General features: G+C 64.7%; 36 protein-coding genes (2 of these 36 running past the window's edge). 19 read left to right on the top strand and 17 right to left on the bottom strand.

Annotated features, from left to right (window positions below; genetic code table 11):
• On the top strand, positions 1-693 hold the 3' portion of the coding sequence (locus H0921_RS08265) for an NADH-quinone oxidoreductase subunit D (RefSeq protein WP_194537575.1). Its footprint begins 633 nt before the window's first position; the window shows 693 of its 1,326 coding nt (coding positions 634-1,326); its start codon lies beyond the left edge, outside the window; the stop codon is at positions 691-693.
• 198 nt (positions 694-891) lie between these two features.
• Here the strand turns inward: H0921_RS08265 and H0921_RS08270 are convergent, their stop codons facing one another.
• The gene (locus H0921_RS08270; RefSeq protein WP_194537576.1) at positions 892-1,623 is read right to left on the bottom strand and encodes a Bax inhibitor-1/YccA family protein; all 732 of its coding nucleotides are present in this window, start codon (positions 1,621-1,623) and stop codon (positions 892-894) included.
• 188 nt (positions 1,624-1,811) lie between these two features.
• A complete protein-coding gene (locus H0921_RS08275) occupies positions 1,812-2,648 on the bottom strand; it encodes a DUF1571 domain-containing protein (RefSeq protein WP_194537577.1) in 837 nt (278 codons plus the stop codon).
• 146 nt (positions 2,649-2,794) lie between these two features.
• On the opposite strand from H0921_RS08275, the gene H0921_RS08280 reads away from it, so the two are divergent.
• Positions 2,795-3,439 carry an MBL fold metallo-hydrolase gene (locus tag H0921_RS08280; RefSeq protein ID WP_194537578.1) on the top strand — a complete coding sequence of 215 codons (645 nt, stop codon included), beginning with the start codon at positions 2,795-2,797 and terminating at the stop codon, positions 3,437-3,439.
• 122 nt (positions 3,440-3,561) lie between these two features.
• On the opposite strand, the gene H0921_RS08285 is transcribed toward H0921_RS08280, so the two are convergent.
• Both H0921_RS08285 and H0921_RS08290 read right to left on the bottom strand, forming a co-directional pair.
• On the bottom strand, positions 3,562-7,293 hold the full coding sequence (locus tag H0921_RS08285; protein ID WP_194537579.1) for a PVC-type heme-binding CxxCH protein: 3,732 nt from the start codon (positions 7,291-7,293) through the stop codon (positions 3,562-3,564).
• Positions 7,294-7,906: 613 nt separating this feature from the next.
• Complete coding sequence (locus H0921_RS08290; protein WP_194537580.1) at positions 7,907-9,088, bottom strand: TolC family protein; 1,182 nt, start codon at positions 9,086-9,088, stop codon at positions 7,907-7,909.
• Positions 9,089-9,230: 142 nt separating this feature from the next.
• On the opposite strand from H0921_RS08290, the gene H0921_RS08295 reads away from it, so the two are divergent.
• The 3 genes from H0921_RS08295 (at position 9,231) to H0921_RS08305 (ending at position 15,549) form a co-directional block, all read left to right on the top strand.
• Entirely contained in the window at positions 9,231-11,525 is a 2,295-nt protein-coding gene (locus H0921_RS08295; protein ID WP_228499233.1) for a DUF1549 and DUF1553 domain-containing protein, read from the top strand.
• 251 nt (positions 11,526-11,776) lie between these two features.
• Complete coding sequence (gene shc / locus H0921_RS18315) at positions 11,777-14,902, top strand: squalene--hopene cyclase (RefSeq protein ID WP_194537581.1); 3,126 nt, start codon at positions 11,777-11,779, stop codon at positions 14,900-14,902.
• Entirely contained in the window at positions 14,887-15,549 is a 663-nt protein-coding gene (locus H0921_RS08305; RefSeq protein WP_194537582.1) for a phosphorylase family protein, read from the top strand. The genes shc and H0921_RS08305 overlap by 16 nt, the downstream gene beginning before the upstream one ends.
• Before the next feature lie 83 nt (positions 15,550-15,632).
• Here H0921_RS08305 and leuS read toward each other — a convergent pair whose 3' ends face one another.
• From leuS to H0921_RS08325, 4 genes are all read right to left on the bottom strand, one after another.
• On the bottom strand, positions 15,633-18,440 hold the full coding sequence (gene leuS / locus H0921_RS08310) for a leucine--tRNA ligase (protein ID WP_194537583.1): 2,808 nt from the start codon (positions 18,438-18,440) through the stop codon (positions 15,633-15,635).
• Positions 18,441-18,801: 361 nt separating this feature from the next.
• Positions 18,802-20,352 (bottom strand): spinster family MFS transporter, encoded by a 1,551-nt coding sequence (locus H0921_RS08315; RefSeq protein ID WP_194537584.1) that lies wholly within the window; start codon positions 20,350-20,352, stop codon positions 18,802-18,804.
• 463 nt (positions 20,353-20,815) lie between these two features.
• On the bottom strand, positions 20,816-22,354 hold the full coding sequence (locus H0921_RS08320) for a YifB family Mg chelatase-like AAA ATPase (protein WP_194537585.1): 1,539 nt from the start codon (positions 22,352-22,354) through the stop codon (positions 20,816-20,818).
• A gap of 178 nt (positions 22,355-22,532) precedes the next feature.
• The gene (locus H0921_RS08325) at positions 22,533-23,276 is read right to left on the bottom strand and encodes an MJ0042-type zinc finger domain-containing protein (RefSeq protein ID WP_194537586.1); all 744 of its coding nucleotides are present in this window, start codon (positions 23,274-23,276) and stop codon (positions 22,533-22,535) included.
• Between the two features lie 136 nt (positions 23,277-23,412).
• Here H0921_RS08325 and H0921_RS08330 point away from each other — a divergent pair, with 136 nt between their 5' ends.
• Positions 23,413-24,420, top strand: coding sequence for a polyprenol monophosphomannose synthase (locus H0921_RS08330; protein WP_194537587.1), 1,008 nt, complete (start codon positions 23,413-23,415; stop codon positions 24,418-24,420).
• Positions 24,421-24,482: 62 nt separating this feature from the next.
• Here H0921_RS08330 and H0921_RS08335 read toward each other — a convergent pair whose 3' ends face one another.
• The gene (locus H0921_RS08335) at positions 24,483-24,965 is read right to left on the bottom strand and encodes a DinB family protein (protein WP_194537588.1); all 483 of its coding nucleotides are present in this window, start codon (positions 24,963-24,965) and stop codon (positions 24,483-24,485) included.
• Positions 24,966-25,052: 87 nt separating this feature from the next.
• Between H0921_RS08335 and H0921_RS08340 the strand changes: the two genes are divergently transcribed.
• Together H0921_RS08340 and H0921_RS08345 are read left to right on the top strand one after the other, a co-directional pair.
• Positions 25,053-26,084 carry a TIGR02996 domain-containing protein gene (locus H0921_RS08340; RefSeq protein ID WP_194537589.1) on the top strand — a complete coding sequence of 344 codons (1,032 nt, stop codon included), beginning with the start codon at positions 25,053-25,055 and terminating at the stop codon, positions 26,082-26,084.
• Positions 26,085-26,275: 191 nt separating this feature from the next.
• Positions 26,276-28,429, top strand: a complete 2,154-nt coding sequence (locus tag H0921_RS08345) for a tetratricopeptide repeat protein (protein ID WP_194537590.1) — start codon at positions 26,276-26,278, stop codon at positions 28,427-28,429.
• Positions 28,430-28,523: 94 nt separating this feature from the next.
• Here H0921_RS08345 and H0921_RS08350 read toward each other — a convergent pair whose 3' ends face one another.
• Positions 28,524-28,898 (bottom strand): hypothetical protein, encoded by a 375-nt coding sequence (locus tag H0921_RS08350; protein ID WP_194537591.1) that lies wholly within the window; start codon positions 28,896-28,898, stop codon positions 28,524-28,526.
• Positions 28,899-29,047: 149 nt separating this feature from the next.
• Positions 29,048-31,336, bottom strand: a complete 2,289-nt coding sequence (locus H0921_RS08355; RefSeq protein WP_194537592.1) for a DEAD/DEAH box helicase — start codon at positions 31,334-31,336, stop codon at positions 29,048-29,050.
• Positions 31,337-31,629: 293 nt separating this feature from the next.
• Between H0921_RS08355 and H0921_RS08360 the strand changes: the two genes are divergently transcribed.
• The 5 genes from H0921_RS08360 (at position 31,630) to H0921_RS08380 (ending at position 41,610) form a co-directional block, all read left to right on the top strand.
• A complete protein-coding gene (locus H0921_RS08360; RefSeq protein WP_315851866.1) occupies positions 31,630-34,428 on the top strand; it encodes a cation-translocating P-type ATPase in 2,799 nt (932 codons plus the stop codon).
• A gap of 389 nt (positions 34,429-34,817) precedes the next feature.
• Entirely contained in the window at positions 34,818-35,738 is a 921-nt protein-coding gene (locus H0921_RS08365; RefSeq protein ID WP_194537594.1) for an ABC transporter ATP-binding protein, read from the top strand.
• Positions 35,739-35,849: 111 nt separating this feature from the next.
• Entirely contained in the window at positions 35,850-38,183 is a 2,334-nt protein-coding gene (locus tag H0921_RS08370; protein ID WP_194537595.1) for a hypothetical protein, read from the top strand.
• A 150-nt stretch (positions 38,184-38,333) separates the two neighbouring features.
• Positions 38,334-40,604, top strand: coding sequence for a hypothetical protein (locus H0921_RS08375; RefSeq protein ID WP_194537596.1), 2,271 nt, complete (start codon positions 38,334-38,336; stop codon positions 40,602-40,604).
• A 247-nt stretch (positions 40,605-40,851) separates the two neighbouring features.
• Positions 40,852-41,610 carry a PIG-L deacetylase family protein gene (locus tag H0921_RS08380; RefSeq protein WP_194537597.1) on the top strand — a complete coding sequence of 253 codons (759 nt, stop codon included), beginning with the start codon at positions 40,852-40,854 and terminating at the stop codon, positions 41,608-41,610.
• Between the two features lie 139 nt (positions 41,611-41,749).
• Here H0921_RS08380 and H0921_RS08385 read toward each other — a convergent pair whose 3' ends face one another.
• Positions 41,750-42,676, bottom strand: a complete 927-nt coding sequence (locus H0921_RS08385; RefSeq protein WP_194537598.1) for a hypothetical protein — start codon at positions 42,674-42,676, stop codon at positions 41,750-41,752.
• 526 nt (positions 42,677-43,202) lie between these two features.
• On the opposite strand from H0921_RS08385, the gene H0921_RS08390 reads away from it, so the two are divergent.
• On the top strand, positions 43,203-46,142 hold the full coding sequence (locus H0921_RS08390; protein WP_194537599.1) for a proton/sodium-translocating pyrophosphatase: 2,940 nt from the start codon (positions 43,203-43,205) through the stop codon (positions 46,140-46,142).
• A 10-nt stretch (positions 46,143-46,152) separates the two neighbouring features.
• On the opposite strand, the gene H0921_RS18185 is transcribed toward H0921_RS08390, so the two are convergent.
• Positions 46,153-46,278: a hypothetical protein gene (locus H0921_RS18185; RefSeq protein ID WP_261345461.1), complete on the bottom strand. Its 126-nt coding sequence runs from the start codon at positions 46,276-46,278 to the stop codon at positions 46,153-46,155.
• A 26-nt stretch (positions 46,279-46,304) separates the two neighbouring features.
• Between H0921_RS18185 and H0921_RS08395 the strand changes: the two genes are divergently transcribed.
• The 3 genes from H0921_RS08395 to H0921_RS08405 are packed head-to-tail and all read left to right on the top strand — an operon-like array spanning position 46,305 to position 49,585.
• Positions 46,305-48,542 (top strand): carbon starvation CstA family protein, encoded by a 2,238-nt coding sequence (locus H0921_RS08395; protein ID WP_194537600.1) that lies wholly within the window; start codon positions 46,305-46,307, stop codon positions 48,540-48,542.
• Between the two features lie 37 nt (positions 48,543-48,579).
• The gene (locus tag H0921_RS08400; protein ID WP_194537601.1) at positions 48,580-48,777 is read left to right on the top strand and encodes a hypothetical protein; all 198 of its coding nucleotides are present in this window, start codon (positions 48,580-48,582) and stop codon (positions 48,775-48,777) included.
• On the top strand, positions 48,746-49,585 hold the full coding sequence (locus H0921_RS08405) for an ABC transporter ATP-binding protein (RefSeq protein WP_194537602.1): 840 nt from the start codon (positions 48,746-48,748) through the stop codon (positions 49,583-49,585). The genes H0921_RS08400 and H0921_RS08405 overlap by 32 nt, the downstream gene beginning before the upstream one ends.
• 80 nt (positions 49,586-49,665) lie before the next feature.
• On the opposite strand, the gene H0921_RS08410 is transcribed toward H0921_RS08405, so the two are convergent.
• The 4 genes from H0921_RS08410 to H0921_RS08425 all read right to left on the bottom strand — a co-directional run bounded on the left by H0921_RS08410 (position 49,666) and on the right by H0921_RS08425 (position 53,845).
• Positions 49,666-50,427, bottom strand: coding sequence for a sensor histidine kinase (locus tag H0921_RS08410; RefSeq protein WP_194537603.1), 762 nt, complete (start codon positions 50,425-50,427; stop codon positions 49,666-49,668).
• A gap of 244 nt (positions 50,428-50,671) precedes the next feature.
• Complete coding sequence (locus H0921_RS08415; protein WP_194537604.1) at positions 50,672-51,358, bottom strand: histidine phosphatase family protein; 687 nt, start codon at positions 51,356-51,358, stop codon at positions 50,672-50,674.
• Between the two features lie 276 nt (positions 51,359-51,634).
• Positions 51,635-52,648: a hypothetical protein gene (locus H0921_RS08420; protein ID WP_194537605.1), complete on the bottom strand. Its 1,014-nt coding sequence runs from the start codon at positions 52,646-52,648 to the stop codon at positions 51,635-51,637.
• Between the two features lie 297 nt (positions 52,649-52,945).
• The gene (locus H0921_RS08425) at positions 52,946-53,845 is read right to left on the bottom strand and encodes a DUF6585 family protein (protein WP_194537606.1); all 900 of its coding nucleotides are present in this window, start codon (positions 53,843-53,845) and stop codon (positions 52,946-52,948) included.
• 112 nt (positions 53,846-53,957) lie between these two features.
• Between H0921_RS08425 and aroF the strand changes: the two genes are divergently transcribed.
• Positions 53,958-54,971: a 3-deoxy-7-phosphoheptulonate synthase gene (aroF, locus tag H0921_RS08430; RefSeq protein ID WP_194537607.1), complete on the top strand. Its 1,014-nt coding sequence runs from the start codon at positions 53,958-53,960 to the stop codon at positions 54,969-54,971.
• Between the two features lie 765 nt (positions 54,972-55,736).
• On the top strand, positions 55,737-57,671 hold the 5' portion of the coding sequence (gene priA / locus H0921_RS08435) for a replication restart helicase PriA (RefSeq protein WP_194537608.1). The gene runs 495 nt beyond the window's last position; only the first 1,935 of its 2,430 coding nucleotides appear in the window; it begins with the start codon at positions 55,737-55,739; its stop codon lies beyond the right edge, outside the window.

Here is a 57,671-nt window from a genome sequence, read left to right on the forward strand (position 1 = left end):
TTGACCCACAATCACATGTTTGTGAGGCGGACCGCCGGCATTGGTGTGTTGAGTAAAGATCAGGCGTTGTCGTATGCCTGTAGCGGTCCTGTATTGCGCGCCTCTTTGAATCGGCAGCAAGGGGACCCGGCATGGGATTTGCGTAAAATTGAACCCTATTGCGGCTACGAAAATTATTCTTTCGATATCCCCATTCCGCCTTTTGAGGATGCTCCGCCATCAACTGTAATTGGAGACTGTTGGCATCGGTTTTATGTACGGATGCGGGAGGTGGTCGAGAGCGTGCGGATTGTGGAACAGGCGGTAGAGCGTTACGACGCTCTGCATGCCGAGGAGGAACGGCTGCGTCAGGAGTATGAGCAGCGGCGGGGAACGCTCTCCGCTGAGGAAGCGAAAGCCCAGGAGGCCCAGTGGCAGGAGTTGCTGCGGAAGAAGTATGCCCACCGGGTCGAGCCGCCGCGCCATCTGCCTGCCGGGGAGTGCTATGTGGAGACCGAGTGCCCCCGCGGCCAAATGGGCTTTTACGTGGTCGGACGGCCTAGCAAGGAAAATGTCCCCCTGCGGGTACGTGCCCGTTCCAGTAGCTTTTGCAACCTCAGCGTAGTCCCTGAACTTTGCCGCGGCTGTCTGATGGCAGACATTCCGGCGATCGTCGGCAGTATCGACATTGTTATGGGTGAAATCGACCGCTGACCGCTGGCTGTTTCCCGCCTTAGCCGGGCGCGTCATTTCCAAAGCCGAGCGGCTATCAGCTCATGGCAGAAAGCCGGGGGAAGTCCAACGCCGCTCTCTCAGAAAAAACGCAACGGAGCCAATGAAAGGCCCGCCGAGGGGAGTCCCGGCGGGCGCCGTTATTGCTGGACCAGCAGATCAACACGAACCGATGCGGCTTCAGTCGCTACTGCGGACGGCCATGAAGATGCGGAGGATGTAGTAGAAGAGCATGGCGGCGGAGCCGAACAGGGCCATGCTGGCAGCGACATGCTCATGCGTACCGTAATGGTGGATGATGTTCGAGGTGTCGTAGATGATGTAGCCCGCGAAGAGGGCGACCATGGCCGCGCAGAAGACCAGGCCAAGCGAGAAACCAAACAGGACCGCGGCGAGGATCAAACCCAGGGCAGCAAAGGAACAGACCCAGAGGATCGGCCCCAGGAAGGAGAAGTCCCGTCCGGAAGCGAAGACCGCCACGGTCAGGGCGCCGAACACCGCCAGGGTGACGATTCCGGCCTGGAGCGGAAGCTGCGGGGAGCCGCCGTACTTCGGCTGGCTGGCCAGGGTCAGGATCGGAGTAAACAACAGCGTGTACAGGAGGACGTACAGGGCGAGACCAGCATATTGCACGCCGACGTTGGAGCGGGCATAGGCCATGCTGTGAGCGACCCAGGTGCCGGCAATGAACACGACCATCAGGCCCAGCCAGGCGAGTTTGCTTGTGAACAGTTGCAGCATGACCTGTTCGGCGATGCCGCTGACTTGCAGGAACACGGACAGACCGACAAAGGCTGCCCCTGCACCCGCCACGTGGGCATAGGTACGGCGGATGAAAGCGACCCGCTCGCTCACCGGAGCTTCCGCCGCCACCGACTCGACATGATAGCCGTCTACCAGATAGTTACTCATGGCTTTCCTCCTCTGTACCGGACGGAACCCATCACCGCAGCATCGTCTTTATTCCGCAAAGACATGCCCGGATGCTTTGCTAGTATTATTCGCCGATCGACCGCCTTTATTATACCAGGGACAGGAGCAAAACAATACAGATTCCAGCCCATTCGTTCCGACCTATTCGGAGAAAATTTCATTCCAGTCTATTCGGCGAAGACCTTTTCGCTCAGGCCGGTGTTAAGGCGCAGGTCGGTGTAGCTGTACATTTCCAGCAAGTCGGAGTGCGGAGCGGAAGGCTGGGTCGAAGTGTAGGCTTCATAGCGGAGGGGGAGTTTGGTTTTTTTGTCCACGTAGAGGATGGCGCGGGCAGCCGAACGGAAGGCATGGGGCCGGCGCAGGAGAAGTTCATAGCGTGTCACGTCCTGCTGGGCATAGAGGTAGTCGGCGGTCAAAACTTCGATGGGGTTGCGTAGGCCGCGTTCGCGTTCTATCAGGGCATGGAGGCGTTGCAGCAGAGCGCCGATCGTCCATTGGGGCAGGGGATAGCGGTGGGCGGCGAGGAACTTGGGGTCGTCGGTTTCCAGGAGGCGGAATCCCTTGAGGCCGTCTGGACCGGCGGGGCGGAGGCGGACTTTCCCAGGCCGGCTCTGCGCGGAATAGGCCAGCTCCAGACCGGCGACTGCTTGGGGCTGTGTGAAGCGGACGCGAACGCCCAGCGGTTGGACCCGAACCTGCATCAGGGCGACTTCTTCCGCCCCCAACACACCCTGGAGGCGTTCCTGGCGGGTAAAGGTGCAGGTATAGTCCCGCAGGCGGGCATGGGCCGCGGCGGCTTCCCGAAGCATAGCAGACAACGCCTCGACCCCCTTGGCCCCCAGCACTCCTGCGGCCGCTGTGGGGGGAGAAGCCGCAGAGGGGGAAGTCGCAGCCGCTGGACTCGATGGTGAAGCCGCCTTCGGACTGCCCGCAGTTATCTGCGCCAGACTCCCGCCCCACCACCCTGCCGCCACTACACTCAGAATGGCGAATGCCCGCCGCATAGCTTCCTCTCCTGCCCATCCGGGTCCGAGGGTCCATAGAACCTGACAGTAGGGAGTACATAGCCGCGGGTGGTCCCGGCGCGAAGAGCAAGTTGAGTGCAAGTTGCCTGTCCATGTTTTTGAGTTGAAGCTCTGAGGTCCCGCCGATGTCTGTCCAGATCGTCACTGTGGAGTCGGCACCGTTCGCTGAGAACAGCTATGTGCTCTGGGTGGAAGGCAGCAATGCGGCGCTGGTGGTCGATCCCGGCTTCGAACCGGATGTGATCCTCGATGTCCTCGCCGACCGCGAGTTGACCCTAGCGGCGATTCTGTGCACGCACGGTCATGTGGATCACATCGCCGGCAATGCAGCCCTGAAGCAGCGCTTCCCCTCGGCGCCCCTGATCATTGGCCGGGGAGATGCCCCCATGCTCACCGACCCGATGCTCAATCTCAGCGGCCTATTCGGCTTCGATATTGTCAGCCCGCCGGCGGACCGGACGGTGAGTGACGGGGAGCAGCTCAACCTCGCCGGCATGAGTTGGGACGTGCGAGAGATTCCCGGCCATTCTCCGGGGCATGTGGTGTACATCCTGCGGGAACCAAAGCCGTCTCTGGTGCTCGGCGGCGATGTGCTCTTCCGCGGAAGCATCGGGCGGACAGATTTCCCCGGCGGCGACTTTGCCACTCTGACGGCCGGCATTCGCCGGGTGCTCTGGCCTTTGCCCCCGGACACGGTGGTCTATCCCGGACATGGACCGGCCACGACCATCGGCCACGAACGGCGAACCAATCCCTTCCTCCAGGATTGAAGCGAGGCCAAAGCGGGGATTGCAGCGAGGCCGAAGCGGAGCGGGTCAGGGGCAGCGCCGCGTTTTCTTCCAGTCTTCCTGAAAAGATCGCCGCAGCGCCCAGGCCCCGTGCCACGTCCCTGTCAGCGGCGGGAAGGCAGGGGTTGCTGGAGGGTCCATTCCAGGGCGTTGAGCAAAAGGCGCTGGAAGTTTTCGTCCTGGAAGTCGTCAGGATGGCCGAGGGAAGTGTAGAAGATGCGGCGGCCTTTGAGGGTCCGCACCCAGGCGACCGGTTCCGTCTGACCGCTGGGAATGGTGCCGGTCAGCAGCACCTGGACATCGGGAGCCAGGCGCGGATTTTTGTAGAGACTGCCCTGGGAACGGAAGGGGCGGACGCCCCGGAGTACCGGATGCTCGCTGGCGCCGGGAGCGGGACGTACTTCACAGACCACGCCGGCGCCGTAATGCCCCTGGTAATCCCCGCCGAAAATCTCCTTGTCCATCTCCAGCCAGTTCTGGAACCCGTGGCTGGCCGTGCGGATCCCCACGATCGGCTTGGACGAGCGGGCGAACTCCTGAATGATCTTGAGCGATTCTCCTTCCAGGCGCAGGCGGCGGGTGAAGAAGATGGCGGCATCGCACTCCTGGAGCTGTTCGATTCCCGGCAGGGAGGTGTCTTTTTCCGCTTGGGCCGAGAGGAGCACACATTCGAGAGCGTATCGCTCCTCCAACAATTTGCGGAACTGGCGGAGGGAGGCGTCGGATTTGTACTCGAACGAGCCGGAGATGAGGGCCAGGCGCAAGGGGCGCCGCTTCGCCGGTTGGGTCGTGGAGGTCTGTTCCTTGGCGGGCGGGGCGGAAGGGGCCGACGGAGGAGCTTGGCTTTGCAGATAGGCGAACAAATCGGCAACTTCCTGATCGCTGAGAGAGTCGAGGAGGCGTTCCGGCATCAACGACACAGGCGAGGGGCGGATGTCAGCGATGTCGGCTTTGGGGACCGAGAAAGTCACCGGCTGATCGTTGACCACGGTGGTCAGGAGGACCGTCGAGCCTTGATCGGCGGCGATGCCAGAAAGGCGGCGTTCGTCGTGAGTGAGCACGGTTTGGACCAGGTATTCCGGGCGGATGTAGGCGGAGGGGTCCACGATGTGGGTCAAGAGGTAAAGGCGGTTGTGGCGGTCGGCGGTGGTCAGGTCCGGGCCGATTTTCCCGCCTTCGCCGTGGAGCTGGTGGCAGGCGGCACAGAGTTTGTGGAAGAGGGCTTTGCCGCGGGTGGCATCGGCGTGTTTTTCCCGGCTAAGGACGAGGTTGAGCCAGGCGATGCGGGCTTGTTTTTCGCCGCTGGTGGCCGGTGCGAGCTTGCCAAAGTGCTTCTCCACCAGGGCGGTCAAAGGCGGGTGATTGTGAGCGACGGCGGCGCGGGCGTGATCCAGGGTCAGGTGGGCTTTGGGGAAGCGGCCCGCCTCCCACTGCTGGAAGAGCGTCCAAGTCCAGGCCGGGCGGCTTAGGAGCAATTGCACGGCCCGACGCTGCCCCGCTGGCGAAAGGGACGCATATTGCTGCAAGACGAAATCTGCCAGCGCGGGGTCATCATACGCCTCCAGAGCGCCGAGCAAGGCGAGCCGGAGGGTGTCACTGCCGCTGGCTCGGAGCTGGGCCTGGAACAATTCCTTCGCCTGGGGGTCGCGGACTTGTTGCAGGACCTGGAGGGCGGTGAGGCGATCCTTTTCCGGAGCTTGGGGCTGAGCGACGATCCGCCGCAACTCGGCTAGGGCCGCGGGAACCTGCATGCGGGCTTGAACCACGCGCAATAGCGGATCCTCGGGATGCTCGCGCTGGCAGGCGTCGAGCAGGGAGCGCAGCGGTTCGGGAACGCCCGGCAGGCTGCGCCCTTCCAGTCCCTGGGCGAGACCGCGCAGCAGCAAAGAGGGCGGATACGTCTGGGCTAGGGCAGCGAGGAAGGGATACCCCCGCTCCTCGGCGCTGAGGCGGCGGGCCAGCTTGATGACCAGCTCTTCCGCCAGAGGCCGCGTTTCCGGGCGGGTGAGGGCGTCGGGGGCGATCCACTCCATAGCGGCGGTGGCCGGGGATTGGCCCGCGGCTGAGGTCGAGGTGGTGGCAAGCCAGCGGGTGACCTGCTCTTCGATGGCCCACCAGAGGAGCAAGGGCAGATGGGTATCGCGGACCGAGCGGGGGTTGTTCTGCAAGCTGTGGAGCAGCGGGCGAGCCTCGGCTGGGGGCATCCGGCGCGCGGAGCAGGCCAACTGGGCCAAAACGACGGGGCTGCTGTCCTGCCCCAAGGCGCGGAGCTGCTGGGGGGAAAGTCGGCCAGCAGGCCAACGTTCCGGCATGTCTGCCGCCAGGCGGATCGTCCAGGCTCGTACCTGCTCGTGGGCATGAGCCAAGCCCAGTTGCAGCACAGCATCCGACCAGCCGCCGCTGGCATAGAGCCCCCAGAGGGCTTCCAGCGCGGGCCAGTCGCGCTCCTGCTCCAGCATCTGTCGCAAAGCGGCATAGGCGGCCGGATCGCGCCGCTCCGCCAGCAGTTGCCGGGCAGTGGTGCGGTACCACTTGTTCGGGTGTCGCAGCAGGGCCACCAGCTCCGCCAGGCTCTTGCGGGTCAGGTCCACCTGCGGATAGCGGGGACCGCCCTGGTATTCGATGCGGTAGATGCGCCCGCTGTCCTTGTGCCAGTTGTCGATGGGATCCAGGTGAGCGGCTCGCCGATCGTACCAGTCCGCCACATAGACGCATCCATCCGGTCCCAGGCACAGGTCCAGAGGACGAAACCAGGGATCATCCGTTTCGAGCAGCTCGCCTCCGTGTTCCGCCCGGAAGGAAGCTCCCACCGCTTCCAGCTTGTGCCAATAAATGGCGTTGGATAGCAGATTGCAGGCGAGATACTGATGCCGCAGGGCTTCGGGATACAGGTCCGCGTCATAGAGAATCCCGCCGCAGGTGACATGGCCGCCCTTGAAGTTCTTGTAGGGCACGTGGTCGAAGTAGCCGAAGGTATAGGGGTTGTGCAACGGGCCGTGCTTGGCAAAACCTTTGATGTAATAGGCGCCGGGAAACTGATGGAGCATGGCGTAACCGCCCCAGTTCGTGCCAGCGATGAGCTGGCCGTGGCGGTCGAAGTCCAGGCCGTAGGTGTTGCCCCCCCCTTCGCTGAACAGCTCGAATTTTTTCGTCAGCGGGTGGAAGCGCCAGATGCCTTGCTGGAACTCGACGATGGGATCGTTCGGATGATGGGGATTGCGGATGCGGCTAGTGCTAGTGCTGCCCGCAGCGCCGTAGAGCCAGCCATCCGGTCCCCACTTGAGGTGATTGGCCAGCGAGTGCGTGTCATCCATGCCGAAGCCTTCCAGCAGCACCTCCGGGTCCCCATCGGGAACGTCGTCCCCATCGCGGTCAGCGTAGAAGAGCAGATACGGCGGTTGGGCCACATAGACCCCGCCGTGTCCCAGGCAAAAACCGCTGGCAATGTTCAGCCCGGTCACAAAATCCTTCGCCTTGCGGAAGACCCCGTGCTCATCGGGATCGTAGAGGATGGTGATCTTGTCCGCCCCTTTGGGACCCCGCGGCGGCGGCTCCGGCACCTTGTCCCAAATCGTGCGGAGATACTGATCCTGGCGCACCGGCTTGAGACCAGCATATTGGGGATATTGCAAGTATTGCAGCACCCAGAGTCGGCCGCGGGCGTCGAAACAGAGGCTGACTGGCTGGCGGATCATCGGCTCGTGCGCGATACAGCGGACGGAGAACCCCGGCGGCAGTTTCATTCCTGCCACCGCCTGTTCCGGCGTGCGCTGCCCCCAAGCCAGCGCCGGTCCCATCCCCACAATCACAACGCTCCAGAGCAAACATCGCAGCATGACCCGCCTCCGCAATGCCACTTCTTCTCCCACAGTTCCGGGGGATTACCGCGTGCACTCCGAGTTTCACGGGTTCCCTTCATCTCCCTTGTCCGCTGCTCCCTTGTCCGCTGGAAGTCAGCCCGTGGACCTTCGGACATCGCAGGATCTTCGTGCCTGGCCCCAGACAGTTATGGGGATTCTGTCCGCGGGTTGAGCCGGAAGACCGTGAGCCGGAGACGACGCACTGCGGGGAGAAAGTTTTGACCTTCGGCTCGTGACTTTTGGCAAAAGAAGACGACACACCAAGCCATCAGGAGTGCGAATCCCGGAAGGACGCCTTCCAGGTTTTCCGGCCCATCTCCAGTGCCATCTACATCCATCTACAGTTGCAAGATGGAGGATGAGGAGGGCAAAAGCAAGGGGTTTGTTACCGAAGGTCCAGGCGGGGACTGCTTCTCCAAGAGGGAGCCTGGACGAATGAGCGAGGCGGAAGGCGGCTACTCCGGAGGGGATTGGCGGCCAAGCGATCGGGAACCTAGCGGGAAGCGTCCAACGGCGGCAACGGCCAGGGGAATGATCGCCAGGAGAAGGGGCGGCCTTTGCAGCGGCGGGTGGGCTTTCGTGCCAATGGTCACTCCCGAACCAGCAGACCGAGGGCCTGGCGGAGCTGGAGATCGGCACGGTGCCAATCGGCGGCGGCTTGGAGCAGGGCGGCCTCCGCTTGGAGCAGTTCCAGGCGGGCGGCGAGCAACTCAGCAGTGACAGCTTGCCCGGCGGCTTGGCGTTTCTCCAGCTCAGCCAGTTGCTGGCGCCAGAACTCGACTTGGCTTTGCCGGGCGGCCGCGACGGTGCGCTGCCCCTGACGGGCGGCGATGGCGGCCCGGACTTCCGCGGTGACCTGCCGCTGCCGCGCTTGCAAGACCGCTTCCACGAGGGACCGTCCGCGCTGCTCCCACAGAGTCGGAGCCTTGCGCAGCTCCGCCAAGAGGGTCTGAAGGGGTGAAGGGGCCGGGCCAGTGCTGAGCAAGGGGTGAATCGCCTGAAGCAATCCCTCCGCTTGGGCCAGGGCGCGGCCGTCGACTTGCAACAGCAGGCGCAAGAGGTTGAGGTCGGGCCGGTAGGTGAGGGCCAAATCCACAGCGGCTTCCACCGCCACATCGCGGGGATCGACCTGGAGCTTCACGGTCGGCCACAGCGGCGGATCGGCGCCAGGCAGCCCCAGGCGTTCGGCCAGGGCGGCATTGAGGGCGATGCGCAAACTCTCCACCTGGGCCAGCCGCGAGCGGACCTCCAGCAATTGCCGCTGGACAGTCAATAAATCCTGGGCCGAGCGCACCCCTTGTTGCACCGCCTTTTCCAGACTGTGCGCCTGATCCTGGAGCAATTGCTCCGCTTGGCGCAAGCGGTCATACTGGCCTTCCGCCGCCGCTAAGCGGTAAAAGTCGCTCAGAGCTTCGGCCATGTGGCGGTTGCGCAGTTCATCGGCGGCATAAGCGCGGATGAGGTTCCAGATTTCGCCCTCGCCGTGTTTGAGGCGCCGCAGACGGGGCATGTCTGCCGGCACGGCCAAAACATCTGCCACAGGGGTCGCCTGGAAAGTTCGGCGGCGGCATTCCTCCGCCGTCAGATGGCGGTAGAGTGACGGCAGGGGGGAGGGCGGAATATCGGGACGAGGGACCTCCACGGTGATGGTCTGCCGCGGTCCTTCGGGTAGGGGAGCCGCCTCGCTGGGGGCCGGAAGCCCAGGCCAGCCGCCGGCATGACATCCCGCTGCCGCTGCTAGACAAACCAATGCCAGGCATCGCTGAACCATCCCCTTCTCCCCTGGGCAGGGTGCCCCCTGTCCTTATCGGCACTGCCGCGGCGTGCAGTGCAGCAAACATCCCCTTTCTGCTTGTCAAGGTCAGGCCAGGACGGGTAAACTACCTCCAGGAACCCTGGGGAGGCGATGAGCCATGCGGAGGAGTAGTCACCAGTCACGGCAGGGGGGCGTCCGCTGGGGCATGCCGGCGGCATTAGCGCTGGTGGGGTTAGCCGCGGCGGCTCTGGCGCAATCCAGTTATCAGGACCCGCCGCTGACCCCCCAAGATCGCACCCACTGGGCCTTCCTTCCTCCGAAAAAATCCAGCCCCCCTCTCGTGACCAACAAGGCTTACTCCCCCCGCAACGCGGTGGATGCTTTCATCTACGCCCGCTTGCAGCAAGCCGGGCTGGCTCCCTCGCCGGAAGCAGACAAACGCACGTTGATCCGCCGCCTCCATTTCGACCTGATCGGCCTGCCTCCCACGCCGGAGGAAGTGGACGCCTTCCTCCAGGACCCTGCTCCCGATGCCTACGAGAAACTGGTGGACCGCCTGCTCGCTTCCCCCCACTTCGGCGAACGCCAAGCCCAACACTGGCTCGATGTCGTCCGCTTTGCCGAAACCAATGGCTACGAACTGGACGGCGAACGCCCACACGCCTGGCGCTACCGGGACTACGTCATCCGCTCCTTCAACGCGGATAAGCCCTATGACCGCTTCCTGACCGAGCAACTGGCGGGGGATGAGCTGGCAGCCGGGCAGGACCCCCGCCAAGCCGCCGAGCTGTGGATTGCCACCGGCATGCACCGCTGCGGCCCCGTCCACATCGTCAGCGGCAATCTCGATCAAGAGATGCTCCGCCAGGAACGCCTGACCGAAATGGTCAAAGGAGTGGGCACCGCTTTCCTGGCCCTGACGGTGGATTGCGCCCGCTGCCATGACCACAAATTCGATCCCTTCTCCATGGGGGACTATTACCGCCTGCAAGCCTTCTTCTCCGCCGCCCGCTATGCAGAGATCGACATTGCTACGGAGGAGGAGAAGGCCGCGTACAAAAAGCAAGCCGCTCCATTGCAAGCGGAAATGGCGGAGTTGCGCAAACAGGTGGCGGCCATCGAGGCCCCCTATCGGGCGGCTCTGGTTCAGGCCAAGCGGGCCAAGCTGGAGCCGCGCTACCGCCAGGCTTTGGACACGCCCGCTGATCAGCGCACCGCGGAACAGAAAAAACTGGCCCAGGAGGCGGCCACCCTGCTCAAGGTCAGTTGGGATGAAATCGTGGCGGCCTTGTCTCCCGCGGACCGCGAACGCCGAGCGGAGTTGAAAGAGCGCCTCCATGCCTTGCAAGCCCGCCTTCCCCCTCCGCCCGCCCAGGCCTGGGCCATCCGCAATGAGGAACCGATCCCGACCTTCATCCTCAAGCGGGGCGAACCCCATCGCAAACTGGTCAGTGTGGTGCCCGCTTTCCCGCGGGTTCTGACGACCGCCGCCGCCACTCCTCAGTCCCGCCTGGACCTGGCCCGCTGGCTGACCCGCCCGGATCATCCCCTGACGGCACGCGTGATAGTCAACCGCCTCTGGCAGCACTACTTTGGCCGCGGCCTCGTACCCACCGCCGATGACTTCGGCCTGCGCGGCCAACCCCCGACTCATCCCGAATTGCTCGACTATCTCGCCCTGGAGTTGGTCGAGCACCGCTGGTCCCTCAAACACATCCACCGCCTGATCGTCACTTCCGCGACCTACCGGCAGTCATCCCTGACCACTCACGGACAGCAGCGCGACCCGGAAAATCGGCTCCTGTGGCGCATGAACCGTCAGCGGCTTGATGCTGAGGCGCTCCGCGACGCCATTCTGACCGCCGCCGGCACACTCAACCGCCAGGTCGGCGGACCCTCGGTGCGCGTGCCTCTGGAGCCGGAAGTGTACGCCCTCATCTTCACCGAAGGGGAACCGGATGGCCTCTGGCCCGTCACGCCGGACCCCGCGCAGCACACCCGCCGTTCCATTTACCTGTTCCGCAAGCGCAACGTCCGCCTGCCACTGCTGGAGGTTTTCGACCAACCGGATACTCTCAACCCCTGTTGCGTCCGGCCGGTGAGCACCTTCGCGCCGCAAGCCTTGATCCTCATGAATTCCCCCTTCGTGCGGGAGCAGGGCCTGGCTCTGGCTGCCCTCCTCTTCCGCCAATGCCCCGCTGACGCTGGAAAGCGCCTCGAACAGTTGTTCCGCCGCTGTTACGGACGCGCTCCCACGCCCGCCGAACGCCAAATGGCGGAAGAGTTCCTCCGCGAGCAGCAGGAGACGCTCCGCGACCGCCTCCGTGCCCGTCAGCCTTTGGGCATCGACCCGCGCGCATTTCCGCCAGAGACCGACCTGGCCCAAGCGCGAGCCTGGGCGGACCTGGCGGTCGTCCTCTTCAACACGCACGAGTTTGTGTACAAACCGTGAGGCCCTGTCCTTCCCCTGGGCAGGTGGAAATCCGCCGGTCTTCCAGGTGAGGGGCGCGCCTTTGGGATCGAGTCGGCGAGGCCCTTTCCTCCGTGCAAGCGGTCAGTCCTTTGGACCAGGTCCGCGAGACCTGACGCACCTCGCCAGGGGTTCCCCTTGCACTCCGGCGGCCTGCGGCGGTAGAGTGGAGAAGATGCTTCCCGAACCGCTCCGGAAGCTCAGGTCCCGGCACCCCGGAAAGGAATCCGATCGTGAGAGGATGGCACGCGCGCAGCCCAGAACCCAGCCGCTGGGAAAGCGGTCACGCCGAGGAGGGATGGTGGGAGGAAGTCCAGCAGGCCCAGGATCAGGCCCGCCGATGTTTGCTGGCCCAGCAGCGTCCCGATGGCCACTGGTGCGCCGAACTGCAAGGGGATACTATCCTGGAGTCGGAATTCATCCTCCTGCTAGCCATTCTGGGGCAACGCCAGGATGAGCGCATCGGACGGCTCGCGAACTACATCCGACGCCAGCAATTGCCGGAGGGGGGATGGTCCACCTATCCCGGCGGCCCGGCGGACGCCAGTGTGTCGGTCAAAGCCTATTTTGCTCTCAAGATCGCCGGAGATCGGGCGGATGCTCCGCACATGGAACGCGCCGCGGCCCAGATTCGCCAGCTCGGCGGTGCGGAAGCCGTCAACTCCTTCACCCGCTTCTATCTCGCCGCCCTGGGACAGATTCCCTACGACGCCTGCCCGACCGTGCCGGTGGAACTCATCCTCCTGCCCCGCTGGTTCCCCATCAATCTCTATGCCATGTCGGCCTGGAGCCGGACCATTTTCGTCCCGCTTTCCTTGGTCAACGCTTACAAGCCGGTCACGCTGCTGCCGGAAACCCTGCACATTCGGGAACTGTTTTTGACTCCGCCGCAGCAGTGGCGCCTGACCGCCAAGGCGCCGCAGGGGCTGCTGACCTGGACCCGCGCCTTCCTGCTGGTGGATCGGTTCCTGAAGTTTCTGGAGCGGCGGGGCTGGACGCCCTGGCGCCGGCGGGCGATGGAGCGTGCCCTGGACTGGATGCGCCAGCGCTGGCAGGATAGCGACGGCCTGGGAGCAATCTTCCCCCCGATGGTGTACCATGCCCTGGTGCTGCACTGCCTGGGGAAAGGGCCGGATGATCCGGAAATGCAGGCCGTCCTGGAACAATTGGCGGGGCTGATCCTGGAGGGGGAAGAAAGCCTGCGGGTGCAACCCTGCCTGTCGCCCGTGTGGGATACGGCACTGGCGGTGCATGCTCTGGCGGAAACGGGAGCGGAGCCGGAAGCTGTCCTATCCGCCGCGCGCTGGCTCCTTGGCCGCGAAATCCGCCAGCCGGGCGATTGGGCCGTGCGCGTCCGCGAAGCTGAACCCAGCGGCTGGTGCTTCGAGTACCGCAATCCGTATTATCCCGACGTGGATGACACAGCGATGGTACTCTTGGCCCTGGCCCGCAGCGGGGCCGCCCCGGAAGCCGGGGATACGGTGGCGCGGGCGTGCCGCTGGCTCCTGGCCATGCAGAACCGCAACGGCGGATGGGCCGCCTTCGACCGCGACATCGAAAACCCTCTGCTGGAAAAAGTCCCCTTCGCCGATCACAATGCCATGCTCGATCCCGCCTGCCCGGACATCACGGGCCGGGTCCTGGAAGCCCTGAGCCACTACGGCTACCGCCTCGGCCATCTGGCAGTCGATCGCGCTGTGCAATTTCTCCTGGCGCGCCAGGAAGAGTCGGGCGCCTGGTTCGGACGCTGGGGGGTCAATTACCTCTACGGGACATGGCAGGTGCTCAGCGGCTTGCGGGCGGTCGGGTTCGATCTCCAGCACCCGGCGGTGCGGCGTGCAGTCCGCTGGCTCAAGGAAGTGCAAAACCCTGACGGCGGATGGGGCGAAAGCTGCCGCAGCTACGACGACCCCGCCTGGGCCGGACAGGGCGAATCCACCGCTTCCCAAACCGCCTGGGCCATCCTGGGATTGCTCGCTGCGGGTGAAAAAGACGGCCCGGAAGTCCGAGCGGGAATCGAATTCCTCCTCGGCACCCAGAAAGCGGAGGGACACTGGCAGGAAACGGCCTTCACCGGCACGGGCTTCCCCCGCGTCTTCTACCTGAAATACCACCTCTATCCGCTCTACTTCCCGCTCTTGGCCTTGAGCCGGTACGCCCGCCTGGCCCGGACCCCCACCCCCCCCCCCCCCCCCCCCCCCCCCCCCCCCCCCCCCCCCCCCCCCCCCGCCGCAACGCTCTCCCTGGATGACGGACGCCGCTCCTCCTCACGCTCCGGTCGTGCCAACCCCGAGGTGATGAGCTGCCTGCACCCTCAACGATTCCCCCACGGAGGTCTTATGCGATTCCCCCTTTCGCTCACCGCTGACTTGACCGCCTACATGCTGCGGCAAAAACTCCGGCGACAGCGCCGCTTCCCTTTGGTCCTGATGCTCGAACCCCTCCACGCCTGCAACCTGACCTGTACCGGCTGCGGGCGGATCCGCGAATACGAATCCACCATCCGGGAAAAACTCAGTGTGGAACAATGCCTGGAATCTGTCGATGAGGCGGGAGCACCAATCGTCAGTATCTGTGGGGGGGAACCTTTGATTTATCCTCACATTGGGGAATTGGTGCGCGGCATCTTAAAACGCCGCAAACATATCTATCTATGCACTAATGGTGTCTATCTGGAGAAGAAATTGCATTTGTTCCGCCCCACATCCCGCTTCTTTTTCAACGTCCATTTGGACGGTTTGGAAGAGACGCACGACCGGTTGGTGGAACGGCCGGGGGTGTTCCGCGCAGCCATTGCGGGAATCCAGGCAGCCAAGCGTGCCGGCTTTCTGGTCTGCACCAACACGACGGTGTACCGGGAAACGGAAATCGCCGAGATCGACGCCTTGTTCGCCTATCTGACCGAGTTGGGAGTCGATGGCTTTCTGCTGTCACCGGCTTATGGCTACGCGGCGGTGCACCGGACCAATCCCCAAGGGGCCGCGGAGATTTTCCTCACCCGCGATGAGATTCGGGCCAAGTTCCAGCAAGCCCAGCATCTGTTTCATAAATACAAACTCACCACCTCGCCTATTTATTGGGAATTCCTCCAGGGCAAACGTGAATTGACGTGTGCCGCCTGGGCGAGTCCTACACGCAATGTCCGCGGTTGGAAGGGACCGTGTTATCTCATCACCGATGCCCATTATGATTCTTTCCAGGACCTTATGGAGAATACACCGTGGGAGAATTATGGCTATGGTAAGGACCCGCGGTGCGAACATTGCCTGATGCATTCGGGGTATGAGACGGCGGCGGCTTTGGGAATGAACGCCCGCCTCCGGGACGGCTGGAAGATGTTGCTATGGCAATTGACCTGAGCGGGCCGGTGATCGTCATTTTCTGCGCGCTGGAACGGGAGGCTGACGTCCTCCGCCGCCGCCTGCGGCACTACCGGCAGGTGCAGATTCAGACAAGCGGCATGGGTTATGCGGCAGCCCGGCAGTGTGCCGAGAGACGGTTGCAGCGGGAGCCGCGCCCCCATCTGGTCGTGGCCGCCGGCTTTTGTGGTGCTCTGCGGCCCGACCTGCGTGCGGGCGATATTGTCTGCGATGCCGCCGTGCACACTGTGCCCCACGTCCTCAGCACGCCGGAGGAAAAACAGCTCTGGGCGAAGCAAACCGCAGCCCTGGCGGTGGACCTGGAATCGGCAGCGGTGACAGAGGCCTGCCAGCGCTTCGGCGTGCCCTGCCGCGTGATCCGTTCCGTCTCCGATACCTGCAAGCAGGCGATTCCCCGCGAACTGCTCGATTGCTGGGTGGAGCAACGGCTGCGGGTGCGCAAGTTCCTCCACTGCGTGTGGCGGCGCCCCGCCCTCCTCGGCGAGTTGGTCCGGCTGGGGTGGCAAAGCCGCCGGGCCGCTCAAACCCTGGCTGCCGCCGTCGAAGATTGCGTGAAACAATTCCTGATGCGGAAAGACAAGGAGCTTTCCACGTCCCACACGCCGACTGCCCTGAATCCCCGATGAGCCTGCTCCGAACCCCCGAAGATGCCTGAGCGATCCTCGCGAGGATGCCTGGGCGATCCTCGCCTGGGCGGTCCGGAACCGTCCTAGGCCACGACGATGTTGACGAGCCGACCGGGGACGACTTTGACCATCTTGACCGTCTTACCGGCTATGTGGGATTGGACTTGGGGATCGGCCAGGGCCGCGGCTTGAACGGCGGCCTCGTCGCTGTCGGCGGCCACGCGCAGGCGGGAACGCACCTTGCCGTTGATCTGGATCGGGATTTCGATCTCCTCTTCGCGGAGCAATTCGGGATCGTAAGTCGGCCAGGGTTCATACGCCAGGGACTGGGCATGGCCCAGGATGCGCCACAGTTCCTCGGCGATGTGGGGGGCGTAGGGCGAGAGCAACAGGACGAAGGTTTGCAACACCTGCCGCGGCCGGACGCTGAGCCGGGTCAGGTGATTGACGAACTCCATCATGGCAGCGATGGCCGTGTTGAACCGCAGGGCTTCGGTGTCCTCGGTCACTTTGCGGATGGTGCGGTGGAGGAGGCGGAGGGTCTCCCGATCCGGGGGGACATCCTGGACGGCAGGATGCAGCACGGCTTGCTCGGCCGCTTCATCGACGATCAAGCGCCAGACACGACAGAGGAAGCGATAGACCCCTTCCACGCCGCGGGTGTTCCAGGGTTTGACCGCCTCCAGCGGCCCCATGAACATTTCGTAGAGGCGCAGGCTGTCGGCGCCGTACTCCCGGACGATGTCATCGGGGTTGATGACGTTGCCGCGGCTCTTGGACATTTTGTCCGCCCGCCCGGTGAGTTCCAGGTCCGTCCCCTTGAGGAACATCTTTCCTTTGCGTTTTTCGACCATTTCCTCCGGCAGTGTCAGCCATTTGCCATCGACCCCGGCGACTTTGAGGACGTAGCTCGCCTCCGCGCCGCCGTCGTCCTTGCCTTCGCGCAGAACGGCCCGGATGCCCATCGCTTCCAGCTTTGGGCGGTAGCGTTCATAGTCCGCCGGGGTGATGTGGTATTCGTATTCCCCCAGGATCATGCCCTGATTGACGAGGCGCTGGAATGGTTCCGGGCAGGGGACGTAGCCGCGGTCGTAGAGGACCTTGTGCCAGAAGCGGGCATAGAGCAGGTGCAGTACGGCATGTTCCGCGCCGCCGACGTAGAGGTCCACCGGCAGCCAGTAGCGGAGTTTGTCCGGATCGGCGAACTGCTCATCATTGTGGGGGTCGATGTAGCGGAGGTAGTACCAGCAGGAGCCGGCCCATTGGGGCATGGTGTTGGTTTCGCGGCGGTATTTTTTGCCGTTACGGAGGACTTCGACCCAATCTTTGGCTTTGGCCAGGGGTCCTTCCGGGGAGCCGGTGGGGCGGAAGTCTTCCAGCTCGGGGGGTAGGAGGGGCAGCTCGCTGGGGGAAAGCGGCAGGACTTCGCCATCTTCGCCGTGGAGGATGGGGAAGGGTTCGCCCCAGTAGCGCTGGCGGCTGAAAAGCCAGTCACGCAGCTTGTACTGTACGCGCCGCTGACCCAGCCCCTGAGCTTGCAGCCATTCGATCATCCGCTCCTTGGCCTGGGGCGTGGGCAAGCCGTTGAGGAAGTCCGAATGGATGGAAATGCCATCCCCCACGAAGGCGGCGGTAAAGTGCTCCAGGGTACTGCCGGTCTGCTGGAGCCATTCGGGCGGCGGCTGCACGACCGGGACGATCGGCAAGCCATACTGGCGAGCAAAGGCATAGTCCCGTTCGTCGTGGGCCGGCACAGCCATGATGGCGCCGGTGCCATAGCTGGCGAGTACGTAATCCGCGATCCAGATCGGGATTTTCTGGCCGTTGACCGGGTTGATGGCGTAGGCGCCGGTGAAGACGCCTGTTTTTTCCTTGGCGATTTCCGTGCGTTCCAGATCGCTTTTGCGGGCGGCCTGGGCTTGATAGGCTTCCACGGCGGCGCGCTGCGACTCCGTCGTCAGTTGTCCTACGAGGGGATGTTCCGGGGCCAGGACCATGTAGGTGGCGCCGAAGAGCGTATCCGGCCGGGTGGTGAAAACGGTAATGCGGACATCGGAGCCGGCGACGCGGAAGTGCACCTCGGCGCCTTCGCTGCGGCCGATCCAGTTCCGCTGCATCTGCTTGATCGATTCCGGCCAGTCCACCAGCTCTAGGTCTTCGAGCAGCCGCTCGGCATAGGCAGTGATGCGGAGGAGCCACTGCCGCAGGGGTCGGCGTTCCACCGGGTAGCCGCCGCGCTCGCTCTTACCGTCGATGACTTCCTCGTTGGCCAGGACGGTCCCCAGGGCCGGGCACCAATTCACCGGCACCTCGGCCTGATAGGCCAGGCGGTGGGCATCCTGGTAGCGGCGGATCGCCTGCGGTCCCTGGGCTTGGACTTCCGGGGGAATGGGCAGCTCGGCAATCGGCCGGCCTTTGCGCGCCACGGGATCGTACCAGGTGTCGTAGATCAGCAGGAAGATCCATTGCGTCCATTTGAAGTAGCGGGGGTCGGTCGTGTCGATCTCCCGGTCCCAATCGTAGCTGAAGCCGAGGGACTGAATCTGGCGGCGGAAGGTAGCGATGTTTTGCTGGGTGGTGATACGGGGATGGACATTTTTCTCGATGGCATATTGCTCCGCGGGCAGGCCGTAGGCATCCCAACCCATGGGGTGAAGGACGTGGTAGCCCCGCATGCGCTTGTAACGGGCCAGGATGTCGGTGGCGGTGTAACCCTCCGGATGGCCGACGTGCAAGCCCGCCCCGCTGGGGTAGGGGAACATGTCTAGCACGTAGTATTTGGGCTTGCCCTGGACGCTTGGTTCGTTCGGCTCGGGTGTCCGAAACGTCTTTTCCCGCAGCCAGTATTCCTGCCAGCGGCGCTCGATCACCGCGGGATGATAAGTCGGCATAGTACGCCCACCTCAGGCCATTCCCATCCCATCGCTCTGGCTTGGGCCATTGCCATCCAACCGTATGGCTCAAGCCATACTGTATGGGTCAAGCGATTCCCATCCCATCGCTCTAGTTCAAGCCATTCCCATCCAATCGCATGTGAATTGGCTTATGCCGAGGGGGAAAGGGTGGCTAGCGCGGCCCGGCACACCCAGGCGAACGGAACGAGCGAAGGGCAGGACCTAGGGGACAGGGGCAGGCGGTCCGGCTGGCCTACCTGCTGCTCTCCCGCGGTCAGGGCGGCGCGTCCCCCGGCTGGAGGCCCGCTTCGGCTGGTCAGGGCGGCGCATCCCCCGGCTGGAGGCCCGCTTCGGCCGGTCAGGGCGGCGCGTCCCCCGGCCAGAGGCCCGCTTCGGCCCGCTGCGTATCCGCGTCCAGATAGTGCCGGCCCCATAGCCACAGGCCGCCGCTGACCGGAATCAGAAACGCCACGAGCAGAAACGCCGTTTGCAGGCTGGACAGGTCCGCAATCACCCCGATGATCAGCGGCGAGATGGCATCGCCGAAGGCGTGGATCACGAAGATGTTGATGGCAAAGGCCGTCGCGCGGATGGGGCTGCGGGCGACATTGGCCAGGATCGCATTCGCCGGGCCGGTGTTGAAAAAGAGGAAGAAGACCGCGATGAAGAAGAAGACCCATCCCCACGGCAGCGGGGTGTAGAGCAAAGCGACGAAGGCGGGAAAGCCCACAATCATCCCCCCACCGGCGACCCAGAAGTACGCGCCTTTGACGCCACGATTGCGGAGATAGTCCCCGGCCAAGCCGCCAGCGAGCGTGGCGATCAGCCCTCCGACGACGACCAGGCCGCCGATGTACAGGCCGATCAGGCCGTTGGTCCAGGAACCGGGGGCGGTGGCGGTGTCGAAGATCCAGGTGCTGTAGAGCAGGTATTCCTGCGGCGTCAGCTTCTCCTGCAAGAGCTGGCGCAATTCGGCGGCTTGCCACGATTGTCCCACGGGCAGTTGGGCCAGGCGCTCTCGCACGGCTGCAGGAACGATTTCCGTGCCGTCAGCGGTCCGCAGCGCGGCCAGTTTATCTAGGACTTCCGGCGTGATGGTGAAGCGGGCTTCCCGCTCGAACAGGTACAATTGCATCACCGTGGCCACGCCGCCGAGCACAAAGGTGGAGACCGTCATACCCGCGGAGCAGAGCACGAAGGAACGGATGCGCCCCAGTTCCCGCAGAACATCCCAGTAGGAATGGGAGGATGCCGGTTCCTGCGCCGGGGCTTCCGGGGTGGAGGGCCGCGGGGGTTCCTTCATGAAAAAGCACAGGATGCCCAGGAGGATTCCGGGCAAGACCACCACCAGAAAGGCCCAGCGCCAGCCGGCGACTTCCGCGACTTGTGCTCCGATGACGAATCCCAAAGCACTGCCCACCGGAATGGCCATGTAAAACCAGGCGAGAATCTGGCCGCGGCGCTCCACGGGATAAAGGTCCGAGAGCATGGCCGGGGCGACGGGTCCATAGGCGGCTTCTCCGATACCGACGAGGCAGCGGGTGGCCAGGAGCATGGCGTAACCCACCGCCAGGCCGCTTCCTCCCGTGGCCAGACTCCAGACGATGACCGCCCCGCCGACGATGCCCCAGCGCGACCAGCGGTCCCCCAGCCGGCCAAACAGCGGGGAAAAGAGCATGTAGGCGGCCATGAAGGCGGTGGTCAACGCCCCCAGCTTCGTCTGCGCCCACGGATCATCCGGGCGGAGCATCGTGGGGTCCAAGCGGATCTTTGGCAGCGTCGCCGAGAGGACCTGGCGGTCGATGTAATTGAACAGATTGATCGCCAGGAGCAGGGCCAAAGCCCAGCCTGCACCCGCCACCGCGTGCGACGGGCTGGCGGCCGGGGAAATGCTGTCCTCCCGTTTCATGCTGCCTCTCCGCTTGACTACTATGTTCTTTCCGCTGGGTTGCTACCTTCTTTCCGCTTGGCCGCTACGTTCTGTTTTGGCACGGCGTTGCCCACCCTAGCCCGGCGGATGTTTCCTTGCGGATGCTGCCCCGTGGATGTTTCCTTGCGGATGCTGCCCCGTGGATGTTTCCTTGCGGATGCTGCCCCGTGGATGTTTCCTTGCGGATGCTGCCCGATAGACGGAGAGCGCCGCGCCTGGAGAACGCCAAGGTGCGGAAGATGCCACGATGACTGACACGATAACGGTTCCCTCCGTTCATGTCGAGGGGGGATGAAATCGCCCTGACGGCCGGGGGGTGGCGAGGGCGGAGGCGGAAGAAGGGAGTGGTAGGCCGGACCTGGCGAAGCGGAAACCTCAACGGGAAAGCGAGGCGCCAGGGCGGATGGGGCGCGCACGAAAGGGAAGAGGTGTCCGCTTCTGGTTAGCGGGTCCAGAGGCGGCGGTCCAAGGCGCGGTAGGCGATGGCTTCGGCGACATGTTCGGCGCGGATCGGCTCCGCTTCTTGCAGATCGGCGATCGTGCGGGCGACCCGGAGGATGCGGTCGTGGGCGCGGGCGGAAAGTCCCAGGGTTTCGACCGCATGCTTGAGGACGGCCTGGCCGTGGGAGTCGAGGCGGCAATACTGGCGGATTTGCCGAGGGGTCATCCGGCCGTTGAGCAGCCCCGCGCCGGGTCCGAAACGGCGGGCTTGCACGGTGCGGGCGACTTCCACCAGGCGGCGGAGAGCGGCGCTGCTGGTCCCCTCGGCACTGCCCGCAAGGTCTTCATACGGCACGGGAGGAACCTCGATGTGCAAGTCGATGCGATCGAGTAAGGGGCCGGAAATCCGTCCCAGGTACTTGTCGATGGCCAGGGGGGAACATTTGCAGGGGCGCTTCGGATCGCCGAGGTAGCCGCAGGGGCAGGGATTCATGGCGGCGACCAGGATGAAATTGGCGGGGAAAGTGGCAGCATGGGCAGCGCGGCTGATCGTGACGCGCCCTTCTTCCAGCGGCTGGCGAAGGGCTTCGAGACTGCGGCGGTGGAACTCCGGCAACTCATCCAAAAACAGCACGCCGTGATGGGCCAGGGAGATTTCCCCCGGTTGGGGCAGGGTTCCGCCGCCGACCATGCCGGCATCGCTGATGGTATGATGGGGACTGCGGAAAGGACGGGTGCTGAGCAAGGCCTGGCCGCCGGGCAAACAGCCGCAGGCCGAATAGATGCGGGTCGTCTCCAGGCTCTCCTCCGGCGTCAACGGCGGCAGAATCGTGGGCAGGCGGCGGGCGAGCATGGTCTTACCGCTGCCGGGACTGCCCAGCATCAGGACATTGTGCCCCCCAGCCGCCGCGATCACCAGAGCACGCTTGGCAAACTCCTGCCCTTTGACATCTGCGAAGTCCACGTCATAGCGATTGAGGGAGCCTGCGATCTCCTCCACCGGCGGGGCGACGGGTTCGAGGCGGATACGTCTGTTGAGCAGACCCACGGCCTCAGCGAGCGAGCGGACGCCGAAGACCTCCAGATCGCGGACCACCGCGGCTTCCCGGCCGTTGCTCTGCGGGACAATCAAACGGCGTAAACCCCGCTGCCGTGCTTCCATCGCCATCGACAGGACACCGGCGACAGGCCGCACGTTGCCATCCAAGGCCAGCTCCCCGACGGCTGCGCTTCCTTCGAGGTCCTCTGGACGGACCTGGCCCGTCGCCACGAGGATGCCCAGCGCAATGGGCAGATCAAAAGCCCCGGCATCCTTGCGCAGCTCGGCGGGAGCCAGATTGATGATCGTCCGCCCCGTCGGCAGGTAATACCCCAGATTGACCAGGGCACGCTCGATGCGATGGACGCTTTCGCGAACAGTCAATTCCGGCAGGCCGACCAGCACCGTCTTCTGGACCTGGGCCGGCGCGGTATCCACTTCCACATCGACAGGAACAGCGTCGATGCCGAGCAAAGCGAAGGTGCGCAAGCGAGCCAGCATTCCCTTCTCCTGATCCTTTCCGGCCGGCGTAGCGATGGCATCCTCGGCTGCTCCTGCCCCCCGCTTCCCCGGTTGTCCTGGTCCTGTCACAGCGGGAGGCGGACGTTCCCCCAACAGTTCGGATGATCCGCACCCCCTAAGAAACCCCAGGGGAGGAACCAGGGCCGGCCCAGGCGGATCACTTGAGCTTGAGCCGTTCCGGCGGCCGATACTCCACAAACAGGCGGCGGAGAGCAAAGCGCAAGCAGGGCACGAAAATCCCCAGCGAGATGAAGGCGATCAGGAAGATGAAGGCCCCCGGAGCGATGTAGAAACGCTTGCGCCCGGCGGCGTCCACTTCATCCATTTCCAGAAAAGTGCCTTCCAGCCAACTACGCATGTTGGTCGCCGTGATGTAGTTGAGCACAATCAAACCGATGCAGACCAGGACCGCAATGATGCCCGGCGCGAGATGCATCGCCCATTCGGAAAAAGTGGGGGCGTAGACTTTGCGTGTGTCGGCCTTGACGCGCGTGCGGTTGTTGAACCCGCAATGGATGCAGACGATCGCATCGGGGGGAACCAGCTCCATCGCGCAGTGCGGGCAGCGCGGCACATCCTTTTCTTCTACGACTCCGACCTGGGCCACGCCTTCGTCGTCATCGTCGAAGGGCCGCTTGGGGCGAGGGGCGGACTCCGGTGCGGTCGCAGGGGTAGAAGCCGCCGGTGAGGCGGGGCGGGCCGCTGCCGAAGGACGAGATGCTGCCGGAGCCGCGGGACGAGGCGACGCTTGGCCTTGGCTCGCTTCCGCGCTGGCTCCTCTTGCCGGTACCGCAAACACTTGCTGGCATTTGCTGCACTTGATCCGCTTGCCGGCCACATTCTCCGGCACCCGTAAAGCGGTCTGGCAATGCGGACAGCGGGTGACAATACCTCCAGCCATGTGCTACCTTCCCTATAGATGAATGACGCCAAGGAATGCCGTCCCAGGGATCGATAGTAAATCCGATGATCCCGCCCTGGGACTCTGCATTCCAGAATACTACCTGACCCCTACTTTACACAAGAAGCCGCTTCCTATGATCACTGAAGTGCGGCAGTGCCAGCCCTCTCCCCCGGTTGCCGGAACGGATCGGCCGCTGTCAGCGCCTGGGCCGGTGCCCGCGGCGGCCAGCCCCAGCCTGCCAGCGGGAAGCCACGAACGCTTGCTGGTCAGTCTCGCCACCTATAACGAAGCGGAGAACATCGGGCCGCTCATCGAGGAAATCCGCCGCTATGCCCCGCAGGCCGACATATTGGTCATTGATGACAACTCGCCGGACGGCACCGCCAAGCGGGTCGAAGAGCTGGCTCAGAGCGATCCCCGCATCCATCTGCTGCGCCGGCCCGGCAAACTGGGGTTAGGAACCGCGATTCTGACGGCGATGCGTTATGCCATCGCGGAGGGGTACGATCTGCTGTTGAACCTGGATGCGGATTTCAGCCATCCGCCGCGCTACATTCCCGGCTTGCTGGCGGGGATGGCCCGGCGGGACGTCATGATCGGTTCGCGCTATGTGGCGGGGGGTGGGACGGCCCATTGGCCCTGGCTGCGGCGGTGGATTTCCCGCAGTGTCAATTGGCTGGTCCGCTTTCTGCTGCGCACTCCGGCGTCGGATGCCAGCGGGGCCTTCCGCTGTTACCGCGTGAGCCTATTGCGGCGCGTGCCCCTGGAGCGGATTCAGTCCCGCGGCTACTCCTTCCAGCAGGAAGTGCTTTTCCGCTGTCACCTGGCGGGGGCGCGCATTGGCGAGTATCCCATCCTTTTCGAGAATCGCCGGGCAGGGGCCAGCAAGGTGAATCCGCGGGAAGCCCTGCGTTCGATCAGCATGATCTTTTATCTGGGCTTGCGCCGCTGGCTGGGGTGGGAAACCCGGCAGGTCTGCCGCGAGCCGTCCCGCCTCCCCCCTGTCCAGCCCACGGGCAGCCGCGGCCTTCCCCAGCCCTGCGAACAGCACTCTGAGCGGCGCTCCGAGCCGCCAGCCGAGGGTGCGCCCCGCGTGGGGCCATCGCCTTCCCCGAATGGTGCCTGCCGTCCGTCGGCATAATGGGCGGTGCTTTCCGAGCCGCACTTCCACGCGGGGAGGAAGCGCGCTTCCTGGGGATGTTCCTACGATTGGGACCGCCGACGCCACTGTTTCAAGAGCAGATACATTTCGCCGCTGTGGCACGCTTCGTCATGCAAGCCGTGGAGCAGTTGCCCCATCAAGCTGTGGCGGGCGTGGGCCGGGTCCGGCGGCAGTTGCCAGCGCTGGGGGGGAACCTGGTCCAGCAGGCGGAGGTAGTGGAGCAGTTGCTCTTCCAGGTGCCGTTCGAGCCGGGCGCGATCGGGCCACTGCCTGGTTTGAGCGGGGGGACGGCAGCGCATGCCGAAGGTTTCATCCCAGGAAGGCGGCAGGCTCCGCTGGCCGGTCAGCAGGGCAACACCGAGCACATCCATGAGCCAGACGGCGTGCCCGGCGTGCCAGAGGATGTGGTTCTGCGTGCCGGGAGGCGCCCAGAGCAGAGCGGCCTCCGGAGCGGCTCGGAAAACTTGCAGCGTCCGTTCCCGGACCTGACGGGCCAGTTCCTGCAACAGGGCCGGTGTGTTCATGGCTGGGCCTCCTCCTGCGGATGTCTCCGTCCCAGCTAATCGTGCTCGATGCGGGGTATAATGACAGCGTCTCCTGCGGAAGCGGCTATGGCACAACGATTATACCACGGGCACGAATGGCATCTGCGCCAGGCGATCGCTCAGGCCCCGGATGACGATCTGCCCCGCCTGATCTTCGCCGACTGGCTGGAAGAGCAAGGGCGGAGCATCGAGGCGGAGTTCATCCGCGTGCAACTGGTCAGCGCCCGCCTGGAGCTGCTCCCGCGGGCCGAACAAGAGCGGCACGTGATGATCTATCGCCGGCAGAACGAACTTTTGGAACAGCAGCAGCAGTTGCTCCGGCACGTGCCCGAACCGCTGCGCCGGGAGGGATACTTTGAGTTCCACCGCGGGCTGCTCGGGAGCATCACCGCGCCGTTGCGGCTTTTGCTTCCCTGGGCCGCCGAGTTGCAGCAATTGATCCCCTTGCCGCAGATTGCCTTGCAGGACGCCGTCGCCGCGGTAAGGCGCACCATTGGCTGTTCGGCTGGGCCAGCGCAAGGGCAGCCGGCCAACCCGTTGGAACCAGCACAGGGCGAACCCTCGGCGGCCAATTTCCGGGAACTGGCCGCGGTGCTGCACGCCATTCGGACGGCGGCGACCCACCGCTGGGTGGTTCCGCCCGGCGGCGGCCGAGTCCTGCGCCGCAGCGGCCCGGAGAGCGGCCTCGCGCAGGAGACTCACGACAGAGGAGAAGCGGGACCGTTACGAGCCGAGGCCATTCCTCCCTTTCCCCGCCTGGAGGTGCTCGATTTATCGGGTGCCGAACTGGGAGATCGCAATCTGCGGGAGCTGTTCCGAGCCGCCGACCGCTTTCCCCGCCTCCATTACCTGGACATATCCGCCAATGACGTACAGGATGGCACGGTGGCCGCCCTCCTGCAAACCCCTTGGCCCCGGCAACTCCGCCGGCTTATCCTCGGTGGCAATCTGCTGACAGATCGCACCGCTCACCTCTTGACCGAAAAATGGCCCGAAAACTCCCCGCTGGAAGACCTCAATCTCCGCTTCACCGCCATTGGACACGAAGGGCGGCGATTGCTGATCCACCGCTTCGGCGGTCGCGTCGCCTTGTTCTGAGGTTCCGCCTGCGACGACGGCTCCGGCTTGTCCCTTGGCGAATCCCCTCCCCAGACAAGTCGTCATGCGGCGTCCGCTCTTGCAATCCTCGACAGGGAGGGTATGGGAGAAGCCACAAGGTCCGCGGCAGGATGCCGGGATCGGGCAGCCCGGGACTATGGGAAGCCCTCAGGGGACTATGGGACATCCGCATGACAGGCGGGATTCGGAGAGTCTGGCTTCTGAGCTGGCTGCTGCTAGGTAGCGAGGCGGCGGGGGAAACCCCGGTGCAGCAGCGCAGCGATCCGCGCAGGGAGGAGCACTGGGAGGCGGTGGCCTGCTTTGGCACGGCGGTGTGGCAAGGGCGGCATGGGCGGCTGATGACGGCGGCGCGCTTCCTGGAGGAAAGCCTCCGTCGGGAGCCACAGGCGGCGGCGGTACGCCGGGAATTGGCCCGGATTTATGAAGAGCTGGAACAGCTTCCCGCGGCGATCCGGCAGCTTCAAACGGTTCGGAAAACGCGACGCGACGATCGGCTCGCCGCCGAACATCTCTGCCGCCTGTTGCGGGAATTGGGCCTGACGGATGAGGTGGCAGACCTGGCCCGCGAGGCCCTGAAGGGAGAAGTCCCGCCCCCGGATTGGGCCGCGGCGATTCGCCTGGCTCGCTATTGGGCCGAAACAGCCCCCACAGCGGCGGAGAAAGAGCCAGCCTGGCGCCGCGTGTTGCACTGGACGGTCGAAAAGCGGAACGAAGGAGTGCAAGCGGCAGTCTGGACGCCGCGCCGCGCCGATCTGGAGGCGGCCCAGGCCTGGGAAGCTCTAAGCCGCGTCTTGCTCGAACAGGATCGCCTGGCGGAAGCCGAACAGGCGCGGCTGGCTGCGGAACGCCTCTACCGCCGCGGCGAGGAGGAACAGGGCTGGCTTCGCCTGTATGCTCTGCGAGCAGAGTTAGCCGCCCGCCAAAAGCAGTGGGCCGTGGCTGTCCAGGAGCAACGCCGCTATCTCGAAGCGGCCCAGCCGGACGAGGTTCAGCCCTATCGCCGTTATGTCCAGTGGATGCAGCAAGCGGGCCGCAGTGCGGCGGAAGTGACCGCCGAGTTACAGCGGCTTTACGAACAGTCGAGGGAATCGCCCGCCGTGGGCGGGGTGCTGGCGGTAGAATGGGGCCGGCACAGTGCCACGCGGCAACGGGCGGAACAGCTAGCGGAACGCCTGCTCCAGCGCGGGGTGGACAAAATCGTGCTGCAAGAGTTGCTGCGGGGTTGGATCGAGCAGGGCCGCGGCCTCGACGTACTCCGCTGGCTGGAACGAACAGTGGCCCCAGGACGCAACGCCCCGGAACCGCCTTCCGGGACGGCCCCACAACGCGCCCACCTGACCCTGGAACGTGCCCACCTGTTCCTCCGGGCCTTGCTCGCCGAACCGAACCTGGCGGAACAATGGCTGCGGCAGGTGCAGGGGGCGGTCCCATCCGCCGAGGCGGCCTTTTTCCTGGGCCATCTGGCGGAGCAGTTGGGGCAGTGGGCACTGGCAGACCATTTCTACCGCCAGTCAGCGGAGCGGATCCCGGCGGCTCAGCGGGATGCTGTTCTCCTGCGCCGGGTAGAAGTGCTGCGGCGGCTCCAGCGCTGGGAAGAGGTGGCGGAGGTGTGTCAGCGGCGCGTCCAGGACGGTCCGGCCGCGGGCCGCCACGTGTTTCTCTGGCACCAGGCTTTGGCTCTCGCCCACCGGGGACAACACCAGACAGCCGAGGCACTAGCCCAAAAGGCCCGCGAGGCGACACCGGCGGCGGAACAAGTGGCGGCGAGCCTCCAGCAGGCGCGGCTGTGGGCCGCGATGGGCCAAGCGGAAGCCGCCTTAGAGCTGCTCGACTGTTTGCTGAAGGAGTCCCTCACCGGAGCGGAACGTCAGGCGGTCCACGCCGCCCGCGCCCAGCTTCTCCAGCAGCAGGGGAAGCGCTCCGCGGCCCGCTTGGCCTGGCAAGCGGTGTTACGCCAGGACCCCGATCACGCCGCCGCCTGCCGGGAACTGGCCCTGCTTTTGGCCGAAGAGGAAGAAGGCGACTTGGCCCAGGCGGAACAACTGGCTCGGCACGCCCGCTATGCCGCCGCCTGGCAGCGCCGCCTTCTGCAACAGCCCCAGCCGCTCGACGCCCTCACCACCGCCGTGCTGGGCCGCGTCCTGTTTCGGCAAAAACGCCTGGATGCCGCCCGGCAGCTTCTGGAAACGGCTGCCGCTTTACCGGAAGCAAAAAGGGATCGCCGCATCTGGCTCTGGCTGGCCGACGTGTACGAAAGCGTGGGGGAATCCGCGAAGGCTGCCGCCGCCCGGCAGCGCAGTCAGACGCTCCCTCCCCCGCCCTGACCTTGCCGCTGGCATTCTCCTGTCAGTGCCAATCCCTGGCGGTTTCCCGCGGGGCTTTCCCTCAGTTGGACAACGCCCATCCAGTCCGAAGGCTTTACCAGCGCCAGCCCCAGATCGGAAAGCGGCGGACGTAGCCGTAACTATAGCCGCCCCACGGAGCGGCCCAGTAATTCGGAATGACGTAGCCCGTGCTGAATGCCGTCCCCGTCCAGGGGTGGAAGCCGAAACTGCGGGCATACGCTTGACCCAGAAAGTTCTGGCCGTACACCTGGGCGCTGATCACCCCCGTCCACGGCGAGTAGTAATAAGAAAAGTTTTTGTACCCGCCGGGGTAGTAATAAGTGCCTCCCTGAACGATGCCTCCCGCGTTGGGCACAGTGTAGCCGTAGACGATCTGCGCTGGGCTGGAAGCGGGACTCCCCAACGTCAAAGCCAAGGCGAGGACGGCAGAGCAAGCCAGGCGTGTCATGGTCGAACCTCCCGCACCAGGGACCGAAATGGGGAATGGAGCGGTTCGCCGCTGCCATCCGGTTGCCCCAGAAGTTATCACGCTATCGTGTCCTTAACCTCATCTCACATCTATCCCATTATACCGCTCCGGTCCGCCTGGCTTACGAGTCAGGGGGCGGCCCCTTCTCCATCGGCAGCGGAAGCGGAAGGGGGGGACTGCTCCAGAACCGCGAGCAAGCGTCGGGCGGCCTGCCGCAGGGCCTGTTCCGTTTCGGTATCGAGGGAAGCACGGCGGGCGCTGGCCTCGCCCAGACTGGCGGCAGCGGCTTCAAGCATCTGAGCCAGACCGTGCCACAGCGATGGCGGACAGACAGCGCGCTCCGAGGTCCCAGCCCCCTCCGAGGCCACCGATCGGCTAGCGGCTGCGCTGCGCTCCAAGCGGGTGGCAGCCCGCGGCTCGCCCTCTTGCACCAATTCCCGAACCGCCTCCAGGAACCCGTGAGTCTCGAAGGCGGAGAAGGAGACCTCCTCCTCGTCCCCTTCAAAGAACTGGAGGAATAAGTCCCGCTTGGTTTGCAGGACCTGGAGGATGCGTTCCTCGATGGTATTGCGGGTGACGAAGTGGATCACGCGCACCGGCCGGTCCTGGCCCATGCGGTGCACCCGCGCGATGCGCTGCTCCAGGACCGCGGGATTCCAGGGCAGCTCCAGATTGATAACGGTGTCTGCCACTTGCAGGTTGAGGCCGGTGCCGCCGGCATCGGTACTGAGGAAGACCCGGCAGTCGCGGTCCTTTTGGAAGCGTTCCAGCACGTCGCGCCGTTCCGGGCCGGTCAAGCCGCCGTGCAGGACGACGTGGGGAATCTGGGCCTTGCTCAGAACGCGGGCCGCTTCGGCAATCATCCGTTCCCACTGGGAGAAGACGACGATCTTATGCCCTTCCTCGTGGCTGGAACTGCTGAGCAACTCCGGCACCAGCTCGGCGAACTCGTCGAGCTTTGGCGAGATGTGCTGATTGGGATCGTACAGGAAGAGGCTGTCGCAGAGGCAGCGCATGCGGACCAGGCAACTGAGGATGCGCTTGCGGTCATGCTCGCTGAGATGTTCCTTTTGGAGCAACTGGGCGAGGATGCTCCGCTGGGCGTCGTAATGGCGGCGCTGCGCCTCGCTCAGTTCCACATAGCGAATGTTCTCGGTGCGGGGGGGAAGCTGACGGAGGACCTCGGCCCGCGTGCGGCGGAGGAAGATCGGGGCTAGCTTTTCCCGGATCGCCTCCAGATTGCGGTAGCCCTTGACTTGCCCTTTGTCGTCGAGGATGCGGTGATCGTGGAGGAACTGGAAGGCCGGGCCGAAGCGGCGCTCGTCCACAAATTGAACAATGCTGTACAATTCTTCGAGTCGGTTTTCGAGGGGCGTGCCGGTGAGCACCACGGCATAGCGGCTCTGGAGCTTTTTGACCTCGCGGGTGGTCTTGGATTGCCAGTTTTTGATCCGCTGGGCTTCGTCGAGGACGATGACATCGGGCTTCCAGGCGTTGAGGGCTTTGCGGTCGCGGACCACCTGTTCGTAATTGACGAGCAGGTAGAAGGTGTGTTCGTCGTAGCTGGCGTGGCGTTCTTCCGGTCCGCCTTCGACGAGGCGCACGGGGCGGTCGGTGAAGCGGCGGATTTCGGTTTCCCACTGATATTTGACGGAAGCGGGAGCGATGATGAGGACGCGGCGGATGCCCCGTTCGCGCGCGAGGATTTCCATGGCCGCCAGGGTTTGCACGGTCTTGCCCAGGCCCATGTCGTCGCCGAGGATGCATCGGCCCCGGCAGGCCAGAAAGATCGCCCCGCGGAGCTGGTAGTCATACAGAGGCACGCGCAGCAAGGTCCAGGCCAGCCGACCGGCTTCTAACTGCGCCAGCCATTCCTTCTCCTTGCCCAGCATCTCATCCCGTTCGATTTCCCGGTAGATGTACTCTTCCGCGTCGCTGCGCAGGAGGATTTCTTCGGGCACGTCCTCCATCGCTTGGCGCAGCTCGGCGAAGCGCCGGCCCCCCTGCCATAGCCCTTGCTCGTTGAAGAACTCGCGGGCCAAGCGCCGCAAGGCATCCGAGCAGCGCGGCGGCATCAGGATCGCCAGTTGCAACTGCTCCCCGTAACGCAGATAAATCTCCGGCTGCGTCACCGGCGCTTTGCGCTTGAGCAGATGCTCCGGTACTTCCTGCCGCAGCTTCTGGAGTACCGCTTCGATATGCTTGCACGTGCCCAGGGTGTTGACCCGAAAATCGGGACAGGAGCAGTAATTGCTCCCCACTTCCCAGCCGCGGATGATGACTTCGTATTCCCCCTGGCTTGCAGGATTGCGGACCTGGAAGGTGGAAAAGACGCGGTTTTTGCCGCAGTTGCGGATCTCCAGAGACTCCGCGCTGGCTCGCTGCCGCCGCAACTCGATCTGCTCGTCCCGTAGCATATCCTGTGCCTGGTTCGGTCGGAAGGAGAACGTTGGCGCCGGATCGTCCCGCAGCCTGAACATTGTGCTGCCATTATACCCGCTGCACTCAGGCGCCAAAATCCCGCACAGGACCTGCGCCAGGCATGCCCTTTGCACCCCCGCACCCCAGCTTGCTTCCAAAAGGGAGCCTCTCGCCACTGCTGAGGAGAATCAGTATGGACCCTTCTCCTGACCGCTTTCCAAGCTCAACAAAGGGAGCTGGGGCAAGTGCGCCCCCTTCGCTCGCGGGTCTGTCCCCGGAGGGTTCAGAAGTGCCGCTTTGGCATGCCCTGACTGCGGCGGAAGTCGCCACTTACTGGCGCACGGATGTGGAACAGGGGCTGTCGGCGGCGGAGGTGGAGCAGCGGCAGCGGCGCTATGGCCCGAATGAATGGTCGCGACGGCGTCAACGCGGACCGCTGCTGACATTCCTCTTACAGTTTCACCAACCGCTGATTTACATCTTGCTGGCAGCTACGGCGGTGACGCTCTGGCTGGACGAATATCTGGATGCGGCGGTCATTTTCGGCGTCGTGCTGGTCAATGCCATCGTGGGCTTCATCCAGGAATACCGGGCGACGCGGGCGATTGAGGCGTTGGCCCAGTCGATACCTGAGCTGGCCACCGTCGTGCGGGAAGGGCGGAAGGAGCGCGTGGCGGCCCGCACGCTGGTGCCGGGGGATGTGGTGCTGCTCCAGAGCGGCGATCGGGTGCCCGCCGACCTGCGCCTGGTGCGCGTCCGGGAACTGCGGACGGCGGAAGCCGCTTTGACCGGGGAATCCACGCCGGTCGAGAAACAGACCGAGCCGCTGCCTCCGGAAACCTTGCTGGCGGATCGGAGCAACATGGCTTTCGCCTCCTCGCTGGTCGCCTACGGCCAGGGAGTGGGGATCGTGGTGGCCACGGGGGACGGCACGGAAGTGGGGCGGATCGCCGCCGCGGTGGCCGAAGCCGAGGAGATCGCCACCCCCTTGACTCGCCGGATCGCGCATTTCAGCCGAGTGCTGCTCGTGGTGATTCTGAGCCTGGCTGCCGTCAATTTCCTGGTGGGGGTCCTGCGCGGGCTGGCAGCGGGGGAGATGTTTCTGGCCTCGGTGGCCCTGGCCGTGGCGGCCATTCCAGAAGGGCTGCCCGCCGCTGTGACCATCATGCTGGCGATTGGGGTTTCCCGCATGGCGGCCCGCCGCGCCGTCATCCGCAAGCTGCCCGCGGTGGAAACCCTGGGGAGCACGACCGTCATCTGTTCGGACAAAACCGGCACCCTGACCCAAAACCAGATGACGGTGACCCGCTTGCTGGCCGGAGGAGAGTGCTTTGCCGTCAGCGGCGCTGGTTACGAACCGAAGGGGGAAATCCATTACCTCGGAGAGATTGGCTTGCTGGAGGAGCACAATCAAGCGCTGGGGGCACAGCCGCTGTCCATCGAAGACTGGCACGGACGAGTGGCTTTGCTGGAATGCTTGCGTGCCGGCATGCTCTGCAATGATGCCGTCCTGGTCGAAGAGGCGGGCCGCTACGACATCCACGGAGACCCCACGGAAGGGGCGCTCATCGTCGCCGCTCGCAAAGCCGGCCTGGACCCCCATGTGCTCCAGGAGGAGCTGCCGCGCCTCGATGTGCTCCCCTTCGAATCGGAGCGGCAGTACATGGCGACGTTGCACGACACCGGTCCGGATCGGCATCGCCTCATCTACGTCAAAGGTTCCCTGGAGCGGATTTTGGCGCAATGTCAGGACCGGTGGGATCGGTATGGCCACGTTCAGCCGCTGGGGCCGGAGGCGCGGGAGGCGATCTTGGCCCAGGCCGCCGCCTGGAGTGCGGAAGGCTTGCGCATCCTCGCCGTGGCACGCAAGCTGGCGCCGCCGGAAAAGGCCCTCCTCCAACATGAGGACGTGCAGCAGGAGCTGACCTTCCTGGGCCTGTTCGCCATGATCGATCCGCCGCGGCCCGAAGCGATCGAGGCCGTCCGCCTGGCGCAGCAAGCGGGGATCGCGGTCAAGATGATCACGGGGGATCACACCCTGACGGCCTCCGCCATCGCGGAACAACTCGGCCTCCACGGAGCGCGCGAGGCGGCGACAGGGCGGCTGCGGGCCGTCAGCGGCCTGGAATTGGCCCAAACCTCCGATGCGGACCTGCCGGCCCTGGCGGAGGAAGTAGCGGTGTTTGCCCGCACCGCGCCGGACCAAAAGCTCCGCCTCGTGCGCGCCTTGCAAAGCCGCGGCCATATCGTGGCCATGACCGGCGATGGCGTCAACGATGCCCCGGCCCTCAAACAGGCCGACATCGGCATCGCTATGGGCCTGTCGGGAACCGACGCCGCCCGCGAAGCCGCCGACATGGTCCTGACCGATGACAACTTCGCCACAATCGAAGCCGCCATCGAGGAAGGCCGCGGAGTCTTCGACAACCTGGTCAAATTCGTCGTCTGGACCCTGCCCACCAACTTCGGCGAGGGACTGGTTCTGATGGCCGCCATCCTCGTCGGTTCCTCCCTGCCGGTGCTGCCCATCCAGGTGCTCTGGATCAACATGTCCACCGCCTTGCTCCTGGGATTGATGCTGGTGTTTGAACCGAAGGAACCGAACATCATGCGCCGCCCCCCGCGCCACCCCCATGCCCCGCTGCTGAATTACCCCCTGATCATACGGACAGCTTTCGTCAGCCTGCTGATTTTGCTGGGAGCTTACGGCCTCTACGAGTGGCTGCTCCTGGTGCGGGAGGCGCCCATCGAGGTGGCCCGCGCCGCTGCCGTCAACGCCATCGTCTTCGTCGAGCTGTTCTACCTGTTCAATTGCCGCTGCCTGACCCATTCCATGTTCTACATCGGCTGGTGGAGCAATCCGTGGGTCTGGTTCGGTGCCGCCGCGATGACCTTCTGCCAGGTCCTGCTGACTCACCTGCCGCCCCTGAGCACCCTTTTCCACCTGGGGCCTCTCCCCGCCGACGTATGGGCGGCCATCCTGGCCTACGGACTGGTGGTCTATGGCATCATCGAGATGGAAAAAGCTTTCGTCGGTCCTCTCCTCTTCGGTCCAGTCTGGACCCCTGTTCCACCCCATCGCCCCTGATTCCCGCTTGGCCTTTGGCCTCCTTCCCGCTTGGCTGACTCCATCACCCCTATGGCAGACTCCCCGCAGAGCAGTTCCTACGATAAATCTGCGAACCGTCACCAGATCACGGGCGTAAGAGGAAAAGGACGCTGGCAGGGAAGCGGAGGAACCGGGGAGCTTGCCGGAGCTGCGCAGCCTGCCGGTTCCTGGTGTGCTTCACGCTGGCAGGGGCGAGGCGGGCTGGGACCGCTGGCGTGCCGGTTCACCCAGGGGTCTAGTAAGAGGAGCCGCCAGGGGAATCAATCCACAAGCCCCCACCGGCGCCCCGACCCGGATGGCTCGAATGGCACCCCGCTCGGCCAGCCCGCGCAGAGGAGAAGCCCCCAAGACGGGGTGAGGGGAACACTATGGCGGATGTCGTCGTCGAAACCCGCAGCCTGACCAAGGTCTATCGGGACTTCTGGGGGCGGAAGAAGAAGACGGCCCTCAACGCCCTGGACCTAAAAATCTACCGGGGCGAAATTTTCGGCCTGCTCGGCCCCAACGGTTCCGGCAAAACCACGACCATCAAGCTGCTCCTGGGGCTACTCTTCCCGACGAGCGGCGATGCCTTCGTCTTCGGCGAACCGGCGGCCAAGGTAGAGAAGAACGAGCGAATCGGCTACCTGCCGGAGGAATCGTACCTGTATCGCTTCCTCAATGCCGAGGAGACGCTCGACTTCTACGGGCGGCTCTTCCATCTCGATCCGGAGGTGCGGCGTAAGCGGGCCGCGGAGCTGATCGAAATCGTCGGCTTGTCCGCCGATAAGAAGCGGATTCTCAAGGAGTATTCCAAGGGCATGCGGCAGCGGATCGGCCTGGCGCAGGCGCTGATCAACGACCCGGAGCTGATCATTCTGGACGAGCCGACGAGCGGCCTGGACCCGATCGGCACGCGCTGGATGAAGGACCTGATCCTAGACCTCAAGAAGAAGGGGAAGACGGTGCTGATGTGTTCGCACCGGCTCGATGATGTGCAGGACGTGTGCGACCGGATCGCCATCCTCTACAACGGAGACCTGCAAGAGGTGGGGGAGGTGTCCCGCCTGCTGGCCGATGCCGCCCGCCTGGAAGTCCGCGCCCGTAATGTCAAGGAGACGCCCCAGTTGAAGGCGGACCTGGAGGAAGTCTTCCGCAAGCACGGCGGCACCCTCGAATCGGTCGGCCACCCAACCACCACCCTCGAAGACCTGTTCTTGCGGATCGTCGAGGAATCCAAGGCCCGGCCCGGCCGACGCTATCTGCCGCCGGTGGAAAATGGAACTTCCGGCAACGGAAGCGGGAACTGAGGCGAACGCTCCCAGGCGGAAAGCGGTGCGGCTGGCTGCGGCCGGTGCGGAAGGCTCCCGGATGATACCGGGCTGCGCATTCAACCTGGGATGGAGAGGAACCTGGAGGCTATGGCTGCCGTGACACTCCCCCCGCTGTGGGGCATCCTGCAACTGGACAAAGGGGAACCCTACGGCTACGCCCAGATTCCCGGCATGATCCAATCCTGGATCCAGGACGCCGGCGGTTTCGCCATTGCGGGTCTGATTCTCTATTTGCTCTACGCCCTGACGGTGCCGACGGACAAATCGCAATCGGAGCGTCTGCGCGTGCCGGTGAGCCGCTGGATGCTGTTCATGTTTGCCCTGGCCCTGATCGGCTATGCGGTGGTCGGAGCGCTGCTGGTGTTGCAATGGCGCGGCACGGTGAGCTTGTTCGGCCAGCCGATCGCCCCGCCGCCCCTGCCGGTGCCGGAACCCGGCGTCCCCTTCGTCCTGCCGCCGCCGACGGTGCACACGGACTGGCAGTCGCTGTTCCTCACCTTCGCGGGTCTATTCGCCCTGTTGGGGATCGGTGAGCCGTTCGCGCGGGACCTGCTCAAAATCCTCCGCAAAAACTTCTCGCTGGGTCTGGCGCCGCTGGTGCGCTTTGGCCGGGCGGTCCGCACCTGGAGCACCAGCCTGTTGACAACCCGCCAATCCTGGTGGCTGGCGGTGGGTTTGGGCCTGTATCTGCTGGCGGGGGCCGGTTTGTATGCCGCAGAGGCCAGCCGCCTGTTCGCCATCTGGCTGGGGTGGCTCCTGGTGGCGCTCGGTGTGCTCGTGGGAGCGCTGTTGGTGCTGCTCCTGTTTGAAGCGGAAGGACCGATCTGGGCCGTGGCCAAGCTCAGCTTCAAGGAAGCTCTCAGCAGCCAAATGCTCTGGATTTTCCTCCTGGTGCTAGCGCCCTATGCCTTCCGCAACATCTGGATGGCCAATATCAAGCCGTCGGATGAAATCCGGGCCTTGATCGACGTGACCAACATCGTGCTGGCGGTGCTGCTCCTGGTGCCCGCGGTGCTGCTGGCCTCGTTCTACGGCCTGCCCAACGACATCAAAAACCTCAACATCTACACGACGGCGTCCAAACCGATCGAACGGTTCGAGCTGGTCCTGGGGCGGTTCGTGGGGTACGTGGCCCTGATGACCCTGGTGCTGCTGGGCCTGGCGGGGGCGAACCTGGTGCTGATCGAGAACACGAATGTGTCGGAGCGCGCCCGGCAGGAGACGTACAAGGCCCGCGTGCCGGTCCGAGGCAAGCTGGAGTTCGGTAGCCTGGAAGCGCAATACCGGCGGGAGAAGCGGGAGTTCACCGGCGAGAATGTGGGGCGGGAGTTTGACTACCGCCGCTACATCGCGGGGCATCCCTATTCGGCCCAGCGGGCGATCTGGCACTTTGAGCGCCTGCCGGCCTCACTGGCCCGCGTGCCCGGCGATCGCGTCCCGGTGGAGTTCACCTTCGACATCTACCGCATGACCAAAGGGGAGCAGAACCGGGGGGTCAGCGTCAACTTCCGCTTCGTCACCCATCAGGCCCTGCAACGCCCGCCGCGGCCCAATGAAGGCGGCGAGTGGCACTGGCGCGACGAACAGCGGGAGCAGGAGTACCAGAAGGCGGTGGAGCAACTGCGGGCACGCGGCATCAATCCCGACGGAGCGGTGCCGGGCAGCAAAGCCTGGGAGGAAGTCAACAAACTGGCCGAGCAATTCGGCTTCTTCGAGATTCGCGGCAAGGAAGTCTTTGACTTTACCGTCATGGGGGTGGAAATCCCGGCGGGTCTGATCCGCAATGCCCTGCAAGGGGAACCGCCCCGCATCAAAGGGAAGGACGGCCAGGAACGCCCCGCCCCCCGCCTCAGCGTCTATGTCAAATGCGAAAGCCCTGGCCAAATGCTCGGCATGGCCGAACCCGACCTCTACCTTTTGGAATACGAACAACCCTTCGCCTGGAACTATCTCAAGAGCATGGTCGGCTACTGGTGCTGGCTGTGCATTGTCATCGGGATCGCCGTGGCCTGCGGTACCTATCTGAGCAGCGTGCTCAGCCTGCTGGCGACGGCTGTCATCTTCATCTTCGGCTTCTTCCCGGAACATCTGGCGGATGTGGCCTACAACCGCAACATCGGCGGCGGACCGATCGAAAGCATGGCCCGCCTGATCCGGGCCGAGCAGCCCACCACCCCGCTGAGCGAATCGGTGGCCTCCCGTGCCGTGACGCTCTTCGACCGCTTCAGCGCTTGGGTCTTCCGCCGCATCCAGAACGTCATTCCCGATATGGAGTCGTTCAACTGGAGCCACTTCGTGGCGGAAGGATTCAATGTTAACACCGAATATCTGGTGGTGAACCTGCTGACGACATTCGGTTATCTCCTGCCGTGGGGGATATTGGCGTATTATCTGATCAAGACCCGTGAGGTAGCCGCCTAGGGCTGCTTGGGCTGCTAGGGGCTGCCGCGGGTCGCGGAGGGCCATTGGGAGCGGACGAGCCGCTGAGGGCGGCCAAACCGCGGGGGGGCGAGCCAGTCGTTGGGGCGGGCCGCAGTCCCCGCATCCCGCCCAGCGGAGGAGAGAGCAGCGATGAATCCACTCCAGCAAGCCGCAGTGCGCCGCAAAATTTTTTACTTCGCCGCCATCGTGGTGCTGTTTACCCTCAGCATGGTCTGGCGCGGGGTGATCGCTGTGCCGCTGAGCGATCTGAGCCGCCCGGCGAAGCACCGCCTGCAACAGGCCGCCAACTGGCTGGCCAGCCGCACCATCCTGAACCAATCGTACCAACTGGACCTGCGGGAACTGGAGCAAGGAGAGCCGGAACTGGCGGGCGAAAGCCTGCGCCTGGCGCTGACCGGCAGCCGGGGCTTCGCTGTGGCCTATCTCTGGCACTCGGCCATCGAGGCCCAGAAACGCAACGACTTCCACAAACTGGAAACCCGCGTCCAGCAGGTAACCCGCTTGCAACCCCGCTTCATCACCCCCTGGTTGTTCCAGGGCTGGAACATCTCTTACAACGTGTCGGTGGAGATGCACGGCAGCGGGGACATGTACTTCTACATTGCCCGCGGCATCGAGCTGCTCGCCGAAGGCGAACGGCGCAACACCCACACGGTACGCGATCCCGTGGCGGGAGAACGCAAGCTCGGCTCGCCGGACATCCGCTTCTGGCTCGCCTTTACCTATCAGAACAAGTTCGGCGTGTCGGACCAGGTGGAAGTGCTCCGCTGCCTGTTCCAGTTGTCCTGCATTCCTCCCGGCGAGCGGAACCCGCAACTGTTCATCGATCCGCGGACGGGCGGTGTGGACCTGGCCCGCTTCGAAGCCTTCTGCCGCAAGTACCCCCACCTGGTCCGCCGCCTGCGGGGAGAAGACCGGCGAGTCGCTGCCGCTGATGAACGCACGCGCCAGCGCGTCGAGGAAGCCCTCAAATGCCCCCGCCCTGAAGACATCATCCAATTCCTGCGCGACAACCAGGACGTGCCCAGCCGCTACAAAAACGCCAACGACCTGCACGACCCGGACAAGCAGTTTCCCGTTCTGCCGCCGCGCTTCAGTGAAGAGTATCCCCATCCTGGTCTCATTCTCGGCGATGACTTTTCCGCCTATCAGGCCGCCCGCGCCTGGTATGCCTACTCCTGCCTGCCGCTGCCGCCGCAGCCGGTCGATGAAGAAGGCAATCCCCTGCCCTGGCGCACGCCCACGCCGGAAGAGTACAACCAATTGCTCTACCGCGTGCCGCGCGCCCCGATGCTCATCATCTTCCGCCAGTATGATCCCCGTTGCCAAAGCTACCAGGGGGAAATGGAACAGAAAGAGGGTTGGTTCGACAACGAAGGCTGGCGGATCGATGATCCCCGCGATGATCCGAGCCTCTGGTGGTTCCCCGACGCGGATCGGCGGCCGGTGATCGTGGGCACCGAGCGGGACTGGTCTTTGGAAGCCTGGCGGAAAGCCGCCGAGATGTGGCGCAAGCACGGTTACGATTACGGTCTGGAAGTGTCGCCGGAACGCCTGGAGCGCTACCGCCGCTTGGCCGAAAAGCTGCCCCCTGGCTTGAACCTCTTCGACATTCCCCAGGACTGGCGGAACCGCCCGGAGTTCCTCGCCCGCGCCGCCCTCACTTACTACGAGCAAAACCGCGCGGTCACCAACTTCCCCTACTTCTTGGCTCAAGCCGAGGCCGAGGCCCAGCGCGAAACCATGCTCGCCCGCAAAACCCTCTGGCAAGCGGAACAGGCCCGCAAACTCGGCCGCAAGGAACAAGCCATCCGCCTCTACGAACAGGGCCTGCTCGCCTGGCGCAACGTGCTCCTCAACAACCCCCGCTTCCACCGCTCGGAAACCTCCGAACGCACAGAAGAGGAGACCTACGAATATGAGCTGTCCTACCTGCGCCTGATCGTGGCGGATGATGAACGGGTGCGGGAAAAGGCCAATCAGGTGGTCGCGCCGGCGCGGGCCATCGTGCCGTTCCTCAGCCTGCCGTTCCCGCAAACCCACCGCCAGTCCCAGCTCAACGCCAATGAGACGGTGGAACGTTTGCGCCCGCTGGTGCCCTTCCTGCCGCCGCCGTATCCTCATGCTGCCAGCGACGACCCGCCGGCTTCCACCCCGCAGTGGCGCTCCGAAGCCCGCGAAGAGATCAAATGGTACGTCGCCGAGAACTTCTTCTCCCCCTTCGCCGGGCCGATCGATCCGAATGATCCGGCCAAGACGCCGTGGGTCCGGGACAGCATCAAAGAGTCCGTGCGGGTCAACTTTGGCATCCAGCGCGCCCGCAATCGAGGAACAGCCAGCGCTCCTTCGAGCGGAGAAAATCCCGCCCCGGCTGTGTCCGCTTCCGGCAGCAATCCGTAGGGAATTCCCTTAAGGTGGAGGCCAGCGAAAGCGAAGCGGCAGACCGCGGGTCCCCGGCCTGTCTCCTGGTCCGGCCTCCCCAGGTTCGGTCCGTAGCGCAGGAGGCAGCGGAAAAAGCGGGACGGCGCGAACAGGAAACCCGACCCAAGGCCCAAGCGGCGAATGCCCCGCGGAAGGAATAAAACCAGAGCGGAGGGAACGGGGACAAAGCCTAGCCCTTCGCGCGGCAGTAGAGGAGAGCAATTCCATGGAGCGCGTAGCTCTGGCTGTGCTGGCCCATCCCGACGATGCGGAGTTTCTCTGTGCGGGTTCCCTCATTCGGCTCCGCCGGGAGCAGGGCTGGACCATTCACATTGCTAGCATGACGCCGGGGGATTGCGGCTCGGTGGAACATCCGCCGGAGGAGATCGCCCGGATTCGCCGGGGGGAAGCCCAAGCGGCGGCCGCCCGCATCGGCGCCACCTACCATTGCCTGGAAGAGCGGGACCTCCGCGTGATCTACAACGAAAATGTCCTGGAAAAGGTGGTGCGCCTGCTCAACGCCGTCCGCCCGCAGATCGTGTTCACCCACAGTCCGGATGACTATCATCTCGACCATGAGCAGACGAGCCGGATTGTGCGGGCCGCCACCTTTGCCGCTCCGGTGCCGAACTTCCTGTACGGCCGGCACATTCATCCGCCGCTGGAGCATATCCCGCACCTGTACTACTGCGATCCGCTGGAAGGGAAGGACGTATTTGGCCAGCCGATCCGGCCCGCGTTCTGGGTGGATATTTCAGCGGTGATCGAGGAGAAAGCCGCCATGCTGGCCTGCCACGAAAGCCAGCGGGCCTGGCTGCGCAAGCACCACGGCGTGGACAACCTCGTCGAGTCGATGAAAAACTGGGCGGCGACGCAGGGGCACGCTGCCGGACTGCCTTACGCCGAAGGCTTCCGCCAACACCTCGGCCACAGCTATCCCCAAAACAATCTGCTCGCGGAGTTGCTCCGGCCTGTACGGAGTTGAAAGACAGCAAACCTCCCCCCAGCATCCCCAAACCAAGCTGCTCCGGCCTGGATGGGAGTTGAAGGACGGCGGTTTCCCTGGTGGGAGGTATCTCCGCGTTCCGCTTCCCCCCGCTTCCGTTCTGCCGTCTGGATGGGGTTCACTTGCGGACGGGGTCCTTTTTCGGGGCCGGCAACTTGCCCAGGACCCAGTTCCGCCATCTCTCCTCGAAGGCAGTGCCGACCAGACCCAGGCGTTCCAGGAGCGCAACGGCGCTGGGGATCTGGCCATTCTCATCGGGGCGGAAGCCGGACAGGAGGGCGGGGAAGTTGTTCGCCTCCGGCCCAAAGGCGAGGAACTCGACGAAGCTATTGGCCAGCACCTCGCCCCGTTCCGGCAGTTGTTCGCCCAGCAGATCGCTTGGTTTGAGGCGGTTCTCGCGGATCAGTTGCAGGACCTGCTTGCGGTAAGCAGCGTAGCGCGGGGATTTGAGGCCGTCGGCCCGCAAGAGGCAGACGCGGCCAAAGCCGCCGGTCAGCCAGGCGGGGAACTGCGACTGGGGATACCGTCCGCGGAGGAAGGCTTCCGCCACCTGGGCCAAGACGACTTGCTGCCGCTCCGCTTCCGTCGCCGCGCCGATCGCCTGGCCGGAGGTGACCAACAGGGGCGCCTCGGCGTTGAGCCGGTAATGCACCCGTTCCGGTTGCTCCCTAAGCACCTCGCGGACGAAGGTGCGGAAGTCCCGCGGCTCCGGCAGATAGCAGATGGCCAGCTTCCCCGCCCAGGGCATCTCGTCCCCCGGCAAAGCCAGAGCGGACCGTGCCACGGGAACGAGCTTCTCCAAAGGCCCCTGCATGGCCTGCACTTTGCCGCCCTCCAGAGTGCTGGCGAACAGAAAGTGCGGCGTTTCCACCACGTGGACCCCGGAGATTTTCACCTTGGCCAGGTGGCCCTTCAACTGCTCTTTCTGCTTTTGGACCAGGGCCGGATCGAGCTTCGGCGGCGCGGCAGGTTGCACGAGCGCTGCTGCTGCGGTTGTGCCCAGGAGGACCAGGGGAGCTGTCCAAGCGGCCAGTGGGGTTCGCATCGGGCGATCTCCGAGGAGGCGGTGCCTTCCTTGTCCCAAGCGGTGCGTTCCTGCGTCCGGAGCTTCCATTCCTGAGTCTATTGTAAAACGGTGTTGCGAGGGGAACACTGCGTCGGAATGGGGAAGAGGGGAGAAATGGAATCGGGGGTGGGCCGAGGTATCATGGAGATGGGGTTATAGCCAGGGGGCCGAGTGGGGGGAAGGAAGAAGGCGGCAAGGGGGAAGGCGGAGGTGTGAGGCCGTCCCAGGGAGGCCGGGCGCGGTCTCCGTTCTCGGTCCGTGGGGGGCCGGGTTGGGCAAGCGGTTCGCGCGGGTGGGGGCCGGCGCCGGCGATTCCCGCCAGGCGTGGACAAGAGGGAGAAGATGGTCTATCTTTACCATTCTCATGAGCGATGAGAGAGGTCTAGAGGCTTCCGTCGGTACCGGCTCGAAGGAAGAACTCCGCTCCGCTGGCCAACCGGCTCTCCCCTGGGCAGGCGGGGTGGGATCGAGCATCTCCCGACGGCAACAGGAAGCGGGGTGAGTTATGCCGCCGCAGCGCTCTCGCCAGTTCCGGCCGCGATGGTGGTGGATGATAGCGGTCGGTTGTGTGCTGCCGCTCGGTCTGTTGGGGGCGGACACGTCCGGTCCAGGGGCGATGGGATCGGGGTCGTGGCAGCCGTTTGGCTTTTTCACTTCCGCGGTGTATGGCTGGGGGGAAAAGCTAGGGCTGCTGGCCTGCCTGGTGATTGCAGTAGCAGGTCTGGGGTATGCAGCGGCATTGATGCGGCAGGTGTATGCGGCGGACACTGGGACGCCGGCGATGCAGAAGGTGGCAGCGGCGGTGCGGGCCGGAGCCAATGCCTATCTGCGGCGGCAGTTCTCGGTCGTGGGACTGCTCATTGTCCTGATCACCGGGGTGATTATCGCGGCCAAGTGGCCCTGGGCGCCGGAGACGACGGTGCACTCCGTCGAGGAGTTGCAGGTGATCGCTTTGGGGCGCGGGCTGGCCTTCCTGTTGGGCGCCCTCTTTTCCGCGGCGGTCGGGTTCACCGGCATGCGCTTGGCCACCACGGGGAACCTGCGGGTGGCGGCGGCGGCACGCCAAAACTTCGGCCAAGCCATGCGGCTGGCTTACCGCACCGGCGCCATCACCGGCATGTTCACCTGCGGGCTGGGACTGCTCGGCGGCGTGCTGCTGCTCCTCGTCTTCGGCGAGCTGGCTTATGAAATCCTCGTGGGCTACGGCTTCGGCGGCTCCTTGCTCGCCCTCTTCATGCGGGTCGGCGGCGGCATCTACACCAAAGCGGCGGATGTCGGCGCGGACCTGGTCGGCAAAGTGGAACAATCCATGGCCGAGGATGACCCCCGCAATGCGGCCGTCATCGCCGATAACGTCGGGGACAACGTCGGCGATTGCGCCGGCATGGCGGCGGACGTGTTTGAAAGCTACTCCGTCACGATGGTCGCCGCTGTCATGCTCGGCTACGCCGCCTTCGGCTATAAGGGGATGATCTTCCCCCTCCTGGTCCAGGCGGTGGGCGTGCTCAGCAGCATGCTCAGCACCGCGCTGGTCGGGCGCGGCATCGTTCAAGGGAATAGCGCCGTGGCCATGCATTCGATCAACCGCGGCTTCTGGCGCAGCGCCGCTTTGAGCAGCGTCGGCTTCCTCACCCTCGGTGCCATCTACCTGCACTTCGACCCGGCCTACATCGTCGAACGCGGCATCGACAAGGGGATGTATCAGGAACTGTTCGACACGCCCCAGTTGCGCCAGGTCCTGGGCTTGAGCTGGGAGGAAAGCGAACCGCTCCAGGCGCTGGTCGCCCGCCTGCGGCAATGGCGCAACGGACCGGAACGGGTCGCGGAGGCCACCCTGCGCCTCGAAGAGAAAGTCGAGCGCTATCGCTCCCAGGCCCTGTACGCCTGGCGGCAATTGCCCCTCGCGGAACGCCTCCGCCTGGCGGAACAGCCCCTCCTGGCTGCGGAACTGAAACCGGAGGAACGGGAGCGCTTCGCGGAATACGGCCACGCCGCCCCCCAGGAGGCCCGCCCCACCTTGACCCTCCTGCAACTGGCCCAGGTCCGCTATCACGTTCCCCTCGTGCCCGGCTTGAATTACCGCGTCGTCCTCTGCTGCCTGCTGGGCATTCTCCTGGCGGTGGCCCTCAACAAATGCACCGAATACTGGACCAGCACGGAATACAGCCCGGTGCGAGAAGTCGTCAAATCCAGCTACACCGGCCACGCCACCAACATCATCGCCGGCATGGCCCTGGGACTGGAAAGCTCCGTCTGGGCGATCCTGCTCATTGCCGCGGCGATCCTCGGCTCCGTGCTCATCGTCGGCCATCCCGATCACCTGCTGTTCATGGCCTTCGGCGTGGCCATGTGCGGCATCGGCATGCTGACCCTCACCGGCGACACCATCAGCATGGATGTCTTCGGGCCGGTCGCGGACAATGCCAACGGCATCGGCGAGATGGGCTACAACCGCACGGAACAGGGGGACGAACTCAAGGAGGGTGAAGAAGGGTATCTGCCCCCTGACCAGTATCAGGCGGCCCGGCAGATTCTCGCCGATCTCGACGCGGTGGGGAACACCACCAAGGCGATCACCAAGGGGATTGCCATCGGTTCGGCGGTGTTGGCGGCGGTCTCCCTCTTCGCCAGTTTCATCGCCGTGCTGGTGACCGGCAGTGAAGAGAAGATCGGGCAGTTGCTCATCGGGGATTTCGTCTCCGGGGCGTCGAAGCTGACGGTGGCGGAGCCGCTGGTGCTCATCGGCGTACTGATCGGCGGGGCGGTGCCGTTCCTCTTCAGCGCCATGACCATCCGGGCCGTGGGCCGCGCCGCCTATCTCATCGTTATCGAATGCCGCCGGCAGTTCCAGGACCCCGCGGTCATGAGCGGCAGCAAAAGCCCGGACTATGGCCGCGTGGTCAGCATCTGCACCGCCACTGCCCAGAAGGAACTGATCGGACCCGGCCTGCTGGCGATCGGCACGCCCCTCGCCGTCGGCTTCCTGCTCGGCCCCTTCGCACTGGGCGGGTTCCTTGCCGGCATGATCCTCAGCGGGCAGCTCCTGGCCGTGTTCATGTCCAACGCCGGCGGCGCCTGGGACAATGCCAAAAAGATGATCGAAGATGAACCCCGCACGGAAAAAACCGGCAAATACTCGGAAAAGCACAAAGCCAGCGTCACCGGCGATACCGTCGGCGATCCGCTCAAGGATACCGCCGGACCGGCGATCAACCCCTTGATCAAGGTCATGAACATGGTCAGCCTGCTGGCGTTGCCTCTGGTCATCCTCCATAATGTCCATGACGGCCTGGGCAACGTAGTGGTGGGAGCGGTGATCGCCAGCGTGGCCGTGCTGGCGGTCATTTGGGCCTGGTACCGCTCCAAACAGGAATCGGCGGAAGTCCGGCAGATCGAAGAGGAGCTGGAACAGGAGGCCCTCACCGCGGCCGGGAGCAGTCGCTGATAGCCGGCGATCACGCCTTTGTTCCCCCAAGCTGGGGGAATCGCCGTGTGTTCCGATCCGGCAGTCCGCGATGGCCGTTGGCTCGCCGCTTCCTGCCGCGATCCCCCACGCGCCAGGCTAACGTCCACAACACCATCCCCTGGGTTTCCGAGTGGAATGCTCATGCCTGCCTTGGCTGTGGCTCTTTACCATGTCGATCCGCGGACCGGCCAGGTGGTCCTCCACGCCATGCCGATCCTGCTTTTGATCCTCCTGCTCTTGGCGATTGCCTATCGGTATTACTCGGCCTTTCTAGCGGCGAAGGTGGCGGTGCTCGATGACACCCGGCTGACGCCAGCCCACCGCTTTTACGATGGCCAGAATTATCATCCGACCAACCGCTGGGTGCTGTTCGGCCATCATTTTGCGGCCATTTCCGGGGCGGGTCCGCTCATTGGACCGGTGCTGGCGATCCAGTACGGTTACATGCCGGGGTTATTGTGGCTGGTCATTGGGGTCTGTCTGGCGGGGGCGGTGCAGGACATGCTGGTGCTGGCCGCCAGTGTCCGGCGCGACGGCAAATCCCTGGCGGAGATCGCCCGCACGGAGCTGGGGTATCCGGCGATGCTGGCCGCGGCTCTGGCCATCCTGTTCATCGTGATCATCGCCCTGGCCGGGTTAGGCTTTGTGGTGGTCAAAGCCCTGGGCGGCGAGGAAGTCAAATTGCCTGCGGGATTGCACATCACCTTGCCGCCGGAGGCGGACTTGCCCCTGCCGGAGTCCCCGAGCAGTGGGCGGCAGTTGTATCATTTCCCTCCCGGCTGCGTGCTGCGCTATCCGAATGACAATAAACCGACACACCGGCCCGAAGGGTTCACCCTAGCGGTGCCTGCGGACAGCCCCTTGAAGCCGCAGGGGAACAGTGTGTCTCTCCCGGCGGGATGCACGCAAGTGGTGCCGGGCAGCGCCTGGGGCACCTTCACCATCGCCTGCACCATTCCCATCGCTCTCTTGGTCGGCTGGTGGATGTACCGTCTGCGGCCGGGGCGCGTGGTGGAAGCCTCGCTTGTCGGCGCCCTCCTGACCCTGGCGGCGGTCATCGCCGGCAATTGGATTCCCGGTTCCCCCTTGGCCCCCTACTTCACCCTGACCCGCGAGCAAACGATCCTGGCCCTGTGCCTCTATGGCTTTGTGGCGGCGGTGCTCCCCGTCTGGCTGCTGCTGGGACCGCGCGACTACCTGTCCAGCTTTCTCAAGATCGGCACCGTCATCCTGCTGGTCCTGAGCGTGCTGCTGGCCAATCCGCCGCTCCAGGCCCCGCCGATCAACGAAGTGTTCCTCAATGGCGGCCCGACCTTCCCCGGCAGTATCTTCCCCTTCGTCTTCATCTGCATCATGTGCGGGGCGATCAGCGGCTTCCACTCCCTGGTCTCCTCCGGGACTACGCCGAAGATGGTGGAGCGGGAATCCCACATCCGCAGCATCGGCTACGGGGCGATGCTCATCGAAGGACTGGTCGGGGTGGTGGCCCTGATCACAGCGGCGAGTCTGCCGCAGGATTTGTACTATGCGATGAATATCGGCATCGACGCGGCGCCGCGCTGGCAGGGAGCGGTGCAGCAGGTCGAGGAGCGTTACGGTTGGCGCCTGCCGGCGGAAGCGGCGGACCCGCTCCATGCGGCCCAGGTGGACGCCCCGCACCATCTGGACCTGGCGCAGGTCGAAGAGCGCGTCGGCGGGGAAGCCCTGCGCGGGCGCACCGGCGGCGCGGTCACCCTGGCCGTCGGCATGGCCCTCATCTTCGAGGACGCCTTCCGCTGGCTCGGCATCACCGGCCAATGGCTCCTCAAATACTGGTACCATTTCGCCATTATGTTCGAGGCCCTGTTCATCCTCACGACAATTGATGCCGGCACCCGCATTGCCCGCTTCCTGCTTCAGGAGTCCGCCGGTCGTCTGTACGCGCCGCTGGCCCGCACCGACTGGCTGCCCGGCGCCCTGCTGGCGACCGCCCTGGTCACCGCCGGCTACGGCTGGCTCATCCACACCGGCAGCATCGACACCATCTGGCCGATGTTCGGCATCGCCAATCAAGGGCTGGCCGTGCTGGCCCTGGCTTTGGTCACCACCTGGCTGGTCAACAGCGGCCGGGGACGACTGGCCTGGGTCACCGCCCTACCCATGCTCTTTGTCCTGAGCACGACCACCAGCGCCGCCGCCATCATGGTCACTGTGCGCTTCCCGGCGATGATCCGCGACGGACGCGTGCTGGCCGGCTCCCTCAATATCGCCCTGACTCTCTTCGTCGTCACCACGGTGGGCGTCGTCGTCCTCTGGGCCTTGGCCCGCTGGCTGGCTGCCGCCCTCCGCTATTTCCGCACCCCCTCCCTCCCCCGCCCCAGCCCCTCCGGTCAGCCGTAACCTCGCCCCTAACACCGCCCCAGAGGGAGCCGAATAGGTGGGGGAAGCCAACGGTGCCGCGGCCCAACGCCTGACAGCTTCACCGGCATGCGCCGAGCGCTTCTCCACCGCGGCCCAACACCAAAAGCTTTTTCCCCAGGGAACGCAGCGGTTCTCCAGCGTGTTGAGCCGATTCGCTTCCTGCCTCTGGGAGGGACGCCGCCATGACAGCGACCGACTCTTCAGCCTGGCCTGAAGCTCCGCCGCCGCCGTCTGCCCCTTTGGTGGAACTGCGCCACGTGACAGCGGCCTTCGAGAATCAGGTCGTGCTCCAGGACGTGAACCTGGCCATCCAGGCGGGGGAAAGCGTGGCGATCATCGGGGAGAGCGGCTGTGGCAAATCGGTGCTGCTCAAACTCCTGGTCGGCCTGCTCGCGCCGGTGGAAGGCGAGGTCCTCTGGGACGGCCGGCCCCTGCACCGCCTGCGCCGCGAGGAGTTAATCCGCCTGCGCCTCCAGGTCGGCTTCGTCTTCCAGCAGTCGGCCCTCTTCGACAGCCTGACCGTGCTGGAGAATATCGCCCTGGGATTGCGGGTGCACCGTCTCTGCGCCCCGGAGGAGATTGTGCCGCGCGTCCGCCAGCGCCTGCATGACGTCGGCTTGTCAGAACAGGTTTTGTCCAAACGCCCGGCGGAACTCTCCGGCGGCATGCGCAAGCGCGTCGCCATCGCCCGCGCCCTGGCCCTGGACCCCCAGGTCATGCTCTACGATGAACCCACCACCGGCTTAGACCCCATCATGACGGATGTGATCAACCGCCTCATTGCCCAGACCCATCAGCGCCGCCGCCTGACGACCCTGATCGTCACCCACGAGATGCGTACCGTCTTCTCCTGCACCCAGCGAGTGCTTCTGCTTTATCCCCGCTCCCGCTTGCCGCCGGGTCAGTCCCAGATTCTCTACGACGGCTCGCCCGAAGGATTGCGTCAGGCTGCCGATGGACGCGTCCGCCAGTTTATCGAAGGCCGGGCCGACCCCCGCCTGCTGGAAGAAGCCGAGGAATGACCGCTCCGGGCTGGCCGGGTTGGCTCCGACTCTGCCGGGGCTTGCCGATTTCCCGCCGTTCCTCTTGGGCTTCCCCGTGGTTACTCCGGGTCCTCCGGCAGGCGTTTGGGCAACTTGACGGTGAAGGTGGACCCTTTGCCCACGATGCTTTCGACGCGGATGCGGCCCTGGTGCTGCTCAATGATCTGCCGGCAGACGCTCAGCCCCAGACCGGTCCCGCCCCGGCCGTACTCATCCGGCTGCTTGGTGGTGAAAAACGGCTCGAAGATCAGGCGCAGTTGCTGCGGCGGGATGCCCACCCCGGTGTCAGCAATTTCGATTTCGACCATGTCCGTTTTGGGATTGTCCCGCACTTCGATCCGCAGCCGCCCTCCCTCCGGCATCGCCTGGCGGGCGTTGATGATGAGATTGACCAGGATTTGTTCGATCTGTCCGGGGACCGCCCAGATGACGGGCCGGGCCAGGAAGCGGGTTTCCACATGAATGCGATGCTTGGACAAGTCCTTGCCGGTGAGGATGAGCACTTCTTCGATCAGGCGGGCGAGGTCGCAGAGTTCCCGCTGCTGGCCGCCTTTGCGGGCATAGCCGAGCATCCCCGCGGCGATGGCCGCCGCCCGCTGCCCCGCCTTGAGAATCCGCTCGAAGGCGTTTTGCTTCTCCGCCACATCCGTTTGGCGCAACCCCAGCTTGGCCGAATTGATGATGGTCGTGAGGATGTTGTTGAACTCGTGGGCGATGCTGGAGGCCAGCTCTCCAACGCTGCTGAGCCGCTGGGCCTGCAAGAGCTGCCGCCGCAACGCCTCCGTCTCGTTGGACGACGCCAGCACTTCTTCGCCGGTCATAAAACCATCCCCCTGCGCCCTGCCGCATCCCCTCGCCTCTGGTCTGTCGGTCGGGCTGCCATTGCTATCGGACAGCGTCCGCCCGCTTCTTCATCATAACCGCACAATCCCGCACATCAGGCCGCACCGAACACCCCGCCGGTCCCCTATTTTCTCAAGTTCATCCTGGCCCAACAGCGCGATGAAAAACGAGACGGCAGAACCAGGCTCGGCAGGCACGGCAGAGACGAGACGGCGCGAGGATTCACGCCGTGGAGCGGGACGTGAGCGCCTCCCGGCTGGCATCCACCTGCCGCACCGGTTCCGGCACTTCGAGCAGGCGCAGGGCCTGCCATTGCCCCTCGGCCAGGACCAACTCGCTGACCGCCAGGTTGTGGGCCTTGCCGATCCGCAGCCAATCCGCCGCCGAGTAGCCGGGCAGCAGGCTCAACAGCAGCACCTTCGAGACCACCCCGTGCACGATGACGGCGATCCGCTTGCCCCGGTGGCGTGCCACGACGCGCTCCCACACCGGTAAAACCCGCTGCTGAATGCTGGCGAAACTTTCCATACCGTCCACGGCGAAGTCCAGATCGCCGCTTTGCCAGGCGTGCAGGGTGCGCTGCCAGGCCTCTTCCACCTCCGCACCGCACCGCTGGCTGAACGCCCCCACCCGCCGCTCATGCCACAATGGCTCGATCTCGTGGGGAATCCGGCAGCGCCGGGCGATCGGTTCCGCCGTCTCGATGGCCCGCCGCATCGCCGAGGACACCACCACCTCCAGCCCTAGACGGGCGAACCATTCCGCCGCCGCTTCCGCTTGCCGCCGCCCGTGCTCCCCCAGGGGCACATCGGATTCCGCCCCGTGCAACAGATGCGGCGTGGCCGTCTCCGCATGCCGCGCCAGCCACACGCGCGTGATCCCGTCGCTCATTCCGTCTAAGCCTTTCACGGCTCGTTCTCCTCCTTCACCTCCTGGATCACCTCCTGGGTCCCCGGCTCGCGGACAGCCTGACCCCGGAAAGCCTGGCCCCGGAATGCCCGCCCTCGGAAGTCCTGACCCCGGAAGGTCCGACCCCGCAAAGCCTGGCCTCGGAAGCCTGAACAGAGCGAGGACTCGGCCCAGCCCGTTGCGAGCGGAAGCCTCCCGATCCGCCAGGTAAAAAAAGCGGCACGGGGGATGATTCCCCCCGCTCTCGCGGCTTGCCGGCACGGCGACGCGTCAGTGTTATTTTTTCGGTAGACTCAGGCGAAAGGGAAGCCAAGAGGACAGGCCAACCGCCGGCCGGGGCAGTGCAACGGGCGCTGTCGTTTCCACGCCGGTCGATGGCGGCGGTGGAGCGGGCCGAGGCGGAGGTCCCGCGGGACTGGACGGCGGACCCATCGCGGCTTCCAACCGCGCCAGCTTCTCCCGCACCGCCTGCAACTCCTTCTGCAACTCCTTGAGCGTCTGCTCGATCTGCTTGTACTGTTCATCCCGCAGGCTTTTGCGTTCCTGGTCTGCCGCCTTGTTCCGCTCGATCTCCTGTTGCAGGCGGGTCATCTCCTCGCGGACGGTCTTCTGCTCTGCTGTCAGTCCCGTGAGGCGCTCGCGGAGCACTTCCAGGACGGCCACGTCCTTTTTGAGGGCTTCCAGGGCCGTGATGCGTTCCCGCAGGGCTTCCACCGCGGCCACGTCCTTCTTGAGCATGTCCAGGGACGGTTGCAGTTCCTTGCGCACCGCCTCCACCGCCGCGGCTGTCTCCCGCTTGCTGGCCTCGCTCCCCTGGGTCAACTCCTTGCGCAAGGCCGCCAGCTCCTTGCGCAATTCCTCCACCGCCGCTCCCTGCTCCTTCTTGATTCCCTCCACCGCACTGGTGCTGGCTGCGCTGCGCTCCTTGAGGGCTTCCAGGTCCGCCTTGAGCGTCTCCAGCAGCCGCAACCGCTCCGCTTGACTGTTGAGCAAGGCGGTGAAGTCTTGCTTGCGGACCAATTCACTGCGGGCTTCCCGCTCCTGGTTCAACTCCCGCCGCAGATCGGAAATGTTGGCGGTCAAACTGTTGTACAGCGTCAGCGCTCCCAGCGCCACCATGCTCAGGATCGTCCCGCCGAAGATGCGCCAGAAGAGGGAGACCTTCTCCTCGTCCGGGGATGTTTTCTTCTCGGACGACGTTTGAGCCGCACGCAGAGCCTCGCTACTCGCAGCTAGAGGCGTTCCCGTTTCCTCAGGCTCATTTCCAGAAGAAAAACGACGCGGCACCATAAGGATGTTCCCCCTTCCCCTAGCCCATCGGCCAGAAGTATCAACCACTCATCGGACGTCGGGTCGGACTCTCTTGATGGAAAGCACCGCTCTATAGTCATTCCTATGAGCTGTCGCAATCCGAGTCCCACGGACTCCATCGGAAGAATGCGCGCCACCCGGCTAGGCTTGCGCCCCGCAAATTGGACGTGGGGAATTTAAGGATTCGGAATCAACTCCACGCCTTGAGCGCCTCCTGCGCACCCAGCGGTCCCGCATCCGCCTCCCGTCAGAATCGGCTCGCCAGGGGGCACTGCATCAACTCAATCTCTCCCGCGCCTCCGGCTCTTCCGCTTGCGCTTCTCCGGCGGGAACCGAGGTGCTCTGGGAAGAAGGATGAGATTGGTTCAACACCTGCACTGCCTCGACCAGTGCCCAGAGAACGGGCAGATTGGGCAGAGTATTCACCGGCGTCTCCCGCCAGGTCTTCCAGAGTTTCTTCTGCCGCACCAGCAGATCGCCCTGGCGGATGCGCAAGCCGTCGAATTGCTCCCAGGGCAGGAAAGCCTTGGACCAGTGCAACCCGTCCGGACGGACCACAAGCGGACCGAACACCGCCTGCCCCTGCTCCCGGAACTGGTCCCACGCTTTCTGCCACAATCGCGGAAACGTCCGCCGCTGGACCTCCACCAGCAACTGATGATAGTCGCCCACCGCCGGCGTGAGCTGCACCCTCGCCCCATCCTGGCGGACCAGAGTCAGCGAGGAGTTGAGCAGATCATCCCAGAACGAAACGGCCGGACACAGAATGCAGGCGGTTCGGACGCCCTGCGCATCGCTTTCCTCCATCCGCTTCTGGAGATGGCTGAAATGCAGCCAGACTTCCGTGATCTCCTGCCACAGGAAGACCAGAGCTTGCCCGCGGCACAGATACAGCAGCCCGCTGGGATACAGCAGAACCGTCAACCCCCGCTGGCGCAACAGCCGCCCCAGGACCACCAGCCCCAGCACCGGAGGGATCAGCAGCAGCATGGCCAAATGATCCATCTTCTGGGGCCCGTGCACCCACCAGAGATAGTTGATCAGAAACCCCACGACCAGGAGCAGGACGCTCAGCGAAAGCTGGAACAGAAACCGGGGCAGGCTGATGCGGAAAATCGCCTCCGGTTCCCCCAGCTCCGAGATAGCCAGATGGAAATGATCGGAATAGCGGCTCATGGGTTCCTCGCCCGCAGGTCGACGTTGTTGCTTATAATACCACGGCTGCGGCCGGCGCGCACTGACTCCCAGGCAGCGCCCGGCCTTCCCCCTCTCAGGAGCCGATGATTCCATGCTCGTGGTCATGCATCGCCAGGCCACCGCCGCGGATATCGAACGGGTGGTGGAGGTGATCCGCGCTCAGGGTTTGACCCCCCATGTGCTGCCCGGCACGACCCGGACCGCCATCGGCATGACCGGCAACACGGCGGCGATCGACCCGGAATTGTTCGAGGGCTTGCCCGGCGTGGTCGAAGCCATCCGGGTAACTCGGCCGTTCAAACTGGCCAGCCGCGAAATGAAGCCGGACGATACGGTCATCCCCCTGCCCCAGGGCACGATCGGCGGCGGTTCCTTCACGGTCATCGCCGGGCCGTGCTCGGTGGAAAATGAAGCCATGCTGCTGCGCACCGCGGAGTTTCTGCGGCAGCAAGGCGTGCGCTTCCTCCGCGCCGGGGCTTACAAGCCGCGCACCAGCCCCTATGCCTTCCAGGGTCTGGGCCGGCAAGGCTTGCGCATCCTCGCTCAGGCCCGCCAGCGCTTCGGACTGGGCATTGTCACCGAACTGATGGACACGGAAGAAGCGGAAGCCGTCGCCGAGGTGGCCGACATCATCCAGATCGGTGCCCGTAACATGCAGAACTTCGCCCTGCTCCGCCGCGTCGGACGTTGCCGCAAACCGGTGCTGCTCAAACGCGGCCTCTGCGCCACCCTCGAAGAATGGCTCATGGCCGCCGAATACATCCTGGCCGAAGGCAACTACCAGGTCATCCTCTGCGAGCGCGGCGTCCGCACCTTCTCCGACCACAGCCGCAATACCCTCGACCTGTCCGTCATTCCGCCCGCCAAAGCCTGGTCCCACCTGCCGATCCTGGTCGATCCAAGTCACGGAACGGGCAAGCGGGCTTACGTGCCGCCGATGGCCTTGGCCGCCCTCGCCGCCGGCGCCGATGGCTTGCTCATCGAAGTCCACCCCGAACCGGACAAAGCCCTCTCCGACGGCCCCCAATCCCTGGATTTTCCCGCCTTCGAGCAGCTCTGGCACCGCCTCGCCCGCCTCGCTGAGGTCCTCCACCGCACCCTCTAGCGCCGCCGCTAGCTCACTCAGCCCACCCCCGCCTCCCCCGTCTCTCTCTTCCTCCTGACCGGCTCTGGGCCTTTTCGCCCGCCGCCAGCGTTCCGTTTTTCCGGGAATGCCGGGGAAAAAGCGTGCGGTTGTGCGTCCCATCCCTGGCCGAATGGCATCCTTGACAAATGAAAAAATTATGAAAAATTGTCCACTTCATTTGACTTCTCGCAATTCATGGTGCATATGTACAGTTGAACCCAGCGAGACCCAGCAAAGCTCCGACAATCGCGGCATTGGCATCGCCGGTCCACAACCCGGCAGGCCAAGAGCCAAACGGCAAACCCAATCGATACCGTCTGTTTTTCGGCTCTGTCTGTGGACTTCTCCGAACAGGTGGCGGCGAAGGCCCCGCAGAGGCAACCCCGAAGCGGACGTTGGCCCAGTTTCCCCCAGAACTTCCCCGCCGGGACGAGCATCGGTTCCTGAAGCGGGACAGACGAGAGGAGAAAATCCCATGATCGCATTGCAAAAATTTTCCCACACTCCGTCGAACATGGGCACACAGCCTGAAGGAGGCGAGCGCCGCATCCGCCCCTGCAACCGAAAGGGACCTAGCGAGGAGCGGCAGCGGGAGGGATGCTACCGGGTTGACCCGCACGTGCCAAAGCCGCCCCGGTCAGAGGGCGCCTGGCGTCACGGGGACGGCCCCAGCCGGAAGCTCGCTCCCGGCCACGGCGGCAACGGTGATTGCACACTGGCGGCAGATTTTGTTAGGGTAGGATCATGGCATCGTTATTTGAGCAGCCGCGGCGGAAAGCGCGGGAACGAACCAGCCGGGACGGCAACGTTCATTCTTCCCCTTTGGGGAGCGGGATTCATCCTTCCATTCCTGGAGGGGAAGGAGGGATTGCGCCGCTGCAACTGTACGCCGATGTGGTGTTCGACCGGCCCCTGGACCAAGCGTGGACGTATGGGGTGCCGGAGCATCTGGTCGGCCTGGTGGGAGTGGGCAAGCGGGTGGCGGTCCCCTTGGGCAAAGGAAGCCGGGAGACCAGCGGCTTCTGCGTCGGCTTGCGCGAAACAGGCCCTCCCGCTTCCATCCAGGTCAAGCCGGTGCTTCGCGTCCTGGATGACGAAGCGCTGGTGGATGAGCACCTGCTCCAGTTGACCCGGTGGATGGCGGAGTATTACCTATGCGGCTGGGGTCAGGTGCTGCATGCGGTGGTGCCGGCGGGTGTCCGGGAGCAAGCGGGCACGCGCGAGGTGGCCGTAGTCGAAGTTCCTCCTGCGGCGGAGCAGCCGGAACCATTCCCCGCCCTGACGGCTCAACAGCGTGCGGTGTGGGAACTGGTACGGGACAGCGGCGGGGCGATGGAACTGCGCGACCTGCTGCGGCAGGGCCGCTGTTCTGCCGCGGTCGTGCAGGGGTTGGTCAAGAAGGGGTTGCTCCGGCGGTATCGCCGGCGGGTGGAGCGGGCGGAAGTTCAGGAGGCGGTAGCCGAGGCGGCGGAGCCGCCGCTCCTTGGGTCGCGCGAAGAGCCGCGGATCGTGCTCAACGGCGATCAGCAGCGGGTGTGGGGGCAATTGGAAGCGGCCCTGCAAGTGGGCGGATTCCAGCCGTTCCTGTTGCACGGCGTGACCGGCAGCGGCAAGACGGAGATCTACCTGCGGGCGATGGAAGCGGTGGTGCGCCAGGGCCGGCAGGTGATCGTCCTGGTCCCGGAGATCGCCTTGACACCCCAGACGATCGCCCGCTTCCGGCAGCGCGGCAACCGCGTGGCGGTGTTGCACAGCCACCTGACGGATGCGGAGCGCGGCGCGCACTGGCGGCGGATCGCCGCGGGAGAAGTGGAAGTGGTGGTGGGTGCTCGCAGCGCCATCTTCGCCCCGGCGCGCAAGCTGGGACTCATCGTGATCGACGAAGAACACGAGCATACGTTCAAGCAGGAAGCGACGCCACGCTACCATGCCCGCGATGTGGCCGTCATGCGGGCGCGCCTGGCGGGAGTGCCGGTGGTTCTGGGGTCCGCCACGCCCAGCCTGGAGAGCTGGTGGAACGCAGCCCGCGGACATTACACCTTGCTGAGCCTGCCCAAGCGCGTCGAGGCAAGGCCGCTGCCCCAGGTGCGGATCATCGACCTGCGGCACGAACCCAACAAAGGCGGAGCGATCAGCATGACCCTGGCTGCCGCGATGGAACGGGCCTTGCGCCAGGGAGGGCAGGTCCTGCTGCTGCTCAACCGCCGTGGTTACAGCACCTATGTGCATTGCTCCAGTTGCGGCCACGTGGCCCAGTGTTCCCATTGCGACATCGCCCTGACGTTTCACCGTTGCCGCAATGCCTTGCTCTGCCACTATTGCGGCTGGGAGACGGCCCCGTATCAGCGCTGCCCGGCGTGCGGCCAGGCGTCGATCCGCTACCAGGGACTGGGCACGGAGAAACTGCAAGCCGAGATCGCCGAGAAGTTCCCCGGTTACGTGTGCGTGCGGATGGATTCGGATACCACTAGCCGGCGCGGCAGCCACGAGGGGATTCTGGAAGCGTTCCGCACAGGCAAAATTCAGATACTGCTGGGAACGCAGATGATCGCCAAGGGGCTGGACTTCCCGAATGTGACGCTGGTGGGGGTGATCAACGCTGATGTCGGTCTGCATGTGCCGGATTTTCGCAGTGCCGAGCGGACGTTCCAGTTGCTGGCCCAGGTGGCCGGTCGAGCG

The sequence above is a fragment of the Thermogemmata fonticola genome, assembly GCF_013694095.1.
Lineage (GTDB): Bacteria > Planctomycetota > Planctomycetia > Gemmatales > Gemmataceae > Thermogemmata > Thermogemmata fonticola.

Excerpts from the sequence above, each read along its gene's own strand:
- H0921_RS08270 (WP_194537576.1), bottom strand. The coding sequence starts at position 1,623 with ATGAGTAACTATCTGGTAGACGGCTATCATGTCGAGTCGGTGGCGGCG.
- H0921_RS08275 (WP_194537577.1), bottom strand. The coding sequence starts at position 2,648 with ATGCGGCGGGCATTCGCCATTCTGAGTGTAGTGGCGGCAGGGTGGTGG.
- H0921_RS08280 (WP_194537578.1), top strand. The coding sequence starts at position 2,795 with ATGTCTGTCCAGATCGTCACTGTGGAGTCGGCACCGTTCGCTGAGAAC.
- H0921_RS08285 (WP_194537579.1), bottom strand. The coding sequence starts at position 7,293 with ATGCTGCGATGTTTGCTCTGGAGCGTTGTGATTGTGGGGATGGGACCG.
- H0921_RS08290 (WP_194537580.1), bottom strand. The coding sequence starts at position 9,088 with ATGGTTCAGCGATGCCTGGCATTGGTTTGTCTAGCAGCGGCAGCGGGA.
- H0921_RS08295 (WP_228499233.1), top strand. The coding sequence starts at position 9,231 with ATGCGGAGGAGTAGTCACCAGTCACGGCAGGGGGGCGTCCGCTGGGGC.
- H0921_RS08305 (WP_194537582.1), top strand. The coding sequence starts at position 14,887 with ATGGCAATTGACCTGAGCGGGCCGGTGATCGTCATTTTCTGCGCGCTG.
- leuS (WP_194537583.1), bottom strand. The coding sequence starts at position 18,440 with ATGCCGACTTATCATCCCGCGGTGATCGAGCGCCGCTGGCAGGAATAC.
- H0921_RS08315 (WP_194537584.1), bottom strand. The coding sequence starts at position 20,352 with ATGAAACGGGAGGACAGCATTTCCCCGGCCGCCAGCCCGTCGCACGCG.
- H0921_RS08320 (WP_194537585.1), bottom strand. The coding sequence starts at position 22,354 with ATGCTGGCTCGCTTGCGCACCTTCGCTTTGCTCGGCATCGACGCTGTT.
- H0921_RS08325 (WP_194537586.1), bottom strand. The coding sequence starts at position 23,276 with ATGGCTGGAGGTATTGTCACCCGCTGTCCGCATTGCCAGACCGCTTTA.
- H0921_RS08330 (WP_194537587.1), top strand. The coding sequence starts at position 23,413 with ATGATCACTGAAGTGCGGCAGTGCCAGCCCTCTCCCCCGGTTGCCGGA.
- H0921_RS08335 (WP_194537588.1), bottom strand. The coding sequence starts at position 24,965 with ATGAACACACCGGCCCTGTTGCAGGAACTGGCCCGTCAGGTCCGGGAA.
- H0921_RS08340 (WP_194537589.1), top strand. The coding sequence starts at position 25,053 with ATGGCACAACGATTATACCACGGGCACGAATGGCATCTGCGCCAGGCG.
- H0921_RS08345 (WP_194537590.1), top strand. The coding sequence starts at position 26,276 with ATGACAGGCGGGATTCGGAGAGTCTGGCTTCTGAGCTGGCTGCTGCTA.
- H0921_RS08350 (WP_194537591.1), bottom strand. The coding sequence starts at position 28,898 with ATGACACGCCTGGCTTGCTCTGCCGTCCTCGCCTTGGCTTTGACGTTG.
- H0921_RS08355 (WP_194537592.1), bottom strand. The coding sequence starts at position 31,336 with ATGCTACGGGACGAGCAGATCGAGTTGCGGCGGCAGCGAGCCAGCGCG.
- H0921_RS08365 (WP_194537594.1), top strand. The coding sequence starts at position 34,818 with ATGGCGGATGTCGTCGTCGAAACCCGCAGCCTGACCAAGGTCTATCGG.
- H0921_RS08370 (WP_194537595.1), top strand. The coding sequence starts at position 35,850 with ATGGCTGCCGTGACACTCCCCCCGCTGTGGGGCATCCTGCAACTGGAC.
- H0921_RS08375 (WP_194537596.1), top strand. The coding sequence starts at position 38,334 with ATGAATCCACTCCAGCAAGCCGCAGTGCGCCGCAAAATTTTTTACTTC.
- H0921_RS08380 (WP_194537597.1), top strand. The coding sequence starts at position 40,852 with ATGGAGCGCGTAGCTCTGGCTGTGCTGGCCCATCCCGACGATGCGGAG.
- H0921_RS08385 (WP_194537598.1), bottom strand. The coding sequence starts at position 42,676 with ATGCGAACCCCACTGGCCGCTTGGACAGCTCCCCTGGTCCTCCTGGGC.
- H0921_RS08390 (WP_194537599.1), top strand. The coding sequence starts at position 43,203 with ATGCCGCCGCAGCGCTCTCGCCAGTTCCGGCCGCGATGGTGGTGGATG.
- H0921_RS18185 (WP_261345461.1), bottom strand. The coding sequence starts at position 46,278 with ATGGTGTTGTGGACGTTAGCCTGGCGCGTGGGGGATCGCGGCAGGAAG.
- H0921_RS08395 (WP_194537600.1), top strand. The coding sequence starts at position 46,305 with ATGCCTGCCTTGGCTGTGGCTCTTTACCATGTCGATCCGCGGACCGGC.
- H0921_RS08405 (WP_194537602.1), top strand. The coding sequence starts at position 48,746 with ATGACAGCGACCGACTCTTCAGCCTGGCCTGAAGCTCCGCCGCCGCCG.
- H0921_RS08410 (WP_194537603.1), bottom strand. The coding sequence starts at position 50,427 with ATGACCGGCGAAGAAGTGCTGGCGTCGTCCAACGAGACGGAGGCGTTG.
- H0921_RS08420 (WP_194537605.1), bottom strand. The coding sequence starts at position 52,648 with ATGGTGCCGCGTCGTTTTTCTTCTGGAAATGAGCCTGAGGAAACGGGA.
- H0921_RS08425 (WP_194537606.1), bottom strand. The coding sequence starts at position 53,845 with ATGAGCCGCTATTCCGATCATTTCCATCTGGCTATCTCGGAGCTGGGG.
- aroF (WP_194537607.1), top strand. The coding sequence starts at position 53,958 with ATGCTCGTGGTCATGCATCGCCAGGCCACCGCCGCGGATATCGAACGG.